Origin of the sequence: Kribbella yunnanensis (assembly GCF_039529655.1) — a bacterium.
GTDB lineage: Bacteria > Actinomycetota > Actinomycetes > Propionibacteriales > Kribbellaceae > Kribbella > Kribbella yunnanensis.
This window is the reverse complement of the sequence record NZ_BAAANF010000016.1, coordinates 163,494-219,955: the sequence shown is the minus strand read 5'-3', so window position 1 is coordinate 219,955 and position 56,462 is coordinate 163,494. Positions and strand designations below refer to the sequence as shown.

Below are 56,462 nucleotides of genomic sequence, written 5' to 3'. Positions count from 1 at the left end.
GGCACCCGCCTCTGGCCCAAGCTCGCAACCACCGCCCCGTCCGCCCAACCACCGCGCCCCGACCTGATCGACGCCGTACTCATCCTGCTGGCCGACCACGGCCTAGCCGTCTCCACCGTCGCAGCCCGAGTAGCAGCAAGCGCCCGAGCCAACCTGTACGCCGTCGTGTCAGCAGGCCTAGGCGCCTTGGACGGCCAGTACCACGGCGCAGCCCCCACCCTGGCCTACGAATTCCTGGACCGCGCAAAGCACGACCCCTTGAGTGCCTTGTCCGACAACCTCCGCGCCGGCACCCCAGTCCCCGGCTTCGGCCACAAGATCTACCGCACCCGCGACCCCCGAGCCGAAACCCTCTTCGAACTCCTCGGCGACGCCCCGATCATGCAAGTCGTCCAAACAATCACCACCCGCACCAAGTCCTTCCCCAACAGCGACCTGGCGCTAGCCGCCCTCATGCACACCCACAACCTCCGCCCCGACGCCGGCGAAGCCCTCTTCGCCCTGGCCCGCATCACCGGCTGGACCGCCCACGCCCTGGAGGAATACGCCGCCCCCGCCCTCCGCTTCCGAGCCCCCGGCATCTACACCGGCGAACCCACCTCCGACTGAGGTCAGGTGCAGTAGGCCAACCCCACCCGTGGACCTCATTCGTGGCGCGAGTGGTGTTGCCCGACCACGCCCGGCGGGTGGTGACCCGCCGCGGGCACTGAACGCCGGCGGCCAAGCCACTGTCCGTCGCTCGCTCGCACCCCGAACATCTCCTCGGACGCCCCAGGCGGACCGCACCTCAGCACCAGACGGGCTTGGTTGCTGTCCCGAGGCGCCTGGCCACTGACCCTTACCCCAGCGCAAATTCGTATGGGTGGGCTGGCTGCGTTGGGCGGTAAGTATTTCTCATATGGCACCCAAAAGTTACCGGCTAGCGGATCGCGCTACAGCCAGGCGGTGTTGTCTCCGGTGGATGGATCCCTGGGTGAGAAGGGATGGCGCGGGGCGTTGGCGTGGGGGGATGCGCCTCCGTCAATCGAGGTTGTCCGCGCTCACCACGCACGCCCAAAGGTGGGTCGCCGCGGCCTTGTGCACGAGATCCGACTTTGTGCGCCCATCAGTCATCTTCATGAGCTCCGCGTGGCCGGTGCGTGCACAAAGTTGATCCGCCGACGGCGTGACTCCTCGCCAAGCAGCGGCGGTCAGCTGAACGCGATCGGCAACCACTCGCCGGGCCGGGTGGGCAACGCGGCCCGCACCACAGTGGAGCCGCACGGGTGGGCTCTACAACCTCGCCGAGGTCAGGTGCGGCGGTGGGTGGCTACTGCGTCGGCGGTGATGTCGAAGGCTTGGGAGGAGAGGGGGTAGTCGCGTTGGGCTACGCCTAGGTAGAGGGCGTCCAGGACGATCATTTGGGCGTGGCGGCCGGCTAGGGCGCCGGAGCGGAAGGTGATGTCGCGGGCGGCGGTGAGGAGGACTATGTCGGCGGCTTGGGCTAGGGGGGAGCGGGGGTAGTTGGTGAGGGCGACCGTGGTGGCGCCTTGGGTGGCGGCTCGGGTTAGGGGTTCTACTACCTCGATTGTTTCGCCGCTGTGGGAGATGCCGACGGCTACGTCGCCGGGGCCGAGTAGGGCTGCGCTGGTGAGGGCGTTGTGGACGTCGCTCCAACTGTTGGCGCCGCGGCCGATGCGGTGCAGGCGGAGGCGCAGTTCCTCGGCTACTGCGGCTGAGCCGGAGACGGCGTACAGGTCGACTCGGCGGGCGTCGGAGATCGCGAGTACGGCGCGGCCGAGTGCGGACACGTCGAGGGCTGCGACGGTGTCTTCGAGGGCTTGGGTGTCGGCTCGAAGCAGGGTGCGGAGGACGTCGTCCAGTGAGTCGTCGGGGCCGACTTCGGCGCCGGTACCGCGTTCCCAGCTCAGGCTGCTGCGGCCGGTCTCGGCAGCGAGGCCCAGCCGGAGCTCGGCGTACCCGGACAGGCCGAGAGCGAGGCAGAACCGGGTCACGCTCGGCAGCGACGTACCGCAGCGGCCCGCGAGTTGGCCGATTGTCGAGGACGCGACACCGCTTGGATCGCGCAGTACCTCGGCCGCGATTCGGCTCTGCGCGGGGCTGAGCGCAGGCAGCAGTCCGCGGATCCGCACTTCGAGGCTCGGCGGGGAGGGGACGGCAGCGATGCTCATGTGAATTATTCTCAGACCAGTACGTCGAGGATTGCAAGAGTTCACAACGCCATTCGGCGGAGGTTGCAAGGGTCGACGTCGTCGCGCGCAGCCGCCATCGTCACCTCATGCAGCTTCGCCGGATCGTCATCGCCCTAGCGACCGTCGCCGCCCTCGCCATCCAGCCCCTCAACGCCCCGGCCGCGCCTCAGGTGGGTCTGCCCTACCCTGCGCGCGACGCTTACCGGATCAAGGCGATCCAGCCCGACTTCTGGGCCAACCCGCAGGAGATCGCCGGCAACAACACCGGCGGCGTCGCGATGAACATGGTCTGGGCAGCCTGGGAGCAGACCAGCAAACCCGTGCCCTGTTCAGCAACAGAGCAGGAGTACGACGGCCGCTGCTTCACCGTGGACCCGGCGACCGACGCGGCGATCAAGGACTGGACCGATCGCGGCGTGATCGTCACCGCGGTCGTCTACGGCACACCCGCCTGGGCGCGGGCCGGTAAGCCCTGCTCCCCCGTCAACCCGGGCATGGAGATCTTCTGTACGCCGAACAATCCCGCCGACTTCGGCCGGTTCGCCGGCATGATCGCGCAACGGTACGACGGCCTCCACGGTCACGGCCGGATCGCGGACTTCGTGATCGGCAACGAGGTCAACACGAACGCCTGGTTCGACATCGGCTGTGGTGAGGGCACACCGTGCAACACCACGAAGTGGCTGGACGAGATCGCCGCCAACTACAACTCGGCGTACGACCGGATCGTCGCAGCGCAGTCGGAAGCCAAGGTGCTGACGTCGATCGACCAGCAGTTCGGGATCGAACTGGAACGCCCAGCCGCAACTGACGCCACCCTGGCAGGCCAGACGGTACTGCGCGGTCTTGCCAACCGCGTCGGCGCTCGCACCTGGCGCGTTGCCGCGCACCCGTACGCGCACCCGTTGACCAGCGACGTGGTGAGCGCGGACGACTATCCCTACCTGACGCACGGCAATGTCGGCGTACTGCTCGGCTGGTTGCAGCAGAACTACCCGAACAGCCCAGCCGCGACTGATGTGCAGCTCACCGAGAGCGGCGTGGTCTCGACGGCACCGTCATCACCGGCACGCCAGGCGACCGCGCTCTGCAACATCTTCCGCAACGTCCTCGGTACGCCCGGGATCACGAACTTCGTCTACCACCGGATGGTCGACCACCCCGAGGAGGGCATCGGGCTCGGCCTCCGGTACGCCGACAAGTCGGCCAAGCCCGCTTGGTCGACCTGGGCGCTGGCCAACCGCAACGACCTGAACCCGCCGCAACTCAGCTGCGGATTCGAGAAGTTGCCCTACACAACATTGACCCGCGGGTACCACGGAAGCCGCGGCCACTGGGCGTCATCCCGGCTGCTGCCAAACGGGTTCGCCGCCGAAGGCACCTGGCGCCTGCTCCGCGAACCCGCGCCCGGGACCGCCCGGCTGTACGAATGCCAGGTCGGCGGGCACAACCTGCTGACTCGCGACTCGGGATGCGAAGGGCTGCGCGCCCTCGGCCCGGTCGGCTACGCGCTCACGTCGTCCGCCCCCGGCGCGGTGACCATCTACCGCTGCTACATCCCGGGAAACGGAGACCACTTCATCTCCCGGGACTCCAACTGCGAAGGCCAGCGCACCGAACAACTACTGGGCTACTCGGCGCCCTAGAAGTCAGTGCCCTAGAACAGCGCAGCCATCAACCGGCGCCGAGCCTTGCCGACCCGCTCGTCCTCGGCGCCGACCACCTCGAACAGCTCCAGCAGATGCAGGCGGACCGTGTTGCGCTCGTCCCCCGCGGTCGTCTGGATCACGGTGATCAACCGGCTGAACGCGTCCTCGACGTGACCGCCCATCAGGTCGACATCGGCGACCAGCATCTGCGCCTCGATGTCGCCCGGGTTGTCGGCCGCGCGGGTGCGGACGTCGGCCGGCGCCTCCTGGGTCCGCTTCCACAGCTGGACGCGGGCCAGACCCGACTTCGCCTCGGCGTCGTTCGGCGTCTCCTTGATCAGTTCCTCGTACGCCGCGATCGCGCCCTCGAGGTCGCCCGCTCCGACCGCATCCTCGGCCTTGGCGTACCGCGGGTTCGGCGCGTCCTCCTCTTCGGAGGCCGGCGCCTCGGCGGGCGCTCCGACCGGCTCAGCGCGGCCGGTGACACCGTTCGCCACGGCCACCGTGAGCAGCTGGTCAAGGTACTGCCGGGCCTCGGCCTCGCCGAGCGGGCCCTGGAACAGCGGGACGACCTGCCCACGCAGTACGGCGATCACCAGCGGCACGGACTGCACGCCGACCGCCTGAGCCAGCTGCGGGTTCGCGTCGATGTCGATCCGCGCCAGCACGAACTTGCCGGCGTACTCGGTCGAGAGTTTCGACAGGACCTGGCCGAGCTCGGCCGAACCCGGTGCGCGCGGCGACCAGAACTCGACGACCACCGGCACCTGCAGGGACCGCTCGATCACGTCGCTCTGGAACGTCGGCTCGCTGACGTTCAGCACGTACGACCCGGCAGCTGAACCACCAGCCGAACCACCGGCGGCCGGCGCACCGGCGGGCGCACCCGCAGGCTTCCGCAGAGCCGACAGATCGATCGCCCCGGGACGGGAGAAGTTGGACTGACTCACCACTGCCCTCGCATTCCGCTCGCGCCCATCAGGCGCCCACCGCGTACGTTCACTGGTCTATCTTCTCCGACGCTACTCAAGCGTTGGGAGCCCGGGTAGCCAGGAGTAGCCGAGCCAGCCCGCTCCGGGTACCCGCGACCGCGATCCGGTCGCCCCCTTGGAGCAGTCCGTCGTACGCCGGGGTCCAGTCCCAGGGGTCCGCACCATGCTTGTGCGCGAGCACCCGGAGACCGCCCGCCTCGTCCAGTTCGCCGAGCCGGAGGCCGACCGCGACCGAGCTTGGTTCGACCGCCACCTCGGTCAGCAGCAGGACCCGACGTCCGGCCGGCACGGTCACCTGACTGCGCCGGTTCGCCGCCGCGGCCGCGATCGCCGGGGCGACCAGCATCGACACCGAGCGGCTGTGGCCGAGACCGAGCCGCCGTTCGACCCGCTGGGCCAGGTCGTGGTCGAACATCCGCATCGTGATCCGCGCATCCGGGTTCAGATCCCGGACCACCATCGCGGATTCGAGGTTGGTGATGTCGCCATCGGTCAGCGCGAGCACCGACTGCGCCCGCTGGACACCGGCCGACCGCAGCGTCTCCTCATTGCTGCTGTCCCCAATCACAACGGGGATCCGCAACCGGTGAGCAGTCTGTACGCCGGGCGCGTCCTCGTCGTGTTCGACGCCGACCACCGCGACACCACGCTCGGACAGGATCTCGAGCACCCGGGCGCCGACCGTACCGAGGCCGCAGACGACCACATGGTTGCGCGGCCGGCCGCGAACACCACCGATCACCCGGGACAGACGTGCGCCAATCAGCGAATCGACGATCACCGCGGTCAGCAAGGCCATCAGCACGATGCCGGTCAGCTGCACGACGACGCCCGCGACCTTGGCCCAGGGTGCGGCCTCGGAGAACTTGTCGTCCTCGATCCCGGCCGAGGTCACCGCTCCGGCTACCAAGTAGAGCGCCCGCAGCCAGTCCATCTTGCCGATGTAGTGCGTGAGCACGGTCCCGATGATCACCAGGAACGCCATCACCGCCGCGATCCGCCGCACCCGGCGGTCCAGTACGTCGCTCATCGCCATCAGCCACCCTGCCCGCCGTACGTCGCGCGTCCGCCAGACCGTCCTGATCCCGGTACCGAGCACGATGTCGCCACTCGGATCGGCGCTGGACATCGGCAGCAGTTCCGGCGTCGCAGACGAGGTCGTGTCGGCCAGCACGGTCAGATGTGGTTCCCGGATGAGCTCGGCCTGACCGGCGACCAGCCGCCGGTCACCGATCTCGAGCCAGGTGAGCTCGTCATCCTCCAACGCGTCCGCCACGAACGCGGGCGCAGCCAGCGAGGGCCCGGAGATGACCACGCAATCGCCGAGCAGGCTGTGCAGCTGTTTGCCCAGCCGCGGGTTGACCATCTGCACGATGATCCGCAGCCCAGGATCCATGTCGCGCGCGGTCAACGCGGTGTGCACGTTGTGGACATCGTCGGTGTCCAGCAGCACCAGGGCGCGCGCGGTCGACGGCTGCCCGTCCTTCGCGTCGATCCCGGCGCGGCGCAGCAACGACTCACTGATCACCCGGACGCCCATCACGTGCGCGCCGAGCTCGCTGATCCGATCGAAATGCCGCGAGGCGGGATTGACGATCGCCACCACCTGCTCGCCCGAACTCACCAGCTCGGTGACGACCCGCAGCATCGTGCGGTCCGAACCACACACGATGACGGCCCGCCCATCGGGTGGGCCGGCCGCCGCCTGAATCCGTGCCGTCGTACTGGGTTCTGCCGGTACTGCTTCTTCAGAACCGGGCGGGCTCTCGGTACTCGCCCCACTCGTCCCGAAGAACGTGACAGATTTCCCCCATCGTGGCCTCCGCACGCGCCGCCTCCAGCATGGGCTCGATCAGGTTGCCAGTCCCTCTGGCCGCTTCGACAAGAGCCGCCAGCGTACGCCGTACGAGGTCCTCGTCGCGCTGGGACTTGCGCGCCGCGAGCACCCGGCACTGCTCGATCTCGACCTCATGGCTGACCCGGAGGATCTCCAAGCCGCCGGAAACGGTGTCGGTGAGCGTGTTCACACCGACGATCTTCTTCTCGCCCTTCTCGAGCTTCTGCTGGTACTCGAAGGCCGCATCGGCGATCTCGGCCATGAACCAGCCGTCCTCGATCCCGCGCAGGATGCCGCCGGTCATGGTCCCGTCCGGGCTCATCTCCTTGATCCGCGCGAAGATCTCCTCGGCCTCGGCCTCGATCTTGTCGGTCAGCGCCTCGACGTACCAGGAGCCGCCGAGCGGGTCGGCGACGTTCGTGATGCCGATCTCCTCCATCAGCACCGACTGCGTGCGCAGCGCGATCTCGGCCGACTGGTCGGTCGGCAGCGCCAGCGTCTCGTCGAGCGCGTTGGTGTGCAGCGAGTTCGTGCCGCCAAGCACTGCGGCAAGAGCTTCGACAGCAGTCCGTACGACGTTCAGTGTCGGCTGCTGGGCGGTCAGCGAGACGCCTGCGGTCTGGGTGTGGAACCGCAGCCACTGCGCCTTGTCGGTCTTGGCGCCGTAGACGTCGCGCATCCAGCGGGCCCAGATCCGGCGGCTGGCGCGGAACTTCGCGATCTCCTCGAAGAAGTCCAGGTGGCTGTCGAAGAAGAACGACAGACCGGGTGCGAACACGTCGACGTCGAGACCGCGGTCGAGGCCGAGCTCGACGTACCCAAAACCGTCGGCGAGCGTGTAGGCGAGCTCCTGGCCGGCCGTCGATCCGGCCTCGCGAATGTGGTAGCCGGAGACGCTGAGCGGCTTGTACGCCGGGATGCCGGCCGCGCAGTACTCCATCAGGTCACCGATCAGGCGCAAGTGCGGTTTCGGCGGGAACAGCCACTCCTTCTGCGCGATGTACTCCTTGAAGATGTCGGTCTGCAGCGTGCCGTTGAGCTTCGAGATGTCCGCGCCCTGCCGCTCGGCGGCGACCAGGTACATCACGAAGGCCGGTACGGCGGGGCCGGAGATCGTCATCGACGTCGTGACGTCCTCAAGCGGAATGTCCTTGAACAGCCGGTCCATGTCGGCGGCCGAGTCGATCGCGACGCCACAGTGGCCGACCTCGCCGAGCGCCTTCGGATCGTCGGAGTCGCGACCCATCAGGGTCGGCATGTCGAACGCGACCGAGAGGCCGCCACCGCCGCCGTTCAGGATCATCTTGTAGCGCTCGTTGGTCTGCTCGGCGTTGCCGAAACCGGCGAACTGCCGGATCGTCCACGGCTTGCCGCGGAACCCGGTCGCGTGCAGACCGCGGGTGAACGGGAACTCGCCCGGCCAGCCGATCCGCTCCATCCGCGGGTCGTCGTGGCCCTCCGGCGGGCCGTAGACCGGCTCGACCTCGGTGCCGGAGAGCGTCGTGAAGTCCGCCTCCCGCTTGCGGGCGGCGTCGTAGCGCTGCTGCCACCGGCTGCGGCCGGCTGCGATCTCCTCGGCATCCATGGTCTCAAAATACTAGGACGTCCAACTATTTCCAACCGCAGAAGCTGACAACTCCGTGAACAGGCCCAGCTGACCAGGGCTAGCTGAAGTCGCCCGCGCTCCGGCGCAGCGGTTCGAGGACCGACCAGAGCATCTTCAGCTGCTCGTCGGTGAGGCCCTTGAGCGCGAAGTCAGCATCGACCAGATCGGCGGTCGCGCGCTCGACCAGATCGCGCCCGTCCTGGGTGATCTCGCACAGCACGGCCCGGCCGTCGTCGGGATGCGGGATCCGCAGCACCAGACCGGCAGCCTCCAGCCGCCGGACGATCGACGTCACCGAGGTCGGGTGCACCTGCAGGCGCTCACCCATCTTCCCCAGCGGCAGCGATCCGCGCCGGGAGAACGTCAGCAGCACCAGCGCCTCGAACCGCGCGAAGGTCAGCCCGTGCTTGCGGAGGATGTCGTCGAGTTCGCCGATCACGATCTGCTGGGCCCGCATCAACGACGTGACGGCACGCATCTGCTCGACCGCGCCCCACCGGTGTCCCCACTGCCGCGACGCCTCGTCGATCGGATCGAACGGCAACGCCCGTCTCCTCGCCATGAACCGAAGAGTAACTGTCGGCGGCCTGTGGGATGGTCAAGGGCATGGGATTGCCAGCCGAGTTCTACCTGTCAGCGGAGTACTACCTCGAGCAGCTCGCCGCCGAGTCCGCCCGGCTGCGCGAGGTCGCCGAGCTGGGGCTGGACGCGCCGGTGCCGAGTTGCCCGGGCTGGACGGTCGAGTCCGTCGTCCGGCATGTCGCTCAGGTGTATCTGCACAAGACCGAGGTGCTCAGACTCGGCGCCCTCCCGAAGCCATGGCCGCCGGAGGGGATCGACGAACGCGACGCCTTCGAGCTGTACGACGAATCTCTGAGCGCTCTGACGGCGGCACTCCGGCAGGCCGGGACCACGCAGCAGACCTGGACCTTCAGCCCGGCCGACAGTACGTCGGGCTTCTGGTACCGGCGGATGGCAATGGAGACCGTCGTACACCGGATCGACGCCGAGCTGGCGCATGACGTGGTCACCCCGATCGCGGCCGAGCTGGCCCTGGACGGGATCGACGAGCTGCTGTATCCGAACCTCGGTGGCCCCTGGTGGGACGAGAACTGGACCAAGCACCCGCTCGACGCAACCGTCCGGATCACCGCCGAAGGCAGATCGTGGACCGTCCATGCCGACGCCACCAGCGTCACCGTGCTGCAAGGCGCCGAGGGCGAGGCGGACGCGGAGATCTTCGGTGATCCGGGTGCGGTCTACCTCTGGCTGTGGGGCCGGACCAGCGACGACGCCGTCCAGTTCACCGGCTCCGAGGACGTCGTCCGGGAGTTCCGCGGCCGGCTGACTGAAGCCACGCAATAGGGATGTCCTGATGGCGAGTTGCTGTTCGTTCCTTTCCCGAAGGACCAGAGTGGTCCTGATGAGAGGAGTTCCGAGATGACGCAGTACCTCGCACTCACCTACACCGCCGACGTGGACTGGTGGGCACCGGAGCAAGCCGCCGAGCTGGCCGAGTACCGGCAGTTCGGCGTAGACAACGCCGGCCAGATCAAGGCCAGCGCCGTACTGCACCCGACAACGACCGCGACCGTGGTCCGCGTCGAAGGCGCCCGCGGCGGGCAGGTCGTCACCACCGACGGCCCGTACGCCGAGACCAAGGAAGCCCTGACCGGCTACTACCTGATCGAGGCCGAAGACCTCGAGGAAGCAGTCGCGATCGCCGCCAAGATCCCCGCCGCTTGGAACGGCGCCGTCGAGGTCCGCCCGGTCATCCTCGCCAAGTAGATGTACGACGAAGTCGCGGACACGGTCCGGATCGAGGGCACGCGCATCCTCGCGACCCTGATCCGGACGGTCGGCGACGTCCAGCTCGCCGAAGACGCCGTCCAGGAAGCCACCCTGGCCGCCCTCAACGCCTGGCCGGTCACCGGAGTACCACCCGAACCCCGAGCCTGGCTGACAGTCACCGCCCGCCGCAAAGCCATCGACATCATCCGCCGCGAACAAGCGAGAGCGGACAAGGAACGCCAGAGCTCAGAGCTCCTCGAGCAAACTCGCGCCGACGCGAGCCCGGAGACCTGGTGGGCAGAAGCCCGAGCCGCGATCGTCAAGGAGACAAGAGCCGAGGCGACGGGGGTCGACGGGCCGAGGGTGGACGGGGCGGGGAGCGATGGGGCGGCGCAGGCTGCGGATGACGATCTGCTTCGGCTGGTGTTCACGTGTTGCCATCCGACGTTGTCGCCGCCTACTCGGGTTGCGCTTGCTCTTCGCACGCTGTGCGGGCTTTCTCCTGCCGCGATCGCCGCGGTCATGCTCACCACCGAGGCTGCGACAGCGAAGCGGCTCACCCGGGCACGGCAGAAGATCGCGGCCGCCAACATCCCGTACCGCGTTCCGCCCGCGACCGAACTCGCCGACCGCCTACCAGCGGTCTGCGCGGTCATCCACAGTCTGTACACGTCCGGTCATGCGCCGGCCGCGGGCGAGACGCCGTACGACGTCGATCTGTGCACCGAGGCGATTCGGCTGGCCGAGCTTCTGCACGGGCTACTCCCCGAGCAGCCGATGCCGACCGCCGTACTGGCTTTGCTGCTGCTGACCGAAGCCCGTCGTCCGGCCCGCCTCGATCCAGAAGGCGAAGTCGTCACACTCGACCAGCAGGACCGCACACTCTGGGATGCCGCAGCGATCAAACGCGGAATCACCTTGCTCAACGACTCTTTGGAGCGGTCCGACCGACAGGCCGACCCGTACCAACTCCAGGCGGCGATCGCGGCCGAGCACGCGCGAGCACCGGCGTACTCGATCACTGACTGGCGCGAGATCGTCCGTCTCTACGAGCTCCTGCTCTCGGTCGCACCAACACCGGCTGCCGAGCTCGCGCACGCAGTCGCGATCGCTGAGGTCGATGGACCGCAAGCCGGGCTGACCCTGCTGAAGCAGCAGACCGGCTCACGCACCCACGCCGTACGTGCCGAGCTCCTCGCCCGACTGCATCGCTATCCCGAGGCGATCGACGAGTTGTCCCAAGCCGAACCCGCGACCACCGCCGAACGGCGGCATCACGAGCGTCGGCTCGAGGAGTTCAGTCGTCGGTCCAGTTCCCGCGATCGCTGTTGAAGATCGACTTCGAGGCGGGCGCGGAGGTGGGCGCCGGCCGGGAGTGATGCGCCGGTGCGGCGGTCGTGGTGGTGACCTCCTGCGCCGAATCCATCCCGATCGGGCCGGTACCGTCGTCGTCGGAGTCCTCGTCACTCTGGACGACGTCGACGCTGGCGGAGGCGCGCAGGCCGGTGCGCTGGATGACGCGCTGGATGGTCAGGTCGCGGTCATCGGGCCGGCTGACCCACTTGATCTCGCGGAAGCCCTGGTCCTGCGCGGCCGACTCGAAGATGAAGTGGCCGTAGCCCAGCATCCGGCCGATGATCGGCTTCTGCAGGGTGATGTCGAGGACTCGCGCGATCGGGGTGGTCGCGACGGTCTGGGAGAAGACGCCGCGGATCCGCATCACGCGCATGTTGGTGACCACGAAGCGGTCGCGGTGATGGGTCAGGAAGTTCCAGAAGGCGTGCGTGAGCAGCACCAGGCAGATCGCCAGCAAGACCGGCTGACCGCCGATCGGTGTGGTCACCATCGCGACCAGCAAGGCCGCCGCGAGCAGGACCTCGAGCATCGGGACCGTGAAGACGACCCAGTGCTGCCGGACCTCGTCGATGACGACTTCGCCCTCGTCCGAGATCAGGTGGCGTCGCACCTTCGGATCGAACATCCGGAAGAGGCCAATCCCGGCCATCCGCTCACTCCCCTGTCACGCGTCAGTTGTGACCCCGTAAAGCCAAGTGTCCCGCACGATTGCTCGATACGGGACACGCAGGCGTCAGATCAGTTGAACAACGCGGTCAGGAACGTGATCACGCTCCCGAACAGGTCACCGACGCCGGAAAAGGCGCCCCCCACCGCATCGGCGGCGTTCGTCGGCTGCGTGAACAGATAGAAGCCGGCAAAGGCGATGAGCGACCAGATCAGCAGCTTCTTCGGCATGTCACCACTCCTCGTTCCAAACCACTGGGTCGACTGTGTTTGTATCACGGACCGTCACTAAATGTCACTGACTGAACACAGCCCACCGCACAATGCTCACCAGCTACAAGCTCCATTGTGTAACGGATCCGGGGGCATGGCAGCAACCGGCGCGCCGCCGTGAGACGTGGATCGCAGACCGTGACCGAATAGTGGCACATTTGCCCGAATACGGGACAGTAGCCCTCAGTCGACCAGTCGATTACACGGTGTGACAGAAGATGCCGGACTGTCGCACGGACGAGACCTAAATCACAGGGCTGCGATCAGTTCATCAGCCGCGCTGTACGGATCCGTGTTCCCTTCGGCGACCTTCGCGGCCAGTACGTCGAGCCGCGCGTCCCCGTGCAGATGCGCGAACCGCCGCCGCAACGCGGTCATCGCGATCGCCTCGATCTCGTCGCGGGCCCGGGAGCGTCGACGGTCGTCCAGGACGCCGTTGCCGCGCATCCAGGTCAGCCGGTCCTCGATCGCCGTGACCACCTCGTCGACACCTTCGTTGCGCGAGGCCACTGTTTTCAGGATCGGCGGTACCCACGCACCCTCGGGCCGCTCGGCCAGGGCGAGCATGTGCCGCAGGTCGCGGGTGACGTTCTGGACGCCGTCCCGGTCGGCCTTGTTCACCACGTACAGGTCGCCGACCTCGAGAATGCCGGCCTTGGCCGCCTGGATCCCATCACCCATCCCAGGAGCCAGCAGCACGATCGTCGTGTCGGCCATCCCGGCGATCTCCACCTCGGACTGCCCGACCCCGACCGTCTCCACGAACACCACATCGAACCCGGCCGCATCCAGCACCCGCAACGCCTGCGGGGTCGACCACGACAGCCCGCCCAGATGCCCGCGAGAGGCCATCGACCGGATGTACACGCCCTTGTCCAGCGCGTGGTCCTGCATCCGCACCCGGTCGCCCAGCAAGGCCCCACCAGAGAACGGCGACGACGGATCGACCGCCAGGACGGCGACCCGCTTCCCGGTCCCCCGGTACGCCGTGACTAGCGCGGACGTCGACGTGGATTTGCCGACACCCGGCGAGCCGGTGATTCCGACGATGTGCGCATGACCGGCGTACGGGGAGAGCGCAGCCATCACCTCGCGCAGCAGCGGCGACTCGTCCTCGACCAGCGAGATCAGCCGGGCGACGGCCCGGGAGTCACCCTCCCGGGCACGATCGACCAGCTCACTGACAGGCGGAGTACGGCGCGGCATTACTTCTTCGCTACGCGAATGATCAGAGCGTCGCCTTGACCGCCGCCACCACACAGTGCGGCCGCGCCGACACCGCCGCCACGACGACCGAGCTCGAGCGCCAGGTGCAGCACCAGGCGAGCGCCCGACATACCGATCGGGTGGCCGAGCGCGATCGCGCCGCCGTTCACGTTGACCTTGTCGGCCGCGACCCCGAGCTCACGAGTGGAAGCGATTCCGACGGAGGCGAAGGCCTCGTTGATCTCGATCAGGTCGAGGTCGGCCGCGTCGATGCCTTCCTTGCTACACGCCTTCTTGATCGCGTTGGCCGGCTGGCTCTGCAGGGTCGAGTCCGGTCCGGCGACCGAGCCGTGGGCGCCGATCTCGGCGATCCAGGACAGCCCGAGCTCCTCGGCCTTCGCCTTGCTCATCACGACGACAGCACAACCGCCGTCGGAGATCTGCGAGGCCGAACCGGCAGTGATCGTGCCTTCCTTGCCGAACACCGGACGCAGCCGGGCCAGCGACTCGACCGACGTGTCGCCGCGAACGCCTTCGTCGCTGTCGATCACCAGCGGGTCGCCCTTACGCTGCGGGACCTCGACCGGGACCACCTCGTCGGCGAAGACACCGTTCTTCCACGCGGCCGCGGCCTGCTGGTGCGAACGAGCGCTGAACTCGTCCTGCTCCTCGCGGGTCAGCGCGCCGTTCGCCTGCTCGGTGAGCGCACCCATCGGCTGGTCGGTGAACGCGTCCCAGAGCCCGTCGAACGACATCGAGTCGACGAGCGTGGTGTCGCCGTACTTGAAGCCCTCACGGGACTTCGGCAGCAGGTGCGGCGCGTTGGTCATCGACTCCATGCCGCCGGCCACGACAATGTCGTACTCGCCGGCGCGGATCAGCTGGTCGGCCAGCGCGATCGCGTTCAGGCCGGACAGGCAGACCTTGTTGATGGTGATCGCCGGGATGTTCATCGGGATGCCGCCCTTGACCGCGGCCTGGCGAGCGGTGATCTGACCGCCGCCGGCCTGCAGGACCTGACCCATGATCACGTACTCGACCTGGTCCGGCGCGACTCCGGCCTTGTCCAGTGCACCCTTGATCGCGAACCCACCGAGCTCCGCTCCGGTGAAGCCCTTGAGACCGCCCAGCAGCTTCCCGATCGGGGTGCGCGCGCCGGCCACGATGACGCTTTGGTTCTGCGTGTCAGACATGCTGTCACGATACCTGCGAGAGCACTGGTACGCGTCTGTCGAACGGGTCACACGAACGACCTCTTGTCCGATTTTGCCCACCAATTGTAGAGCTAGGGTGAAGGAATGGACGAGCTTTTCGAGGCGATCGATCACGTCGGCATCGCCGTACCGGACTTCGACGCCGCCGTGCGGCACTACGCCGACGTCTTCGGGATGACGGTCGCGCACGAGGAGATCAACGAGGAGCAGGGCGTCCGCGAGGCGATGCTCTCGGTCGGCACCTCTGGCTCGTCGATCCAGCTGCTCGCACCGCTGTCGGACGCCTCGCCGATCGCCAAGTTCCTGGACAAGCGCGGGCCGGGCATCCAGCAGCTGGCCTACCGGGTCCGCGACATCGATCAGGTCTCCGCCGTACTGCGGGAGCGCGGCGCCGAACTCCTGTACGCCGAACCGCGCCGGGGTACCGCCGGATCGAGAGTGAACTTCATTCACCCCAAGTCGGCCGGTGGTGTGCTGATCGAGCTCGTGGAACCTGCCCCGGTTTCAAAGGCCTAGTGTTACGGCTGTCCAACAGCCCGTGACGGCGCGCAGAAGCCCCCATCGGAGTTGGGGTTCGCGGACTACGCTGTTCTGGTGCTGAAGGACAGCGCCACCGATTCCTTGGACGGTGTGCCGGCGGGGTTCCAGCACGAAGCCTTCGTCTACGCGAGTGACGAGGAGTTCGTGCGGCAGTCGGTGCCCTTCGTCCACGACGGCCTGGCGACGGATGCGACGACCGTGGCGGTACTCCCGCCGGACCGGATCGCCATACTGCGCGAGGCCCTCGGAGATTCCGCGGCACGAGTGCGTTTTATCGATATGACCGTGGCTGGGCGCAACCCCGCTCGGCTGATCCCCTTCTGGCGCGAAATTGTCGGGCAGGCGGGCGGCCGGGCCGTGTACGGCCTCAGCGAGTGCGTCTACCCCGGTCGCAGCACAGCGGCGTACGACGAGGCCTTGCTCCACGAGGGTCTGACCGACATCGCCTTCGCCGCCGACTCCGGCTTTCGGCTGTGCTGCCCGTTCGCCGCGACGGTCGGTATCGATCCGACCGCCCATCACTCAAGCACAGGGCATTCCGGCGGGGAGGCGTTGGCCGAGAAGACGTTCCGGACGCCACTGAACGACGTACCGGATCGGGCCGAGCGCTGGGAGTTCGGGCTGGCCGATCTCGGCGATGTGCGGAAGTGGGTGAACGGGCAGGCGTCGTCACACGGAGTGTCGCGGGACCGGATGGACGACCTCGGACTGGCGCTGCACGAGGTGTGCACGAACAGCATCCGCTTCGGCGGCGGCCGGGGCGCACTGTCGGTCTGGATCGAGAACGGATCGCTGGTCTGCGACGTGGCCGACCATGGCCGGATCGACGACCTGCTCGTCGGCCGGGTGATGCCCCCGCTGGACGGGCTCGGCGGCCGGGGCGTCTGGCTGGCCAACCAGCTCTGCGATCTGGTCCAGCTGCGCTCGGGTGACGGCTTCACTCAAGTGCGCCTGCACACCCGCTTGCGGTGATAAGACCACTGACAACGGTGGACTACAAAAGTGACGGTCGTCTCAACCGCTCCCAACTGTGTCACAAGGCACAGCCCGCGAGGCATACTCAACGGTAACGTCCGCTCACCAGTCCACTCCTTGCAGGAGGTACGACGTGAAGCAGATCCTCGACGCGATCCTCGCCGGTGACAGTGCAGCAGTCGGTGCGCTCGACGTACCGGACCATTACCGCGGGATCACCGTGCACGCCGACGAGGCCGACATGTTCGAGGGGCTGGACGCGAAGGAGAAGGACCCGCGCAAGAGCCTGCACCTGGACGACGTCCCGACGCCCGAGCTCGGCCCGGGTGAGGCGCTGGTCGCGGTGATGGCGAGCGCGATCAACTACAACACCGTGTGGACGTCGATCTTCGAGCCCGTCTCGACGTTCTCGTTCCTCAAGCGGTACGGGAAGTTGTCGCCGCTGACCGCTCGCCACGACCTGCCGTACCACGTGGTCGGCTCCGACCTGGCCGGCGTCGTACTGCGGACCGGGCCGGGCGTGAACGCCTGGAAGCCCGGCGACGAGGTAGTCGCACACTGCCTCTCGGTCGAGCTCGAATCGCCCGACGGGCACAACGACACGATGATGGACTCCGAGCAGCGGATCTGGGGTTTCGAGACGAACTTCGGCGGTCTCGCCGAGATCGCGCTGGTGAAGTCCAACCAGCTGATGCCGAAGCCGGCTCACCTCACCTGGGAGGAGGCCGCGTCTCCGGGACTGGTGAACAGTACGGCGTACCGGCAGCTCGTCTCCCCCAATGGCGCGAACATGAAGCAGGGCGACGTCGTACTGATCTGGGGCGCGTCCGGTGGACTCGGGTCGTATGCGACCCAGTTCGCGCTGAACGGCGGGGCGATCCCGGTCTGCGTGGTGTCGTCGCCGGAGAAGGCGGAGATCTGCCGCGCGATGGGCGCCGAGCTGATCATCGACCGGTCGGCCGAGGGGTACAAGTTCTGGAAGGACGAGTCCACTCAGGATCAGAAGGAGTGGAAGCGGTTCGGCGCGCGGATCCGCGAGCTGACCGGTGGCGACGACCCGGACATCGTCTTCGAGCACCCGGGCCGCGAGACCTTCGGTGCTTCCGTGTACGTCGCGCGCCGCGGCGGCACGATCGTCACCTGCGCCTCGACGTCGGGCTTCATGCACGAGTACGACAACCGGTACCTGTGGATGAACCTCAAGCGAATCATCGGCTCGCATTTCGCCAACTACCGCGAGGCGTGGGAGGCCAACCGGCTGATCGCCAAGGGCATGGTGCATCCGACGGTGAGCCGCGTGTACCCGCTCGAGGAGACCGCACAGGCTGCGTACGACGTGCATCGCAACCTGCACCAGGGCAAGGTCGGCGTACTGACGCTGGCGCCGGCCGAGGGCCTCGGTGTCCGCGACCCCGAACTGCGCGCCAAGCACCAGGAAGCCATCGATCGCTTCCGCAACAGGTAATGCTTGGGTAGCGGGGCCGATTGGCTGGTCAGGGGCGGGTCTGACAGGCTTAAGCTGGGGGATTCAGCTGAGCCGCCAGAAGGGAATCTCAGGAATGCCTGACGAGTCGAGCCTGCCGTTCTTCGACCGCACTGCAACCGCGGCCGGAGGCTTTCCGGTCAGTCGGCGTGGCTACGACAAGCAGGCCGTGGACGACTACGTCCGCGCCCTCGAGATGCAGCTGGTCGAGATCCGGAGCCGGGCCGAGCAACTGCAGAGCAGCGTCGCGCCGATGCAGCGCGAGCTCGACGAGACCCGCCGCCAACTCGAGGCCAGCGCCAACCCGTCGTACGCCGGCCTCGGGGACCGCGCCGCGCAGATCCTGCGGCTCGCCCAGGACCAGGCCGCCGAGGCCCTCGACGAGGCCCGCCGCGAAGCCGAGGAGCTGCGCACCACCGCCGCCAAGGAGGCCGCCGCCCAGCGCGCCACCGGCGAGCGGGAGGCCGAGGACATCCGGACCGTCGCACTGAACGAGTCCGACAGCATCCGCCGTACCGCCGAAGGCGATGCCGCCGAGCTCCGCCGTACCGCGGAGACCGAGGCCTCCGAGGTCCTGCAGGCCGCCAAGCGCAAGGCCGAGCAGCTGACGCTGACCGCCGAGTCCCAGGCCAGCACGCTGAAGAACGGCGCGCTGCACGAGGCCGAGAAGATCCGCACCGCGATCCAGCGCGAGTCCGCCGCCCTCCGTGCCCGGCTCGCCGACGAGCGCGAACAGCAGGCCAAGGAGTTGGCCGACAAGCACCAGCAGATCGCCGCCGACACCGAGAACCTGACCACCCAGATGAAGGAGGCCGCCGAGGCCTCCGAGCGCCGGGTGGCCGAGGCGACCGAGCAGGCCCGCAAGATCCGCGCCGAGGCCGAGGAGTCCGCCGAGCGCACCCTGAGCCGCACCCGCCGCGAAGCCGAGCAGGTGCTGAGCACCGCCCGCACCCGCGCCGAGTCCGAGCTGGCGAGTGCGGCCGACGAGGCCGAGCGCTCGCGCACGATCGTCGCCCGCGAGACCGAACGCCTGGCCAAGCGCCGCGACGGCATCCTCACCCAGATCGCCGGCCTGAACGAGATCGCCGGCAACATCGCCCGCCAGGCAGCCGAACTCGACTCCGAGACGGCGGCCGCGACGCCGTACGTGAATCCCTTCAGCCGCCCGACCGAAACCCCGGCAGCGAGCGGCTTCACACCGTCGGCGGATGGGCCTGCTGCGGCTGGTCTCGCGCCTTCGGCGGGTGGACCGGGTACGGCGGGCAGCCCGTTCGCGTCGTCGACCGAGAGCTCGCTGACGAGCGACAACCCGTTCAGCGCGCCTGCCGTGGAGTCGAGCGACAACCCGTTCAGCGCGCCTGCCGTCGAGTCGGGCGACAACCCCTTCACGCCGAAGACACCGGCCGACGACCACGCGTTCGGCGCCGGTACGTCGGCCGCGGACTCAGCGCTCGACGGCGACGGACCGTTCACCGGTTCGAGCCCGTTCGTCGGATCCGACGCCGGTGACGCCCGGGTCGACGAGACCCGGATCGACACCGGACTGCGGGTCGACCCGGCGACCGCCGACAAGCTGATCAGCACGACCGCCGGCGGCTCTACAGCTGATGAAGACGAGACCGCGGACGACGACGAGCCGGCCGACTCGACGAGGATCGACGAGTTCCGCCTCGGTGACCTCGCGACCGGCAAGACTTCGGTCGACGACGAGAAGACCGACGCGCGATCCCCGAAGGACACGATGTGACGCCATCCGGCGACGACAACTCGACAGCGACCCCCGATCCAGCAGCGCCATCTGCTGAAGACGTCGCCAAGGCGACCCGCGAGGCCCAAGTGGCCGCCGCGCACGCCGAGGCCGCTGCCGAGCATGCGGAGAAGTCGGCCGACGAGGCCGAGGAATCCGCCAACCAGGCTGAGGAGTCGGCCGATGAGGCCGACGACTCCGCGGATCACGCGACCGAGAAGGCCAACGAGATCGACGACCTCGCCGACGAGCTCCTGATCGAGGAACGGCACCCCGACGAGGGCATGGGCCGCCCCGGCCCGCCGATCCAGCGGTCGAACCCGTTCGTCTTCGGGTTCTTCGCGGCCCTCGGCGTACTGGTCGCCTGGGGTCTGTGGAACGCACTCGGTCACGCGAAGTCGGTGCTGATCCTGCTCGTGGTCTCGATGTTCATCGCCGTCGGCCTGAACCCGCTGGTCGAGTGGTTCATGCGCCGCGGCCTGAAGCGCGGCCTCTCGGTCGGCGTCGTCTTCCTGATCATGATCCTCGCCGTCGCCGGCGTCGGCTTCGCGATCGTCCCGGTCGTCACCGACCAGATCGACGGCCTGATCAAGAACGCTCCGCAATGGCTCGACCTGCTGCAGAAGTCGAAGACCCTGGACGAGCTGGACAACAAGTACCACTTCATCCAGAAGGCCCAGGAGTACATCCAGGACCCGGCGCTGGCCCAGAAGGCGTTCGGCGGCATCCTCGGCGTCGGCAAGGTCGTCGCCGGTGCCCTCTTCAACACCTTCACGATCCTCATCCTGACCCTGTACTTCCTGGCGTCGCTCCCGTCGGTCAAACGCGCCGCCTACAGCCTGGTCCCCCGCACCCGCCGCAACCGCGTCTCGATCCTCGGCGACGAGGTCCTCACGCGGGTCGGCGGCTACGTCAGCGGCCAGTTCACCGTCGCCCTCTGCGCCGGCGTCTTCATGTTCATCTTCCTCGAGATCGTCGGCCTCCGCGAATACGCCGTGGCCCTGGCGATCGTCGTCATGTTCACCGCCTTCATCCCGATGGTCGGCGGCCTGATCGGCGTCGTCGTGGTCTCCCTGATCGGCTTCACCGACAGCCTCTGGGTAGGCCTCGCCTGCCTCATCTACGGCATCGTCTACCAGCAGATCGAGAACTACGTCGTAGCCCCCCGCATCATGCGCCGAGCCGTAGACATCCCCGGCGCCGTCACCGTGATCGCAGCCCTCCTGGGCGGCGCCCTCCTAGGCGTAGTAGGCGCCCTCCTCGCCATCCCCTCAGCAGCCGCCATCCTCCTCATCATCCGCGAAGTCTGGGTCCGCAAAGCCGACGCCTCCTGACACCCTGCTAACGCCGACTGCTGACGCCGAGCGGCCGCCGCTCCCCCAGCCGGCCGCCTCGGCATGCTCGGTAACCGGCCAGCTCGGCGCGCTCAGCCACCCGTCAGTTCGACGTACTCGGTCGGCGTCGGCGGTCGGCGTACTCGGTCACAGGTTGGCGAGCTCGGTCGACAAGCGGCGTACTCGGTCGCCGTGCAGGCAGGTCGGCGTGCCGCAGGTCACCGCATTCGGTCGGCAGATCGGCCAGCTAGCAGCCCTCGGCCAGCCGAATGACCTACGACGACGCGACGGACGACGAACGACCGACGACGTACGAGCAGGCGCAGCGCCGCAGACGGCGTGCGAGCAGACCGGGCCGCCTGCGCACAGGGCGGTGCGCGGGCGCCGACGTGACGGAGCTTTAGTACGGCGGCGGATCTGGGGAAGCCGCTCGGTCGACCGAGTCCGGTTGCTGTTCGTTGTCGTCGATCGGCCTGCGGGGTTGGATCGGACCGCGAGCGGGTGGAACCGTGGTGTAGCGGTGGCCGGTGGGCGTGGTCAGGGTGATCGAACCGTCTGGGTGGTTGTCGGTATGCCAGCCCCAGGCGGGCGTGTCCTTGATGACGTGGTGGTACTCGCAGTACGGCGCGAGGCCCGCCAAGCTCGTCGTACCGGAGATCACGAACCGCGTGCCGTGGTCGCGGTCGCATTCACGCGACGCCCGGTTGCAACCAGGCCACGCGCAGACCGGGTGCCGAGCGAGCAGAGTCTCGCTCACCAACGAACCAGGCTCGTGTCGTGTCGTCGATGCCTCCAGGACGACCCCGTTCGCCGGGTCGGTCAGGAGGCGCCGCCACGTACCGTCGGCGGCGATCCGGCGGGCCATTTCAGCGGTGATCGGGCCGTAGCCGGACAGCTCACAGGGGTCATCGTCCATGCCGAGCAGCGTGCTCGCCGGGATCAGTACCTCAATGTGCGGACGTCTCCGGTGCTGGTCGGGCAGACGTCGCCCCAGCCAATCGAGCCCGTTGTGGAGCATGTACTCGAACACATCCGCCGCGACGTCAGCCCTTCGCTGCCCTGCAGTGCGCTCGTCCCGCCGAGGCTTCAGATCTCCAGCATCGACGCTCGCGCCCGGCGAGCCAGAACTGTTGCTCACGGCATCATCGGAATCTGCATCACCATCGGCATCGTTGCTGCCGACCGTGCTGCAATCGGTCGCCGCCCTGTTGGTCGCCGTGTCGGTCTGGCAGGAGATGTCGATGTTGCTGGAAGGGCCGGTGTTGCTGGCCGCCGTGTTGCTGGACGTGCCGACGTTGGTAGCCGTCGTGCCGGCGGCCATGCCAGCGCTGGTGGCCGCGCCGCTGTCGGTGGCCGCGCCGCGGTTGCTGGCCGCGCCACTGTTGCTGGCAGCGCCGGTGTCGGTGGACGCGCTGGTGTCGGTGGACGGGCCTGTGTTGCCGGGTCGCTTGGCGAGATCTGCCATGGCTTGGATGACAACCCACATTTGCTGGATCTTGTCGGCTTCGTGGACGATCCAGAGTCCGGCCATGCCACCCGTCAGCGGAACGATCTTGCAGGTACGCTCGCGCACTGCCTCGCGGTGCTGGTTCGCCTCGGACTCGGCCGCATGCTTGGCCACCTGCTGACGCAGGGATCGGCGCAGGTTGGCGTGGGTCTGGGATGCTGCGCGCCGCAGGACATGAGCCTCGACCGCCTTGGCCGATTCATCCGACAGAGACCGGGTCGCTTCCGAGATCGACAGGGCTTTGGACCAGGACAAGGCACCGGATCGCAGACCCGTCAGGGTCGCCGACAGCGGACCGGTCAGGTGCAGGGCGGTCTCGATGTGCCGGGTGGCTGTGTCCGCGGAAAGGCGCAGCGCGGCACCCACCTCGGCGGCCCAGGATCGCTCCGGGTCCACTGGACGACCGGACGAGTCAATCTGGGCAGGACGAGGAGCTTCGGCATGCTGGGCCTTGCGCTGCTGAAAGAACGATGCGACTGCGGTGGCTTTGATCGACTCGGCCCAGGACGCCATCCGAGCGGCCGCCTTCATCAACTCGATCAGCGCGACCGGTGTCTCCGCCTGTGGACGTACGGCCTCCAGTTCGGCGGCCAGATCGCCACCCGGCGGCAGGAAGACCCAGGACGGAGCGCATCGGCGCAGCATCTCCCGCTCGGCCTCATCCTGGTCGGCCCCCGACCACAGCTCCCATTCCAGCTCATCGACCTTGTTCGCCCGTAGCGGGATGTCGAACAGGTCTTCCACACTCAGCACAACCGGCGCGCTCGGGGCATCAGGGTCGTAGACGTCGTCCGGAGGTGGAGAGTCCGGGTAGTCGGGCCATTGCTCGGGTGGGGGACTCAGATCGGGCTGCCCGGCGAGATAGCCGGCAAGCAGCTCCTCGTCAGTTGCGCAGAGCGATCGAGTAGTCATGGACTAATACTAGAACATCTGTTCGATTCAGCCAAATCGGGGATCCACGAAGACAGATCTACGAAGGCAATGGCCGGCGGTCATGGCAGATCACCGGCACCGCATTTGGCACATCCCTTCGCACGGCCGGACTGCATCTCGCGACAGTTGGCCGACAACTCCGGTTCGTCGAGGCTCGCGCGACCGACCCAAGGAAACCGCAGCCGAACCGCAGCGATATCGACCTGCGGCTCGTCCACACGCCGGACTTGACCGAGCAACCTCACAAACCTCTCGACATCCACGTCAGCTCCGCTTCGACGGCACGACCTCGACGATGCGGAGCATCGCACCACCCCGGCAAGATTCGAGGCCCTCCGCCGGCCTCCTGCGCCAGCCGGGATACGCGGTGATGCGAAACACCGAGGACGTTCCTGACGTCGCGCACCGGAACGTCAGCGCTGGTAAGCGACGGGCAATTCGGCTAGCCAGTTCAACCGGTGCAGTCGTCCGATCACGTGCGGGCGGCAGGACGCGGTCGCGCGATGAGCGCTGCTGCGGGCGGCAGCCCGAACAGCCGCGCAGTAGCGCTCGGAGCGCGCGCGGTAGCACGCACCGTCGGGGGTGGGCGGGGCACGGCGACCGGAGGAGTCGGGGGTAGCGAGGCGTGGGTGTTCTTACGGGGCGGGAAGCTTGGTGAGTTCGGGTGTAGGTGTGCTGTGGAAGGCGGCGGCCCTGGGGTAGCCCGCCAGGCAGCCTCGGGTGGTGAGGAGGGCTGTGTAGTAGTCGATGTGGCGGAAGCCGTGTTCGCCGCGGGCGAAGGGTTGGTGGCGGATGGCGGAGATCCAGCGGTAGAAGGCTTCGTCGGGGATGGGGACGTAGAGGGTGGGGTGGAAGCCGTCCATGTCCTCCCAGTTCTCGGTGTGCAGGACGGTGCGGACGGCGTGCCGTGGGAGGTCGGCGAGGGCCCGCAGGTGGGGTGGGTCGGAGGGCTCGAGCGGGAGGTCCGCTAGGTGGCGGGCGCGGGCGGTGAGGCGGGCGGCGTGTTCGTGGTCTCGGTTCCGGCTTTGCTGCCAGTGGGTGATGAGGGTGTCGGGTTGCTGGTCGCGGATGATGGTGGCCAGTTCGGCGGCGGCTTCGTCGGTGTCGGGGAGGAAGCCGTCGCTGTGGCCGAGGACCATGAAGTCGGCGCCGATCGCGGTGGCGAACGCTTCGCCTTCGGCGATCTTCTGTTTCTTGTACTCCGCCGGCGCGAGTCTGGGGTGACTGCGTTCGCCGGGCGTGAGGGCGACGATGGTGACGCGGGCGCCGTCGAGGATGAGCTTGGCCAGGGTGGGACCGGCGGTCAGGTCCATGTCGCCGATGTGGGCGCCGATGGCGAGCACGGTTCTGGTCATAGGTGACTCCCGTCAGACGTTGGCACGCAGGATGGTGAAGGTGCGGGTGATGGTGAACCCGGCGCCCAGGTAGAGGCGGCCGGCGGCGGACTGCTCGCCGGTCCACAGGAACCACGCGCTGTGGGCGCCGGTCGCGGCCATCTGGGTCAGCGTGAGGTGCAGCAGCAGCTTGCCGAGTCCGGTACCGCGGCATTCGGGCAGGACGCCGAACGGCCCGAACCGCTCGATGACACCCTCGTACGTCGCATGTTGCGCCCACCCGAGGATTCGCCGTACCGGGTCTCGTGCCACCACGATCCGTTCCAGCGGCATGCCGGCCACCACGGCTTCGCGGATCGCGCGGGCCCAGTCCGGCGTGAATTCGTTGCCCGCAAGGCGGATCAGCGCGGTCAGCTCGTCACCGGTCGGCGTACCGAAGCTGTAGCCCTCCCCCACGAGTTCGTCGAGCCGCTTCCCCACCTCGGCCGGCATCGAGTACCCGACAAGACTCCGGTCCATCGCCACAGCGTCGTACCCGGCCTCGAAGCCCAGTCCCGCCAGCAGCCGATCCGCGGCCGGATAGCGCGCTCGATCGAGGCCCGGCAGGAAGTAGCTCGGTGTGTACGACGAGAAGAAGATCTCGGAGCGCCCCACCTCGCGCAGCCAGTCCATCGCGGCGGTCAGTAGCTCCCGGCCGAGCCCGTGCCCGCGCGCGTCGGGGTGCACGAAGAAGAACGGGATCCAGCCCGTCTCCGGCTCCAGGTCCGCGCCGGCCAGCGGGATCAGCCGGCGGACGGCGTACGCCGCGCCGACGACGCGACCGTTGCGTACGGCAACCTTCAGGCCGGCCGGGTCGAAGTTGCGGTCGAGCAGGAAGAGGTCGCGGAAGCGCGGGTACCCGATCGGGTCGGCCGGTGCCGCCGCGGTCCAGGCGGCGGCCAGCTCCGGACCGTCTCCCACCGCGAACGAACGGATCATCAGCACCCCGGACCACGACACGCCATGTTGAAAATTTACTGCCGGAAACGCAATCCAGTCAACGTCTTACAGGCGGCGGGTTCGATCAGGACTGAAGCTTCCGCCGGTGAACCCGCCCGCCCTGTAGACAGCCGCCTCCGGATCACTACGAAGGAGTGCGATGAGACGACGTCCGTTGGCAGCGACGGCCGCGGCCATGCTGGGCCTGGCCAGCAGCCTGGTCGCCGGCCTGGTCACCGCGATACCGGCCAGTGGCGCACCACCGCAGTTCGAGCACCTCAAACCGGGTGCGCAGCCCGAGCTCGCCGAGCGCGTCCCCCTGAACGTCGTACTGCTCGGCTACAAGCCCGGCAGTGTCGACCTGGCCGCGCTGAACGGCGCGCTGCCGGTCAACCACAAACCCAAGCAGATCACCCGCTTGCTCGCCGGCATCGACGAGACGATCGGGCTCGACTACACCTATGACTACCGCCTCCGGTACGCCGATCAGTCGTACCAGAACACCTTCTTCCGGAAGCTGTCCGAGCTCGCTCGCCCGGTCGAGGTGAATGCCGTCCAGGCCCGGTACAACGCCCAGCAGAACAACAAGCTCGACGTCACCGCCAACCACGAGATCGACGCGCCCAGCGTCGAGAAGTGGCTCGCGTTCAACCCGCCGGCCGGTGTCGACACCAAGCAGAACACGGTCTACCTGATCAACTGGTACGACCGGCCCGACTTCAAGTTCCACGTCTACACCAAGACCGACGAGATCGATCCCGACACCGGCCAGAACTTCGGCAAGTACGCCAGCCGCGCGATGAACGCGTGGGGCGGGACGACGGCCGCCGACGAGGAGAGTGGACTCGGCGACACCCGGCGGGTCTGGTTCCACGACCTGTCGGCCGGTCCCGAGCAGTTCGGCGGCGCCGAGAATGTCGACGACGCCGACCTGGACGGCGACAACAAGCCCGACTGGCGGATCCCACCGGCCTGGGAGTACGCCGCCGACGGTTACCGCAGTCCGGCCGCGCTGACCAGTGACCTCGGCAAGCTGCTCTCGACGGTCGTGGTCCAGGGCATCGTCACCGCGTCACCGACCTACCCGGTCGAGCTGACCGTCGCGAAGGCCTCGACGGTCAACCTGGACAGCAACACCTACGAGGGCTGGCCCGACAGCAACCGGTACCTCAAGCCCGAACTGCTGACCAGCGAGCTGAGTGAGGTGCTGCCCGGGATCGAGCTGTCGTTCGACCAGCAGAACCTCCCGTACGACGGTGAGGCCAAGCGCTGTGTCGAGGACTGGCTGCGGAACGTCTCCTGCTACCCGGAGACCAACCTGCCACCGTTCGCAAACATGTACCTGCAGAACAAGCGCGACCTGGACAAGGTGCTCGACGACAAGGGCGAGGTCGACTACGAGCTGCCGATCTTCACCTATGCGATGACGCAGGAGAACCTGCCGTGGCTGGGGTACGCCGGTGACAACTGGTCCGACGGCAGCCCCGGCTTCGTCTACACCTGGCTGTCGCCGCAGTACATCGGCTGGGGCTACGGCGCCACCAGCACGATGATCCACGAGATCGGCCACCACATCGGCCTGTCGCACCCGCACGACGGGTACGACAGCCGCACCAACAAGTTCTTCGAGCCGACCGGCGACTACTACTTCACCTGGCTCGGCGGGTACTCGAACTCGGTGATGAACTACATGCAGGTCAACTACGACTTCGGTCAGTTCGACCAGGACAACCTGGCCAAGTTCCGCGCCGCCGCGCTGATCGAGGCCGCGAACGCGCTGGCGGCCGACGTACTGGCGTCACCGACCGCAGACCGTGGGTACGCCGATCTGATCCGCGCCGACAAGCTGATCGGGCAGGTGAAGGGGCGGCTGGCCGAGCACGACTACCAGCTGACCCGGCAGCTGGCCGACCAGGCGTACGCCGCTGTGGCCGAAGCCGCACACAAGGCTGGGGTGAGCGTGCAGAAGTTCGAGGCCGAGCAGAAGCGGCAAGCAGAGGCCGAGCGTGCGCACGCCCCGGCGCCGCACAAGCCCGGCATCGCTCCCGTTACGCCGCGAAGGGGGTAAGCGCCGCCAGGAAGTCGTCGAGGCGCTCGGCATGTACCCAGTGCCCAGCCTCGGCGATTTCGGCGTACTGGACGTGCGGGAAGTAGCTCGCGATCGTGTCCCGATGGTCCTGCTGAACGTAGTCCGACTTGCCGCCGTAAATGAACAGCGTCGGTCCGTCGTAGTGACCGCCCTCGAGGCCAGCCGGCCAGCCGGAGATCTGCGGCAGGGCAGCCTCGATCACCGGGAGGTTCGGCCGCCAACGCGCGCCCGAGTCGTCGAGGATCAGGTTCTGCAGCAGGAACGCCCGCGTCCCAGGAGCCGGTACGGCGTCGGCCAGCTGAGCGTCGACGTCGGACCGGCGCTGCACGTTCGACAGATCGGCGTTCCGCATCGCCTGCGCGTACTCGACGAACGCGGGCGGATACGTGACGGGAGCGGCGTCAACGACGACCAGGCGCTCGACGACCGCTGGGTAGAGCAGCGCGGTCAGCATGGCGGTCTTGCCGCCCATCGAGTGGCCGACCAGGGTGACCGGACCGGTACCGAGGCTCTCGATCGTCTCCCGTACGTCGGCGGCCATCTCCGGGTAGCTCATCGTGTCGACGTGCGGTGACGAGCCGTGGTTCCGCAGGTCGAGCGCGAAGACGCGGTGCTCGGTGGCGAGACGACGGGCGGCCGTCATCCAGTTGCGGCCCGAGCCGAACAGGCCGTGCATGACCACGACCGGCGTACCAGTTTCGCCGTACGCCGTGGCTGGGAGCTTCATGCGCGACCTTTCAGCGTCGACGGCCCCAGCACGCGGTGTGCCAGTGGCGTCGTTCGTCGAGGGACTGGGCGCCACCGAGGGCGCCGAGCAGACTGGGGTTGTCCGGCCAGACCACCACGTGCGGCGTGGCCGGTGCGATCAGCTGGTCGCAGCCGGGGCAGCGGTAGGACTTGCCGGACGCGGAGCCCGACACACGCCGGACGTTCCACTCACCGTCCGTCCGTTCCTCCCGGGCCTGGGAACCACCCAGTAGCGGCCGGTCGCTGACGGGCCGCTGCCACTTCGACGGTTTCCTGCTCCGGGGCGACATAGCCCTTCAAGGCTAGCCGTATGAGCCATGTCACTCCGGTGCAGGCACTCCTCCGTACTGCAGAGCTATTGCCGAGCGGTCGCGTACGCCGCGGTGCCGATCAGCTCCATCGAGACCTGGAGGCGTTCCAGGCTGACGTTCTTGGCGATGGTGTCCTCCGGCGAGTGGTACGGCGGCTCGAGGTGGGCCGGCGAGATCTCACCGCGCCAGGAGAAGTTCGCCGACGCGATGCCGACCTCCTGGAACGACTGATGGTCGGACGCACCACGCAGTACCGGACCGACCATCTGCGGGTCGTACCCGAGTCGCTGACCCGAGGCACGGACCGCATCGGTCGCCGTGTTCGCCAGACCGGTGAAGGACAGGATCCAGTAGGTGACCGCCGGGTCCCAGCTGGTGGCGACCATGTCGTTCTGGAACACCGCCTTGTACCGGTCGCGCTGGTCTTGCGGCAGCTGCGCGACGTGGTACCGCGATCCGATCAGCCCCTGCTCCTCCGAACCCCAGAGCGCGAATCGCAGCGTCGCATTGGTGTTCAGGCGGCTCATCACCCGGGCGAGCTCCATGGTGAGCACGGTCCCGGAGCCGTCGTCGTTCGCACCCGGGGCGCCGATCACCGAGTCGTAGTGACCGCTGACCATCACGATCGGGCCGTTGGGGCCGCTGCGTCCGCGACGCTCACCGATCACGTTGTTCGAGGTCAGACCCCGGTGGGCCGTGGTGCTGATCCGCAGCGGCAGCGAGGTCACCACCGCGAGCGCCTCGCGAATCAGCCGCTTCTGCACCTGCGCGACGCCGATCACCGGGATCGGTGCATCGGTCAATCCGGCCGGCTGGAACGCCGACGCCCGGCGTGGGAACACCAGGTCGGCCGGCAGCAGGATGACACCGACAGCACCCCGCGTCGCAGCCTCCGCGACAAAGGCTGGGCGCGCGGCCGCTGTGTCATCGGCGATCACGATCGCGCCGGCTACGTCAGCCGGCCAGACCGGTGCAGTGGCCGGGCCGACGTCGCGGACCGGTCCCTCGACAGTGACGTCGAGCTTGCCGCCAGGAGCAGCCCCGGCCTGCCAGCACAGGTCGTCCGGCAGGATGTCGCGGACGTCCTCGATCTGGGCAGTGAACTTGTCCGCCACCGGGAACGGCTGCAGCGAGGTGCGGTACCCGAACCGGTCGAGCTGGCCGGCGATGTAGTCGGCCGCCCGCTTCTCGCTGGCGGTGCCCCCGATCCGCGGGCCGATGTGCTCCGACAGCACCTGCAGGTGCCGCAGGGCCCGCTCCGAAGACAGCTCGGAGACGATCTGGCGGTCGTACTTGTCAAGCTTCGGATGGTTGAGTGCACCGGGCCGCTGGTCGTCCGCAGCCCAGGCGGGGGCTGCGGGGATCGCGGTCGCGGCGGTGACGCCGGCGACCGCGCCCAACAGCCCGCGGCGGCTCAAACCGGACGTTTCGGTCATGCAGGTCTCCTCACAAGGTGGGCGGCACCCGAGAGAAGTGAAGGTAATCGAGCGATCCCGGTTAGAGAAGGAGTTTTTAGTGTGCGAAGGCCTTTTCGTCCCGCAATTCACTGCCAACGTCATGCATGTGCCGTAAACCCATTCGGTACGAATCGATCAGGCCGGTGGTCAGGTAGGGCAGTCCCACTCGCTCGCAGTACTGCTGGACGATCGGCTGGGCGAGCCGCAGGTTGGCCCGCGGCATGCTCGGGAAGAGATGGTGCTCGATCTGGTAGTTCAGCCCGCCCATCATCCAGTCCGTCACCAGACCGCCCTTGATGTTGCGCGACGTCAGGACCTGCTTCTCGAGGTGACCCCACTCGCTGTCCTCGCCGGGCATCTCCATCCCCTTGTGGCCCGGTGCGAACACGCTGCCCAGGTGCAGGCCGAAGATCATGTGGTGCAGCAGCGCGAACACCACCGCCTGCGCCGGCGACAGCAGCACGAACAGCGCGGTGAAGTACAGCACCAGGTGCGCTGCCATCAGCCCGAGCTCGACCTTCTCGGTACGGCGGCGCTGCAGCAGGAAGCGGATACCGGAGTACTTGAGGTTGAACCCTTCGAGGGTGAGCAGCGGGAAGAAGATCCGGGCCTGGTTGCGGCTCAGCCAGCCCTCCAGACCGGCTCGGCCGGCCGCCTGCTCGCGGGTCCAGACCAGGATGCCCTCGCCGACGTCGGGGTCCTTGTCGGTGTGGTTCGGGTTCGCGTGGTGCCGGTTGTGCTTGTCGTTCCACCACGCGTAGCTCATCCCGAGCAGGAGATCGGCGTGCAGCATGCCGATCCAGTCGTGCAGCCGGCGTGAGCTCGCGATCTGCTGGTGGCCGGCGTCGTGCCCGACGAACGCGGCCCGCGTGGTCAGGATCGCGAGCGGGATCGTGAGCAGCAGCACCCACCACGAACTGCCGACGGCCGCGATCGCGGCCCAGGTGAGGGCCATCAGGGCCACGTTGACGCCGATGGAGATCGCGTACGCCGCGGTCCGGCGTTCGAGGAGTCCGGCGGCCTTGATCTCGCGCAGTAACGGCGCGAATCCGCTCCCGCGGGTGTCTGGAGTCGTCCCCGAGGTCATCACTGTGGTCGTCATGGAACAAGCTTTGCGGTCGCGGGCGGGCGACACACTCCTGCTATCCCCCGAACCCGACCGGGGGTTAATCCCCGGTCTTTTGGGGGGTTAGCACCACTGGCCGGGGCCTCACCCTCGGTCATGATGGGTGCATGACCACCGTTGCCGTTCCTGCGCCACCGATGCGCTATCCCAAGCTTGCGCAGCCGTGGATCGCGCTCGCCCTGGCGATCCTGGCCGAGCTCGGCATCGCGTTCTTCGTGCTGAACGTGGTGGCCGTGCCGCTGATCGCCGTCTGGGTCGGGATCCCGCTGCTGCTCGCATTCGTGCCGGCCACCCGCTGGTTCGCGAACTGCCACCGGACGATCCTGGGCGGTTTCATCGGCGAGCGGATCCCGCGCCCGTACAAGAAGCCGCCGCTGCCCGGCATCTTGATGTGGCTGCGGACAACGCTGACCGACCCTGCCACCTGGCGCGACATCGTCTGGCTGCTGGTGAACGCGGTCGTCGGCTTCACGCTGTCACTGGTGAGCGCGGTGCTGTTCCTGAGCACGCTCTTCTACGGCGTCTACCCGCTGCTGGTCGGCGTCACCCCGGAGGGTGTCTTCACCGAGCCATTCGGTGGGCTGCTGACGGTCAACTTCTGGACCAGCTTCCTGGTCATGCCGGTCGCACTGATCGGGTTCATGATCTGGAACGCTGCCGGTGAGAAGCTGCTGAAGGCGAACGCCTACATCGCCCGTTCGCTGCTCGGTCCGACCGAGAGCGCCAAGCTGGCGCTCCGGGTACGCGAGCTGGCCGAGTCCCGCGCCGAGACCGTCGACACCCAGGCGGCCGAGCTGCGCCGGATCGAGCGCGACCTGCACGACGGGGCCCAGGCCCGGCTGGCCGCGCTGAGCATGAACCTCGGCATGGCCGAGGAGATGGTCGCCCGCGACCCGGCCCAGGCCGCCGCGCTGCTGACTGAAGCCCGCCAATCGGCCAGTACGGCGCTGTCCGAGCTGCGCGACCTGGTTCGCGGGATCCACCCGCCGGTGCTCGCCGACCGCGGCCTGGAAGGTGCGGTCAAGGCGCTCGCGATGTCCTGCCCGTTCAAGGTCGACGTCACCTTCGACGTACCGGGCCGGCCGCCGGCGCCGGTCGAGTCCGCGGCGTACTTCGCAGTGGCCGAGTGCCTGGCGAACGCGGTGAAGTACTCGGCCGCGACGAACGCCTGGATCCAGATCACCCACGAGCACGAGAAGCTGCACATGATGGTCGGCGACGACGGCATCGGAGGCGCGGTCGTCCGCCCCGGCGGCGGTCTGTACGGTATCGAACGGCGGCTGGCCGCCTTCGACGGTACGTTGACCGTGGTGAGCCCGAGCGCCGGGCCGACCACCGTGATCATGGAGCTGCCTTGCGAGTCCTCATCGCTGAAGACCACGCCCTCCTCCGGGACGGACTGATCCGTCTCCTGGAGGCGCACGACTTCGAGGTCGTCGAGGCAGTCGACAACGGTCCCCGGCTGGTGCCCGCCCTGGTGGAGCACCGGCCGGATGTGGCCGTTGTCGACGTCCGGCTGCCACCGACCTTCACCGACGAAGGCCTGCGCGCCGCGGTCGAGGCCCGCCAACAGGTCCCCGGCCTGCCGATCCTGGTCCTGTCCCAGTACGTCGAGCAGTTGTACGCCCGCGAGTTGCTCACCGGCGGCGGCGCGGTCGGCTACCTGCTGAAGGACCGCGTCTCGAACGTCGCCGACTTCCTCGACTCGGTCCGCCGGGTCGCGGGCGGCGGTACCGCGATGGACCCCGATGTGATCGGCCAACTGCTGGCCCGCAACACCCGCGACGAACCGATCGGCCGGCTCACCCCGCGCGAGTCCGAAGTCCTCGGCCTGATGGCCGAAGGCCGCTCGAACGCCGCCATCGCCAGCGCCCTCTTCGTCACCGAAAAGGCGGTGTCGAAGCACACCAACAACATCTTCGCCAAACTCGACCTCCCACCCTCGGAAGACGACAACCGCCGAGTGATGGCAGTGCTGCAATACCTGTCAGCCCGCTGAGGGTCAGCTGCGGATGCGGCTGAGAAACTCCCGGGTGCGGGTCTCCCGTGGGTTGTCGAGGACCTCGGCCGGTGGGCCTACCTCGAGCGGTCGTCCCTCGTGCAGGAAGCAGACTCGGTCGGCGACGTCACGGGCAAACCCCATCTCGTGCGTGCAGACGAGCATCGTCATCCCCTCGTCCTTCAGCTCACGGAGTAGGTCGAGGACCTCGCCGACGAGCTCGGGGTCGAGCGCCGAGGTGACCTCGTCCAGGAGCAACAGCTGCGGTGAGTTGACCATCGCGCGGGCGATGGCGGCACGCTGCTGCTGACCACCCGACAGCTCGTCGGGTTTGGCGCTCGCCTTGTCTGCGAGGCCGACGCGTTCGAGCATCGCGAGCGCGCGACTCCGGGCCGTGGACTGGTCGACCCCGTGGACGCGGATCGGCGCGAGGGTGATGTTGTCGAGCACGGTCAGGTGCGGGAACAGGTTGTAGGACTGGAAGACGAACCCGATCCCCGACCGCACCTTGTCCGCGTTCACCCGCGGGTCGGTGATGTCCGCGCCGGCCAGTTCGATCACGCCGTCGTCGACGACCTCGAGCAGGTTGACGCACCGCAGCAGCGTCGATTTCCCGGATCCGGAAGCGCCGATCAGGACGACACACTCGCCCTCATCCACCTCCAGATCGAATGCGTCGAGAACCACGTTCGCGCCGTACGACTTGCGTACTCCACGCAGGGACAACAACGTCATACCGGTCCACCTCCCCCGCCGTACCAGCCTTGCCTGCGCGCGACGTAGTCGGTCAGCCGGGTGAGCGGGATGGTCAGCGCGACGAACAGGAGCCCCGCCACGACGTACGGGGTGAAGTTGAAGTCGATCGCGGTCTCCAGTTGGGCGGCGCGGATCGCGTCGATGACGCCGAGGACCGCGATCAGGCCGGAGTCCTTCTGCAGGCTGACGAAGTCGTTCAGCAGGGGCGGGAGGACGCGGCGGACCGCTTGCGGCAGTACGACGAAGCGCAGCGTCTGGCGATAGGTCAGCCCGAGCGAGCGGGCGGCGGCCCGTTGTGACGGGTGGACCGATTCGATCCCGGCGCGGAACACCTCGGCGACGTACGAGGAGTAGGTGAGGACGAGGGCGGCGCCGCCCCAGATGACCGCGTCGTTGGGCAGGCCACGCAGTTGCAACGCCGGTACGCCGAAGCCGAGCAGGAAGATCACCAGCAGCAGCGGCAGCCCGCGGAACACGTCCGTGTACGCCGCGGCGAAGACGCGGAGCGGGAAGAAGATCGGGCCGCGTAAGGTCCGCAGGATCGCCAGCGTCATCCCGATGATCACGATCAGGACCGCGCAGACCAGCATCACCCGGATGTTCAGCCAGAGGCCCTGGGCGACCGTCGGCAACGCCTCCCAGGCCCGGTCGACGTTGAAGAACGTCTCCCGGACCCGCGGCCAGCCCGGTGTCGAACCGATGCCGACGGCAACCAGTACCAGCAGCACGACCGAGCTGCCCGCCGCGATCAGCGTGGACCGCTGCGCCTGCCGCCGGCGGAAGGCGATCCGCTCCTGCTGAAGCGGCGAAGGTTCCCAGCTCATGAGAGCTCGGGCGCACCTTCCTCGGTCAGGTACTGCTTCTGCAGCTTGGCCAGCGTGCCGTCGGTCTTGAGTGCGTCGACGGCCTGCGAGAGGCAACCGGTCAGCTTCGACCCCTTCTCCAGCACGAAGCCGAACTGCTCGGGAGCCCCGGTCGCCGGCAGCTGGCCGACGATCTTGCCGTTGTCGAGCTGCGCCGCGGTCATGTAGAACGCGGTCGGCAGGTCGACCACGATCCCGTCGAGCTGCTTGTTCTTCAGCGCCTGCACGGCCAGGTCGTTGGTGTCGAACGGGGCCACCTGCTGCTTCGGCTTGATCTGGTCCTTGGCGACCGTGTAGCTGGTCGTCCCGACCTGGGCGCCGAGCTTGGCATCAGCCAGTTCGGCGACCGTCTTGGCGTTCGCGATCTTGCTCCCCGCGGTGGTGATCACGGTCTGCCGCACGTCGTAGTACCCGGACGAGAAGTCGACCGCCTGGCGGCGCGCCTCCGAGATCGACACCTGGTTCACATCGAAGTCGAACTTCTTCGGCCCCGGCGCGAACGCGGCGTTGAACTGCACGGTCTGCCACTTCACCTCGGCCTTGGCGAACCCGAGCTTCGCCGCCACCGCATAGGTGACCGCCGACTCGTACCCTTCCCCGTTGCTCGGGTCGTCCTTGCTGAACCACGGCTCGTACGCCGGCTTGTCGGTCCCGACCGCCAGTGTCCCGGCCGTCCGCAACGCCAACTTGTCCTTGCTACAGGCATCGACCCCGGTCGGAGCCGGCGTACCGGTCGTCTCGTTCTCCGGAGCACACGCAGCCAGCCCCACCATCAGCACAGCCGCCACCAACACGCTGGATCGAATCACTTTGGCACGCGAAGTCATGCCGAGAAGCGTACGACCTGCCGGGGACAGATCAGCGTCGCCGGTAGGCCGTGGGACTGATCCCGGTGTGGCGGCGGAAGCGGGTGGAGAAGTAGAGGGGGTCGGTGAAGCCGACTTCGGCGGCGACCGAGGCGATCGAGCGGGTGGTGAGTTCGAGGAGGCGGGCGGCGGCGTCGATCCGGCGACGTTCGACGAACTGTTGTGGGGTGACGCCGAGTTGGTCGCGGAAGAGGTGGGCGAAGCGGGAGACCGAAAGGTTGGCGGCGCGGGCGAGCGTGGGCAGGTCGAGAGGCGTCTTCAGGTTCTGATCGATGAGCTCGATCACGCGGAGCAGGCGGTCGTCGATGCGGGCGGACTTCGGGTTGGCGGTGTCGCACCACAGGAGGGCTGCTTCGAGGGAGTTCACGCTGAGCTGCTCGCCGTGTGGGAGCGGACTGAGTTGATACCTCGCCGCATCGCGGAGGTAGTCCGCGATCTTCGCGATGGCCAGGAGTTGGATGCGCAGGATGCCGGGTGCGACCTCCGGCCAGTCGAGCAGCGGCAGCCATTCCGGCTTGGGGTGCAGGTGGGCGTACATGAAATGCCACCGCTCCCCCACGGTCCCGTAGTCGTGCAGCGTGCCGGGCCGCACCAGGATGACCGTGCCACGCTCGGCGACGACCCCGCTGAAGTGTCCGGAGCCGTGCAGGGTCAGGACGAGCAGCCAGTCAGTGGTTCCGCGGCGCCGGAAGGTCGTGTACTCCGGCCCTTCGTCGAACTCACCGGCGACCAGCCGACGTACCTCGGGCGTCGGCGACTCAGCAGGATCTCGAAGGTTCACAGCTCGATAGGCTATCGCGTTCACGCACTCCGCGACGGATCCTTGAGTCATGACAGTCGCAGAGATCTACGCCGCCGAAGGGATCGTCCAGGTCCCGCAACTGCTCGCGCCCGCCGAGGTCGAGCGCGTCAGAACCGCGTTCATGCAACAGGTTGAGACCGATCGGTCGATGGATTTCGACGACGGCATCCCGGACGGCGATCCGCTGGCGCGGTATCCGCGGTTCGTGCATCCGCATCGCCGGACCGACATCGAGGCCGGCCGGATCGCTCGCGACCTGATGCTCGACAGCCGGATCCTCGATGTCGTCACCACGCTGATCGGGCCGCCGCTGGGAGCCCAGTCGATGTTCTACTTCAAACCGCCCGGGGGGCGGGGCCAGGCCCTGCACCAGGACAACCTGTTCCTGCGGGCCGATCCCGAGACCTGTCTGGCGGCCTGGATCGCGATCGACGATGTGGACGCGGAGAACGGTGGACTTGCCGTCGTCCCCGGTTCGCACAAGACCGAGCTGGTCTGCCCGGAGCCCGCCGATCTGACCGAGTCGTTCACGAACGCCGAGGTCCCGATCCCGGACGGGTTGCAGAAGATCCAGACCCGGATGACGGCCGGCGACGTGCTGTTCTTCCACGGCAGCGTCGTGCACGGCTCCCGCCCCAACACCAGCACCGACCGCTTTCGCCGCTCGCTGATCTTCCACTACATCCCCGAGGCCAGCACCCAGATCGCCGCCTTCTACAACCCATTACTCCGCCCCGACCATCAGCCGACCACCCGGGCCGAGGCGATCGGAGGTGGACCCTGCGGCAACTACGGCGACGCGGAGCCGTGATTGACTGCAGACGAGTACTCGTGTTTGAGTACTCATATGCGATCTACTCGGTTGTTTGTCCTCGGTGCGCTGGCGGACGGGGGTCCGATGCATGGGCACAAGATTCGGACTGCTGCGCAGGTGGATCGGGTGGACCTGTGGGCGGACGTCAAACCTGGCTCGTTGTACGGCGCTTTGCGGCGGATGGCGGATGAGGGAGTGCTCGAGGTGGTGCGTACCGAGCAGGAGGGCAATCTGCCTGCTCGCACGGTCTACGGCATCACCCGGAAGGGGCGTGCCGAGTTGTCCACGCTGCTTCGCGCGACGCTGGCGGATACAACGCTTCGTCCGGATCCGATGCAGTTGGTGCTCCTCCATCGGGGTGCGATCTCGGACGAGGAACTGCTGGCGGCGATCCGGGCTCGTCGGGAGTCGTACGACGCGCAGTTGGAGTACTGGGAGAACCTGCGCACCGAAGCGGAGCCGCACCTGACCGGGTTGGAGCCGGTTGCGTTCGACCACACGCTGTTGCGGCTGCGGGCCGAGGTGGAGTGGCACGACCGTCTGCTGGCCGCAGTGGCGGATCAGCAGTCCGACGCAGGCAGTTCGGATGAAGGCAGTTCTAGGGAACAGGGGGAATGACATGCGGGTGGGGGTTATCGGCGGCGGCATCGGTGGACTGTGTCTCGCGCAGGGGTTGCGGAAGGCGGGTCTCGACGTCGCGGTCTACGAACGGGACCGGACGCCCGAGTCACGGCTGCAGGGGTTCCGGCTGAACATCGAGCCGATCGGTGGAACCGCGTTGCACGCTTGTCTTCCGCCGGCGCTGTGGGCGGTGCTGGTCGCGACGGCGGGTGATTCCGGGCGTGGCATCGGGTTCTTGGACGAGCAGATGCGGTCGATGATTCTGGTCGGCCGGGACGGCGAAGCGCCGCTCGATCCACTGGACCCGGCGACCGGTGAACATGCAGTCAGTCGAGTCACCCTGCGCCGGTTGCTCTTGGCGGGTGTGCAGGACGTCGTCCACTTCGGCAAGGAGTTCACCAGCTTCACCCGCGGGCCGGATGGCACAGTGAGCGCGCACTTCGCGGACGGCACGAGCGCCGACGCCGACGTCCTGGTTGCCGCGGACGGTGCGAACTCCCGGGCCTGGGCGCAGCTACACCCCGAGGCCGGCCAGATCGAGCTGCCCGCGGTCGCTGTCGGCGGCAAGCTGTACCTCGACGAGGAGACCCTGGGCTGGCTGCCGGACACTCTGCTTAGTGGCAAGAACATCTTCTGGCCGCGGCGTGACTTCCTCTTCACGGCGGTCTTCCGTCGTCGCGAGAATCCGGAATCGGTGGTCGACCGGCTCGGCCCGGAGTTACGTGCGCTCGGCCTCGACCCGGGTCGGCTGCTCACCGAGTCGACCGACCGGGACTATGTCATGTGGGCGTACATCGCACATCGCGACTCCATGCCCGCAGACTTCTCCCGGTTGCCGCCGGAGGACGCGCACGCGACGCTGGCCGGGCGCACCAAGCGTTGGCATCCCGCGCTGCACCGACTCATCACGTCGTCGTACCCGGACGATCTCTTCCAGACCGCGTTCACTGCGGCACGACCGCTCAGCCTCGGACCGGCGACCAACGTCACCGGGCTTGGCGATGCCGTCCACCACATGCCACCAGTCGGCGGTCTCGGCGGCAACACCGCCCTGCGCGACGCGCAGCACCTGTGTGCGGCGCTCACCGCGGTGCACTCCGGTCAGCGAGAGCTTTCCGACGCACTCACCGAATACGAGCAGGAGATGGTCAAACACGGGTTCGCCACGGTGCGGGAATCGGTCCGGAACACCGAGGGTGCCATCACCAGGAACCGGGTGGTGCGGACCGCGGCACGGACCTTCTTCCGGACCTGCGGCGCCATCCCGCCCCTCGGCCGAGCCGTCTTCGCAGCCTGAACAGCACTGGGCAGCTTGAACAACAGTGGGCAGCATGACAGCGCTAGAGCGAGACTGCGGCGAGACAGCTGACGTAGGTCAGGCCGAGCAGGGTGGCCGCGAGGCCGGTCATGCGGAGCAGCGCGCCGCCGTAGGAGACCTCGAAGCCGGGGTCGGCGAAGCGCAGACCAGGGGCGGGTTGGCCGGGATAGCTCCCCCAGTCTTCGAGGACGTGCCGCGGCACCTTGATGCGGTCGAGGCCGGACAGGCCTCGGGGCAGCGACTCGGCGGTCAGCGGGGCGTCGTCGTACAGGACCAAGGCGGTGCCGGAGAGGGCGAGGCCGATCGGGCGGGTGTCGAGGAGGGCTTGCATGGTTCGGGGATGGAGGACGGACATCAGGTAGCGCGGGTTCTCACCCAGTACGTCGAAGCTGCGGTTGAACTCGGCGCTCTCGAGCACGATGTCCGACCGAGTCAGGCCGCCGGGCCGGACCTCCAGTGTCGGCAGCGCCGCATCCAAGGTGGTGACGAAGACACTCAGTCTGCGCCGCCTCGCCAGGACGCCGTGCCATTGCAACCACTGCACCTCGAAGGCCACTCCGGTCGGAGCCTGTACGGCGTCGCGCGCGGTCCAGGCCCGGCCGACTGGCAACGGGAGAGTCGGCAACTGCAGTCCGCGGCTGTCGACGACTTGCCAACCGTTGCGTTCGGCAAGCTCTTTGAGCTCACGGGACAGCGATCGCGGCCGCGAGTAGACGAGCACGACGGCAATCAGCACCACGAGGAGCATCACTGGCAGGACCGCGATCACCACGGCGGGGCCGGCGTCGTACACGGACCAGATGAGGCGGAGCAGGACGGCGCCGACCGCGGCGAGGGCGATCCAGCGCGCGACCGTCGCGGCACCGGCCGAGACGAGGAGCAGGAGCCAGGCCGCGGGGAGGCAGGTCAAGGCGACCAGGACGATGAGCGAGGTCCAGCCGGGCCAGTCGGCGCCGACGCTCGACGGCATCATGACCAGCCCGAGCCCGGTCACCGCCAGCAGCAACAGCCAGCAGATCGTGAACAGCTCCTGCATCCCGAAGATCTTGCGCACCCACGGGAGTCTGCCAGGTCGCCAGTGTCAGGCAGCAGTATCAAGTGGTCGGTCGCTGTGGCGGGTGGCCGGGTTGGTGGCCGTGCGCTGTGCGCGGGGATCCGGGCGTGTGCTAGTGGGCGGGAGGTTGCGGTAGGCACCACCGGTCGTCCAATTCGCGCCAGGTGTGGCCGGTCGGGCGCCGGTGAAACGCCAAGGCTTGTTCTCCGGTGCCGTCATCGCTTCCCCCAAGTCGTTGCTGAACTCCTACGACTTGGAGGGTCCGCACCCGCCGATCAGGTTGCCGGGCGGTGCTTGCTCCAAAGATCAGGCATAGTCCCGGAAACCGCGGGCGGTCTTGCGGCCGAGGTAGCCGGCAGTGACCAGGTGTTCGAGCAGGGGCGCCGGGGCGAAGCCGGGTTCGCGGAACTCCAGGTACAGGGTGCGCTGGATGGCCAGCGAGACGTCCAGACCGACCACGTCGAGCAGTTCGAACGGGCCCATCGGGAGGCGGCAGCCGAGTTTCATCGCGGCGTCGATCTCGTCGACTCCGGCGTAGTGCGCCTCGAGCATCCGGACCGCGTCGTTCAGGTACGGGAACAGCAGTGCGTTCACGATGAAGCCGGCCCGGTCGCCGCAGCGGACCGGATGCTTGCCAGCGGCAACGGCCAGGGCGGCGACGGTGTCGGCGACGTCCGGGGCGGTGCTGACCGTGCTGACGACCTCGACCAGCTTCATGACCGGCGCCGGGTTGAAGAAGTGCAGCCCGACGACGGCTGCGGGCCGCTTGGTCGCCATTGCCAGGTCGATCACCGGCAGGGACGACGTCGTGGTGGCCAGGATCGCGGACGGCTTGCAGATCTCGTCGAAGGTCTCGAACAGGGCCTGCTTGACGCTCAGCTCCTCGACCACGGCCTCGATCACCAGATCGGCACCGGCCAGGTCGTCGAGTCGCGCCGTACCGGTGATCCGGCGCAGGGTGGCGTCCCGCTCCTCGGAGGAGAGCTTGCCGCGCTGAACGCCCTTCTCCAGCGAACGCTCGAGGCCGGCCCGGACCTTGTCCACCTTCTCGGTACCGCGGGCGACGTACAGGACGTCGTAGCCGGCCTTGGCGCAGACCTCGATGATGCCGACCGCCATCGTGCCGGACCCGACCACGCCGATCTGCTGGATCGGGCGGATCACGGTGTCGGCGCCGTTCGGCTTCGGGGTCTGCTCGTCGTCGACGACGACCGGCGAGTCCGGGGACTCGTAGGTGTAGAAGCCGCGACCGGTCTTGCGGCCGAGCAGGCCGGCGGTGACCATCTGCTTGAGGATCGGGGCCGGTGCGTGCAGCCGGTTGCGGCCCTGCTTGTACATCGTGTCGAGAATCTCGTACGCCGTGTCCAGACCGATCAGGTCGAGCAGCGCGAGCGGGCCCATCGGGTAGCCGCAGCCGAGACGCATCGCGGCGTCGACGTCCTCGCGGGTCGCGTACCGCGACTCGACCATCGAGACGGCGTGGTTCAGGTAGCCGAACAGCAGCGCGTTGGCGATGAAGCCGGCCCGGTCGGCGGCGACCACCGGGACCTTGTCGAGGCGGCGGGCCAGGGCCTGCACATCCTCGACCACGTCCGGTTCGGTGACGACGGTCTTGATGACCTCGACGAACTCCTGGACCGGCGCCGGGTTGAAGAAGTGCATGCCGACCACGCGGCGCGGGCGCTGGGTGGCGACGGAGATCTCGGTGACCGACAACGACGAGGTGTTGGTCGCCAGGATCGCGTCGTCGCGGACGACCTTGTCCAGCGCGGAGAAGATCTCCCGCTTCAGCTCGAGCCGCTCGATGACGGCCTCGATCACCAGGTCGCAGTCCGCGAGCGCCTCCAGCGAGGTCGCGAAGGTGACCCGGTCGAACAGCGCCTGCTGGTCATCGACGGACAGCTTGCCACGCTTCACCGCCCGGTCGGTCGAGTGCTGGATGTGACCGCGGCCGCGTTCGACCGCCTCGTCGTCCCGCTCCACCCCGACCACAGTCAGGCCGTTGCGCGCGAACACCTCCGCGATACCGGCACCCATCGTGCCGAGACCGACCACTCCGACGACCTTCAGTTCCCGAGCCATGCTGGCACTATGCCAGTCCGCGACTGGTCAGCCCATGAGCTGAGTCACCCGCGAGGTCAACCTCACACCTCGTCGAACGCCGGCGGGGCGGTCAGCCACTCCGTCACGAGCGCCTCCGGGTCCGGTACGGCGGCCAGCGTGGCACCGATCGGTTTCGGCTTCAGCTCCCCGTAGCGGTGCGGCGGTAACCACATCGCGCGGTAGCTCCCCCGCTCCGAATCCGCCGGACTGTCCATCTCCGGACCGTCTCCGGTGCCGAAGTCGCCGGCGATCGTCTCGGCGAGGAAGTAGTGCTGGGTGGTGTCGCGGAAGTTCACCACCGCGACCGCGCCGTGGATCCGCACATGCAGACCGAGTTCCTCATAGGTTTCGCGGCGGGCAGCCTCGGCCAGGGTCTCGCCGGGATCCACCTGACCACCGGGCAACACGTAGTAGGTCAGCCCGTCGCGCACCCGCTCAATCACCGCGATCCCCTCGGGGGAGAACAGGACCACGCCAGCACGAATCATGGGCGGGATCCCGGCAGGGGCGGATCGCCGAGAAGGGAAATGGCGGCGCCGCGCGTCATGAGCGGGCGCGCAGGTAGGCAGCACGGCCGGCAAGCCCGGAGGGGCGGATCGCCGACAAGGGGAAGGCGGTGCCGGGCGTCGTGGGCGGGAGGGCAGGTACGAGGTTTGGGTGGGGCGCCGGGAGGGGCGGGGCGGCGCGTGTCATGTGCGGACTGCCAGGATTTGGAACCAGCCGACTGCGCTGTCTGGGAGGCGGGGCTTGATGGGGGCGGGTGGCTCGCTGCGGATTAGGTTGCGGACTGTCCAGCCGGTTGAGGTGAGCAGGTCGCGGAGGGGTTGTTCTTGCCAGAGGACGAAGTGGCGTGGGAGGTCTAGGTGGCGGTCCGACCATTCGGCACCTGAGCCCTCTTTTGTGCTGAAGGCGAGGACTGGCGCTGCGCGAACGGCCTTGCGGAGGACTCCGGTTAGCTGGGAGCGGTCGAAGTGTAGGAAGACTGCGTCGGCGAAGACTGCGTCGTACTGGCCGCCGAAGTCGTCGGTCAAAGCGTTCAGGTGGTCGGCCTGGTGTCCGTCGGCTCGCATCATGTCAAGGAACGCCTCGGTGGCGTCGGTTCGGCGGACCGCGAAGCCTCGGCGTTCGAGTTCGACGGCGTCGCAACCGGTGCCGCTGCCGAGTTCCAGCACGCGGGCGCCGGGGGCGACTGCGTCGGCGAGTAGGTCGATGAGGTCGTGGTTGGGTTCGGTTGGGATCGATGCGCGGAATTTGTCCGCGGCCTGTTCGTACGTCGCCAGTGTGAGCTCGTTGTCGGTCGGGACGCGGATCCAGCCGTCGCCGGTGTGTTCGACGACGGCCGGCAGTTTCAGGCCGAGGTCGACGCCGAGGACGACCACGGTCTCGCCGCGATGGAGGTCCGCGATCGCCTGCAGTTCCGCGTCAGGGCGCCGTACCAGGTCTGGTAGGACGGTCAGCTGGACGCCGAGCCGCTCGGCCAGACGCGAACCGGCTGAGGCGTCGAACGTCCCCGCATAGACCTGCGCGATCCGCTCACCGACGGCTGCGTCGTCCCCATCGCCGGGCAGCAGCAGGATCCGCGCCGGGCACATGAGGTTCATACGAACCACCCTCGCACGGCCGCCCACCACCGGTCACCCGCGAACGTACTCGAGGGCGTCGGCGCCGTACTCGGCCCAGACGGCGGACTGCTCCAGCGGGATCAGCACCCATTCCTTCATCGGCCGCCCGCCGGCCGGGTCGAACGGACCGGCCCCGGGCACGGCCAGCGCCTCCTCCAGCACGCCCGGCGGCAGCTTGAACGCCATCGCGTTCCCGAACATCCCGGCGACCATCTTGCGGCCGATCTTCAGGCACGGCATCCCGAACGACTGCCCGCGCGTCACCCCCGCAGGCTCCAGCTCGGCCACCAGGTCGTCGTACGCCGCCAGTGCTTCGTCGCTGATCTTCTCCATCACCAGGCCAGCGTCGCAGGCCGCACCGACAACCGCGCACTGGTAGCGTCACTCCTCGTGCGCTTGGTGATTGCAACGTGTTCCGTGGACTACTCCGGCCGTCTGACCGCCCATCTGCCGATGGCGCCGCGGTTGCTGATGGTGAAGGCGGACGGCTCCGTGCTGATCCACGCCGACGGCGGTTCGTACAAACCGCTCAACTGGATGTCGCCGCCGTGCAAGCTGGTCGTCGAGGATGACGTCTGGAGTGTGACGAACAAGGCCGGCGAGGAGCTGCGGATCTCCATCAAGGAGGTGCACAGCGACACGGCGTACGAGCTCGGCACGGATCCCGGCCTGATCAAGGACGGTGTCGAGGCGCATCTGCAGGAGCTGCTGGCCGAGCACGTCCACACGTTCGGCGAGGGTTTCACGCTGGTACGGCGGGAGTACCCGACCGCGATCGGGCCGGTCGACCTGTTGTGTCGTGATGCCGACGGGAAGCATGTCGCGGTCGAGATCAAGCGGCGTGGCGAGATCGACGGTGTCGAGCAGCTGACCCGGTACGTCGAACTGCTGAACCGCGACCCGCTGCTGGCCCCGGTGCGCGGTATCTTCGCCGCCCAGCTGATCAAACCGCAGGCCCAGTTCCTGGCCACCGACCGCGGCCTCGAGTGCGTCACCGTGGACTACGACCTGCTCCGCGGGATGGAATCCGACGTCCTGCGCCTGTTCTGACCGCGCAGTCCGACCGAGGAGCCCCGCTGATGGGACCGAAGCCCGCGAACCCGATCGAAACGATTCTCAGCCTGATCATGTGGGTCGCGCTGCCGCTCCTCGTCGTGGGCGCGGTCGTCCTGGTGGTGATCCTCGTCCTGCGGTCGCAGCGCAAGCGCAACCAGCCGCCCGCGGGGTATCAGCAGCAGTACCCGCCGAACCAGCAGTATCCCCAGCAGAACCAGGCTTACCCGGCCCAAAATCCGGCACAGAATCAGCCGCCGCAGCAGCCGCCGTACCAGCCTTAAGGCTGATAAGTCAGGGTTTTTGCCCGATTTCGGGCAGATCCTTTGTGTTGAGCCCGGAAAAGCTGCAGAGTTGTCCGGTGATCAGTGAGGCGGCGGCAGCGCCGGTGGACGAGCTGGCCGAGCAGGTCAGCCGGACGACCGGGCTGTCCGCGGACGACGCGCGGCGAGTGGTCGCGGACGTGCTGGCGTACTTCACGGAGACCGCCGAGGAGTACGTGCGGCGGCGGCACCGTGAGTTGCAGACCTACGGGGCCCGCAACGACGAGATCTTCGCGCGCGTGGGCTCGGAGCTCCGGCACTGGCCGGTGCGCTCGCCCGAACTGTCCGCACGTCAGCTCCGACGGATCGTCTACGGCTGACGGCTGCTACCCAAGACCTACGAAAGGCACCAACACATGTGCGGAATCGTCGGGTACGTCGGCACCAAGCCGGCCACGCCCATCCTGGTGGACGGCCTGGCCCGGCTGGAGTACCGCGGGTACGACTCGGCAGGTGTCGCCGTCCTCGGCACCAGCGAGCTGAAGGTGCACAAGGACGCCGGACGGGTCCGTGAGCTGGAGGCGTCGCTGCCGAAGCGGTTCGGCGGCAAGCTCGGCATCGGCCACACCCGCTGGGCGACCCACGGCGGCCCGAGCAAGGACAACGCGCACCCGCACGCCAGCGGCAACGAGCGGATCGCGGTCGTCCACAACGGCATCTTCGACAACGCCGGTGCGCTCCGCGCCCAGCTCGAGGAGGCCGGCGTCAAGCTGCGCTCCGAGACCGACACCGAGGTCCTCGCGCACCTGATCGAGCAGTCCGACGGCGCCACCCTCGAGGAGAAGGTGATGGCCGCGCTGCGCCGGATCGAGGGCACCTACGGCATCGCCGTGATCGACCTGGACTTCCCGGACCGGATCGTGGTCGCCCGCAACGGCAGCCCGCTGATCCTCGGCATCGGCGACGGCGAGATGCACGTCGCCTCCGACGCGGCCGCACTGATCCGCTACACCCGTCAGGTCGTCTACTTGGACGACGGCGAGATGGCGACTGTGAAGGCCGACGGCTACCGCACCTTCACCCAGGACGCCTCGCCGACCACCAAGACCGCGAAGACGGTCGACTGGGAGGCCGACGAGTACGAGCGCGGTCTGCACGAGCACTTCATGATGAAGGAGATCCACGAGCAGCCGGACGCGGTCGGCCGCGCGCTGCGGGGTCGCCTGGACGAGCGCTTCCACACCGTCCACCTCGGCGGCCTGAACATGGACGCCCGTGAGGCGCGGGAGATCAAGCGGGTCAAGATCCTCGGCTGCGGTTCGGCGTACTACGCCGGTCAGATGGGCGCGCAGTTCATCGAAGAGGTCGCCCGGATCCCCGCCGACGCCGAGCCGGCGTCGGAGTTCCGCTACCGCAACCCGGTGGTCGAGCGCGACACGCTGTACATCGCGGTCAGCCAGTCCGGCGAGACGCTGGACACCCTGGTCGCCGTCCAGGAGCTGAAGCGCAAGGGCGGCCGGGTGATCGGCCTGGTGAACGCGGTCGGTTCCAGCATCGCCCGCGCCGTCGACGGCGGTGTCTACCTGCACGCCGGCCCGGAGGTCTCGGTCGCCTCGACCAAGGCGCTGACCAACATGGCCGTCGCGTTCGCGATGCTCGGCATCCACCTCGGCCGGATCCGCGACGTCTCCCCCGCCGACGGCCGCCGGCTGATCGAGGGTCTGAAGAAGCTCCCCGAGCACATCCAGACGATCGTCGACCAGGAGGAGGAGCTGGCCAAGATCGCCGGCCGGCTCGCCCAGCACGAGAGCCTGTTCTTCGTCGGCCGCACCCGCGGCTACCCGGTCGCCCGTGAGGGTGCGCAGAAGCTCAAGGAGATCTCCTACCGGCACGCCGAGGCGTACCAGACCTCCGAGCTGAAGCACGGCCCGCTCGCGCTGATCTCGCCGGACGTTCCGAGTGTCGCGATCGTCCCGCAGGACGAGCTGCTCGACCGCAACATCGGCGCCCTGCACGAGATCGCCGCCCGCTCCGGCCCCCTGTACGTCGTCACCCACCCGGGCGTCGATGTTCCGGACGGCGTCGCCGCGCAGATCGTGGTCCCGAAGAACGAGCCGGAACTCGACCCGATCCTGCTCACGATCCCGCTCCAGATCCTCGCGTACTACGCCGCCGTGGCCCTCGGTCACGACGTCGACAAGCCCCGCAACCTGGCCAAGTCCGTCACGGTCGAGTAGTCGTCCCGGACCCACAGGCCATCACAACTGCGCTCCCCCGGCCCCCGTCACGCTCAGCGCGGCGGGGGCCGGCCATTTGTGAGGGGATCTAGGTCCGCAGTCGCCACTCGTCATACAAGCTGGGCACTTGTACGATGACTGGCATGGGCAATCAGATCCGTCATGTCCGGTTGTCGTCGGTGGTGCTGCCGTTGGAGCGGCCGATCAGCGATGCGAAGGTGCTGACCGGCCGGCAACGGCCGATGACCGAGATCGTGCTGCTGTTCGCCGAGATCAGTACGGCGCAGGAGCAGCACGGGATCGGGTTCTCGTACTCGAAGCGGGCCGGTGGACCGGCGCAGTACGCGCACGCCCGGGAGGTCGCCGGGCAGCTGATCGGCGAGGATCCGTCCGATATCGCCAAGGTGTATGACAAGTTGCTGTGGGCGGGCGCGTCGGTCGGGCGCTCCGGCGTTGCGACTCAGGCGATCGCGGCGATCGACATCGCGTTGTGGGATCTGAAGGCAAAACGAGCCGGTCTGCCGCTGGCCAAGCTGCTTGGGGCGCATCGGGACTCGGTACGGGCGTACAACACGTCCGGTGGGTTCCTGCACGCGTCGATCGACGAGGTGCGTTCGCGTGCCGCACAGTCGCTGGCGGACGGGATCGGCGGGATCAAACTGAAGGTCGGCCAGCCCGACAGCCGGAGCGACCTCGAGCGGGTGCGGGCGGTCCGCGAGCACCTGGGCGACGCCGTACCGCTGATGGTTGATGCGAACCAGCAGTGGGATCGGCCGACAGCACTGCGGGTCGGGCGCTCGTTGGAGCAGTTCGACCTGGTCTGGATCGAAGAGCCGCTCGACGCGTACGACGCTGAGGGGCACGCGCAACTGGCGGCCGCACTGGACACCCCGATCGCGACCGGCGAGATGCTGTCGAGTGTTGGTGAGCACGTGCGGCTGATCGAGGCCCGGGCAGCCGACATCATCCAGCCGGACGCACCGCGGATCGGTGGGATCACGCCGTTCCTCAAACTGGCGACGCTGGCCGATCACGCCGGTCTGCAGCTCGCACCGCATTTCGCGATGGAGATCCACCTGCACCTCGCGGCCGCCTATCCGCGCGAGCCGTGGGTCGAGCACTTCGAGTGGCTGAACCCCTTGTTCAACGAGCGTCTGGAGACTGTCGACGGCCGGATGCTGGTACCGGACCGGCCTGGTCTCGGCTTCACCACGAGCGAGCAGTGCGCGGCTTGGACCGTCGACTCGTGTGAGTTCGGCAGCCGATGAGTGCGCGGCGCGGACTCGCGTACGACGTCGTCGCGGAACTCAAGCGGCGGATCCTGGCCGGTGAGCTGGCGCCTGGCGCGAAGCTGCCGGCGGAGAACGGTCTGGTCGAGGAGTTCGGGGTCAGCCGGACTGTCATTCGCGAGGCTGTCTCACGGCTGCAGGCGACTGGGCTGGTGGATACGTTCCAGGGGCGCGGGTCGTTCGTGCTGGAGTTGCCCGGTCCGGTTGAGCTTCGCGAGGTCCGCAGCCATCAGGATGTGCTTGAGTTGATGGACTTCCGGATCGGCGTCGAGAGTGAGGCGGCCGGGCTCGCGGCTGTACGGCGTACCGATGTCCAGGTGCTCGGGATTGAGCGGGCGCTGGACGGGTTCCGGCGGGTCGGGGATGATCCGGCGCGGTCGGTCGAGGCGGATTTCGCGTTCCATCTTGCGGTGGCGCTTGCCTCGGGCAACCGTTTCTACGGTGACGCGATCCGGGAGCTCGGGCCGATGATGATCATGCTGCCGCGGACCCGGCTCGACCCGGCGTACGAGATGTCCGACCCTGGCCACCTGACACGGGTGATCCACGAGCACGAGAACATCCACTCCGCGATCGTGCACGGGGACGGCGAGGCGGCACGCGCCGCGATGCGCGTGCACCTCGCGAACACCCGCCACCGGCTGGGCGCCTAGGAAACGGCCGGTGGCGCCTGGAGCCTAGCGAGCGGGTGGTGGCGCCTGCTTCACCAGCGGTGATGATTTGGGGTGAAGGTCGGGTCTATCGTCCGCATGTACGTCGTGTCGTCGCGGCGGCGGATTCCGGCCGCGAGGTACTGCTCGTGCAGGCGGCCGAGCTCGTCGGTGTCGAGTTCGATCCCCAGCCCGGGGCCGGTTGGTACTCGCACACTGCCGTCGGTGAAGGTCAGCACACCGGGTTTGATCAGGTCCTCGGTCTTCCAGGGGTAGTGCGTGTCGCAGGCGTAGGTGAGGTTCGGGGTGGCCGCCGCGAGATGGGTCATCGCGGCGAGACTGATTCCGAGATGTGAGTTGGAGTGCATCGACAAGCCCATGCCGAAGGTGTCGCAGATTCCGCCGAGCAGTTGCGATCGCCGGAGACCGCCCCAGTAGTGGTGATCGGACAGGACGACCTGGACGGCGTCCGCCAGTACTGACGGTTTGAGGTGGGCGAAGGCGATCACGCACATGTTGGTCGCCAGCGGGATGTCGGTCTGCGCCGCTACCGCGGCCATGCCGTCGATACCGGGTGTCGGATCTTCTAGGTACTCGATGACACCGGTCAACTGTTGAGCAACCTTGATCGACGTATCGACCGTCCACGCGCAGTTCGGATCGATCCGGAGTTTGTGGTCGGGGAAGGCGGCGGCCAGTGCGTGGACCGCCTCGATCTCTTGATCGGGGGGAAACACTCCACCCTTGAGCTTGATCGCTGTGAATCCATACTGATCAATCATTGATCGGGCTTGATCAACGATTGACGCTGGATCAAGAGCGGCACCCCACGAATCCTCCGCGGCACCGGGATGCCCGGCCCACTTGTAGAACAGGTAGGCACTGAAGGGCACCTCGTCCCGCACAGCACCACCGAGGAGGTCGACGACCGGCCGGCCGAGTTCCTTGCCCTGCAGGTCGAGCAGCGCGACCTCGAAGGGCGACAGTACGACGTCGACCGGATCCTGCAGATTGAGCATCCCACCGACCTCGGCACCCCGCTCAGCGCGCAGTACGTCGGCCACCCGCCTCCGCAGGCCGTTCAGGTCGAACGTGTCCAGCCCGGGCAGGACCGCGGCCACCGCCTCGAGCCGAGCCAGGTGGGTGTCGTCCGCATAGGTTTCGCCGAGTCCGTGGTTGCCGTCGTCGCTCCAGACCTGCACGATCGTCCGCAGCGCGAACGGCTGGTGGACGCCGGAGACGTTCAGCAGCGGCGGGTCCGCGAAGGCGACCGGGGTCAGTTCGATCCTGGAAATCCTGCTCACACAGGCTCCTTATCACTCGAAGAGTCTTGAGAACGCCGGATCAGCAATCGGACGGCCGGTAGCGCGAGCACGACGATCAGGACTGCGAGGACCGTGCCGGAGATCGGCCGGGTGAAGAAGCCGGCCGGGTTCCCGCCGAAGATCAGCAGCGACTGCCGCACGGCGGTCTCCATCACACTCCCGAGTACGAACGCCAGCACCAGCGGACCGGGTTCGAAGCCGAACTTCTTCATCAGGTAGCCGAGTACCCCGAAGGCGATCACCAGGAAGATGTCGAAGACCTGGTTGTTCACGGTGTAAACCCCGAGCAACGTGATCAGCACCGTGATCGGGGCGAGGATCGCCGGCCGGACCCGGAGGATCTTCACGAACAGGCCGACCATCGGGATGCTCATGATCAGCAGCAGGATGTTGCCGATGTACATCGAGTTCACCACGCCCCAGAACAGGTCCGGGTGTTCCGACACCAGCTGCGGACCCGGCGGGATGCCCTGGATCAGCAATGCGCCGAACATCAGCGCCATCGTCGCGTTGGCCGGGATGCCGAGGGTGAGCAACGGGATGAACGACGAGGTCGCGGCCGCGTTGTTCGCGGTCTCCGGTGCCGCAACACCTTCGATCGCGCCCTTCCCGAAACGCTCAGGATGCTTGGCCCGGCGCTTCTCGACCGCGTAGGCGACCAGCGAGGACAGCGTCGCGCCGCCGCCCGGCAGTACGCCGAGGATGAACCCGATCACCGAACCGCGTCCGATCGCGCCGCTGGACTGGCGGAGGTCGGCGCGGGATGGCCAGACGTTCGTGACCTTCGCCGGCTCCTGCAGCGCGCGGTGCCGTTCCTCCAGGTTGTGCAGGATCTCGCCGAGGCCGAACAGACCCATCGCGATCGGGACGAAGTCGATGCCATCGGCAAGGTTCAGGGTGTCGAAGGTGAACCGGCTCGCACCGGTGAACGTGTCCCGCCCGACCGTTGCCAGCAGCAACCCGAGTCCGGCGGCGATCACCGCCTTGGTCCGGCCGCCGTTGCCGACGGTCGCGACCAGGAGTACGCCGAACAGCGACAGCGCGGCGTACTCGGGTGGGCCGAAGTCGAGCGCGACCTCGGCTACGACCGGGGCCAACAGCGTGAGCCCGATGATCGACACCGTGCCGCCGATGAACGACCCGATCGCCGCGACACCGAGCGCCGTACCGGCTTTCCCTTGTTTGGCTAACGCGTAGCCGTCGAACACGGTGACGACCGACGATGCCTCGCCCGGGAGGCGGAGCAGGACGGACGTGATCGTGCCGCCGTACTGGGCGCCGTAGAAGATGCCGGCCAGCAGGATGATCGCCGAGACCGGTTCGACGCCGTACGTGACCGGTAGCAGGATCGCGATCGTTGCCGCCGGCCCCAGTCCGGGCAGGACGCCGATCAGCATCCCGATCACGACGCCGATCAGGCAGTACAACAGATTGGTGGGTTCGAGGACGACGCCGAAGCCGTCGATCACGGGGTTGAAGAAGTCCATCAGATCAACCGCGGCAACGGGATCTCGAGGAGCACGACGAAAAGCACGTAGAACGCGGCCACCGTGCCGACGCTGACGGCCGCCGACGATACCCAGGACTCCTTACCCAGGAACCGCATCCAGCCGAACACCAGCAGCAGCGACGGAATCTCGAACCCGATCACCGGCAGCAGCATCGCGAACAGCACCAGGCTCGCCACCGAGACGGCGGTCAGCACACTCGCGCCGGTGAACCGTTCGGTGTCTGTCCCGTGCCGCCCGGTCAGCGCGAGTACCACCGACAGCACGGTGATCAGGACACTGACCGCGAACGGCCACAGCCCCGGACCGGGCGCGGTCAGCTTGCCGAGACCGAGGGCGAGAGACCCGAGCAGCCCGAAGACGCCGATCGCCGCGGCCACGACCGCCGCACCCAGCTGGGACCGCGGGCCCGCAGCTGGTGGACGGTCCTCGACGAGTTCGCTCACTTCTTGGCGCCGAGCGAGATCTGGAACTGGTCGAGCTGCGCCTTGTACTTCGTGGCGTACTCGTCGAGGATCTTCCGGACCTCGTCCGGCGAGCCCTCGATCGGCGTCAGGCAGTGGTTGTCGTTGAACTGCTTGTACGACTCGGTCGCGAAGGTCTTCTTCGCCGCCTCGCCGAGTTTGGTCTTGACCGCGTCCGGCGTCCCCTTCGGCGCGGTCAGGAACCGGTACTGCGACACGACCACGTCGTACCCCTGTTCCTTGGCCGTCGGGACGTCGGGCAGGAACTTGATCCGCTCGGCCGAGAACACCGCGAGTGGCACGACCTTCTTCGCCTTGATCTGCGCGATGCTGTCGCCGACCTGGATGGTGGCGACATCGACCTGACTGCCGAGCAACGCGGTCAGCGCGGGCGCACCACCATCGAACGGTACGTCGGTCGCCGGGATGCCGGCCTGTTTGAACGTCAGCGCGGCCGCGAGCTGAGCGCCGGTGCCGACCCCGGTGGTGCCGTACTTGATGTTCTTACCGGACTTCTTCAGGTCGGCGATCGACTTGGCGGCCGACGCGGCCGGGGCGAGTAGGACGTAGTCGTCCTGGGAGATGCCGCCGATCAGGTCGAAGTCGTCGAGTTTCACGGCCTCGTTGGCGGAGACCGCCAGCGGGGTGATCGTGAACAGCGACGCGTTCTGGACCGCGATCTTGTAGCCGTCGGGTTTGGCCGACTGCAGTTCCTTGGCGTTCAGGGCGCCGTTCGCACCGGGCTTGTTCACCACCGGCACCGAGACACCCAGCTCCTTGCCGAGACCCTCGGCGATCGCGCGGGTGATCAGGTCGGTGCTGCCACCAGGCGCGGCGCCGACACTCATCTGGATGTTGCCGGTCGGGTAATCGCCGTCACCGCCGGTCGACGTCGTCTTCACGCCTCCACAACCCGCGACGAGCGCAACCGTCGCCCCGACCGCGACCACATGGGTGAGCCTCATCAAAGATCCTCCTCTGGTTCGGCCCCGTTTGCGTGAGCGTAGGGAGACCCGTCGATGCCTGTCCAAGGTTGTTTATGCATCGAGTGATACCTTTCGGGAATCATGTTCTCGCTGGACCAGCTGACCGCGTTCGTGGCGGTCGCCGAGGAACTGCACTTCGGCCGGGCGGCCGAGCGGCTCAACATGACCCAGCCGCCGCTGAGCCGGCAGGTGCAGAAGCTGGAGCGCGCGGTCGGCGTCCGGCTGTTCGAGCGGGACAACCGCCGCGTCGTCCTGACCGAGGCCGGGCAGGCGTTCCTGGGCGAGGCCCTGCGAATGCTGGCGCTCGTCGAGACTGCGGGTGATCTCGCCCGTCGGGTCGACCAGGGAGCGGCCGGGACACTGCGGCTCGGCTTCACCGCGGTGTCGGCGATCCGGACGCTCGGCCCGTTCCTGCGCCGGGTGTCCGACGAGCTGCCTGAGGTCGACGTGATCCTGCACGAGCGTGTCACGTCGGCTCAGATCGACGGGCTGCTGCACGGCGAACTCGACCTCGCGCTGGGAAGGCCGCCGTACGATCCGCACCTCCTCGACTCCCTGGTGGTGGCTCGGGAGCCGTTGTGCGCGGCCCTGCCTGCAGAGCACCCGTTGACCGCGCTCGACCGCCCACTCACCGCGGCCGACTTCGCTGCGGAAGAGGTGATCAGTTATGACCCCGTTCGCGCCGGCTACTTCCATGAGCTCACCATTCGGTTCCTGGCCGGGTCCCAGCACCGCATCACCCAGCGCGTGCAGCAGGTGCTCACCGTCGTGCTGCTGGTCGCGGCCGGTCGCGGGGTCGCGCTCGTCCCCGAGTCGGCGCGCGATCTCGGCGTACCGGGCGTCACCTACAAGGAGATCGCACTGGCCGGTGAACCGGTCGAGCTGCACGCGATCTGGCATCGCGACGCGGCCAATCCGGTGCTGCGGCGAGTGCGAGCGATGCTCTCAGAGCATCAATAGATCCACAAACAGACTTGGACAGGTATCCACCGGCGTTCCTAGGCTGACCGGCGTGACTCCCACCGAACTCGCTGCCCAGCTGAAGACCGGCCTGCTCTCGTTCCCCGTCACGCACTTCCGTGCCGACCTGAGCTTCGACGAGCCGGCCTACCGCGAGCACCTGTCCTGGCTCAGCCAGTACGACGTCGCCGGGCTCTTCGCGGCGGGTGGAACCGGGGAAGGGTTCTCGCTGACCCCAGTCGAGATCGACACCGTCGTTCGGGCAGCCGTGTCCGAGGTTGCCGGGCGCGTGCCGGTGATCGCACCGGCAACCGGCGGGACCGCGACCGCGATCGCCCAGGCGCAAGCCGCCGAGGCCGCGGGGGCGGACGGATTGTTGCTGCTGCCTCCCTATCTCACCGAGGCCGGTCAGCGTGGACTCGTCGAGCATGTGTCGGCCGTGTGCCGCAGCACGAATCTCGGCGTCACCGTCTACAGCCGCGCGAACGCGATCCTCAACGATGTGTCCGTCGCGGAGCTTGCCGACCGCAACGACAATCTGGTCTGCCTGAAGGACGGTGTCGGCAACGTCGAGATGATGACGCGGACGTACGCCCGCGTCGGCGATCGGCTGACCTACATCGGCGGGCTGCCGACTGCGGAGACGTTCGCGCTGCCGTTGCTGCAGCTGGGCGTCAGCACCTACTCGTCGGCGATCTTCAACTTCGTGCCGGAGTTCGCGCTCGGCTTCTACGCCGATGTGCTCGCGCAGGATCGGGACGCGGTCTACCGCAAGCTGAACGACTTCGTCATCCCGTACCTCGGCATTCGCGATCGCACGAAGGGGTACGCCGTCTCGATCGTGAAGGCCGGCGTGAAGGCGATCGGCCGCCCAGCCGGCCCGGTGCGACCGCCGCTGCAGGACCTGACCGATGACGAACTGACCCAGCTCACCGCGTTGATCGGCCGTGTGAAATGACGCCGCGGGTGGTGTCGGTCGAGGTCGTGCCGGTGGCCGGGTACGACAGCATGCTGCTCAATCTGAGTGGCGCCCACGGGCCGTTCTTCACGCGCAATGTCGTGATCGTGACCGACAGCTCGGGGAACACCGGGCTGGGCGAGGTGCCGGGTGGCGCCAAGATTGCGGGCACGATCACGGAGGCCGCGGAGTTGCTGGTCGGTCAGGAGATCGCGCGGTACCGCCAACTACTGCGGTCGGTCGCGACGTCGTTCGCGGATCGGGATGCGGGTGGTCGCGGGTTGCAGACATTCGACCTCCGTACGACGGTGCATGCGGTGACCGGGCTCGAGTCGGCACTCCTCGACTTGTTCGGACAGCATCTCGGCGTACCGGTGGCTGCGCTTCTCGGCGACGGTCAGCAGCGGGACGCCGTACCGGTGCTCGGTTATCTGTTCTATGTCGGCGATCCAGGGCAGACCGATCTGCCTTACCTGACTGGGGATGGCACAGATCGGTGGTCTGACTTGCGGCGGCAACCTGCTTTGACGCCCGAGGCCGTCGTTGCTTTGGCGGAGGCAGCTCAAGAGCGGTACGGGTTCGCGGACTTCAAGTTGAAGGGTGGGGTG

Annotated in this window: 54 protein-coding genes (2 of these 54 cut by a window edge); 25 read left to right on the top strand and 29 right to left on the bottom strand. The window is 67.9% G+C overall.

Going from position 1 to position 56,462, the window contains the following annotated elements; translation table 11 throughout:
* A protein-coding gene (locus tag ABD231_RS21985) for a citrate/2-methylcitrate synthase (protein ID WP_344154968.1) crosses the window boundary here: on the top strand, positions 1-609 show its 3' portion. It extends 573 nt beyond the left edge of the window; the window shows 609 of its 1,182 coding nt (coding positions 574-1,182); its start codon lies off the left edge, out of view; it ends in the stop codon at positions 607-609.
* Positions 610-1,289: 680 nt separating this feature from the next.
* Here ABD231_RS21985 and ABD231_RS21980 read toward each other — a convergent pair.
* Positions 1,290-2,171: a MurR/RpiR family transcriptional regulator gene (locus ABD231_RS21980; RefSeq protein ID WP_344154965.1), complete on the bottom strand. Its 882-nt coding sequence runs from the start codon at positions 2,169-2,171 to the stop codon at positions 1,290-1,292.
* Between the two features lie 107 nt (positions 2,172-2,278).
* On the opposite strand from ABD231_RS21980, the gene ABD231_RS21975 reads away from it, so the two are divergent.
* The gene (locus ABD231_RS21975) at positions 2,279-3,838 is read left to right on the top strand and encodes a DUF5722 domain-containing protein (RefSeq protein WP_344154962.1); all 1,560 of its coding nucleotides are present in this window, start codon (positions 2,279-2,281) and stop codon (positions 3,836-3,838) included.
* Between the two features lie 11 nt (positions 3,839-3,849).
* Here ABD231_RS21975 and ABD231_RS21970 read toward each other — a convergent pair whose 3' ends face one another.
* The 4 genes from ABD231_RS21970 to ABD231_RS21955 form a co-directional block, all read right to left on the bottom strand.
* On the bottom strand, positions 3,850-4,791 hold the full coding sequence (locus ABD231_RS21970; RefSeq protein WP_344154959.1) for a co-chaperone YbbN: 942 nt from the start codon (positions 4,789-4,791) through the stop codon (positions 3,850-3,852).
* A gap of 76 nt (positions 4,792-4,867) precedes the next feature.
* Entirely contained in the window at positions 4,868-6,661 is a 1,794-nt protein-coding gene (locus tag ABD231_RS21965; protein WP_344154956.1) for an NAD-binding protein, read from the bottom strand.
* On the bottom strand, positions 6,582-8,255 hold the full coding sequence (icmA, locus tag ABD231_RS21960) for a coenzyme B12-dependent isobutyryl-CoA mutase large subunit (RefSeq protein WP_344154953.1): 1,674 nt from the start codon (positions 8,253-8,255) through the stop codon (positions 6,582-6,584). The genes ABD231_RS21965 and icmA overlap by 80 nt, the downstream gene beginning before the upstream one ends.
* 79 nt (positions 8,256-8,334) lie before the next feature.
* Entirely contained in the window at positions 8,335-8,838 is a 504-nt protein-coding gene (locus tag ABD231_RS21955) for a MarR family winged helix-turn-helix transcriptional regulator (protein WP_344154950.1), read from the bottom strand.
* Between the two features lie 44 nt (positions 8,839-8,882).
* Here ABD231_RS21955 and ABD231_RS21950 point away from each other — a divergent pair, with 44 nt between their 5' ends.
* The 3 genes from ABD231_RS21950 to ABD231_RS21940 all read left to right on the top strand — a co-directional run bounded on the left by ABD231_RS21950 (position 8,883) and on the right by ABD231_RS21940 (position 11,399).
* Entirely contained in the window at positions 8,883-9,641 is a 759-nt protein-coding gene (locus ABD231_RS21950) for a maleylpyruvate isomerase family mycothiol-dependent enzyme (RefSeq protein WP_344154947.1), read from the top strand.
* Positions 9,642-9,716: 75 nt separating this feature from the next.
* Positions 9,717-10,064: a YciI family protein gene (locus tag ABD231_RS21945; RefSeq protein WP_344154944.1), complete on the top strand. Its 348-nt coding sequence runs from the start codon at positions 9,717-9,719 to the stop codon at positions 10,062-10,064.
* Positions 10,065-11,399: an RNA polymerase sigma factor gene (locus ABD231_RS21940; RefSeq protein WP_344154941.1), complete on the top strand. Its 1,335-nt coding sequence runs from the start codon at positions 10,065-10,067 to the stop codon at positions 11,397-11,399. It begins immediately after the preceding gene.
* On the opposite strand, the gene ABD231_RS21935 is transcribed toward ABD231_RS21940, so the two are convergent.
* The 4 genes from ABD231_RS21935 to ABD231_RS21920 form a co-directional block, all read right to left on the bottom strand.
* Positions 11,365-12,072, bottom strand: coding sequence for a PH domain-containing protein (locus ABD231_RS21935; protein WP_344154938.1), 708 nt, complete (start codon positions 12,070-12,072; stop codon positions 11,365-11,367). The two genes, ABD231_RS21940 and ABD231_RS21935, sit on opposite strands and share 35 nt — an antisense overlap.
* Positions 12,073-12,161: 89 nt before the next feature.
* Positions 12,162-12,320 carry a hypothetical protein gene (locus ABD231_RS21930; protein WP_165952664.1) on the bottom strand — a complete coding sequence of 53 codons (159 nt, stop codon included), beginning with the start codon at positions 12,318-12,320 and terminating at the stop codon, positions 12,162-12,164.
* 291 nt (positions 12,321-12,611) lie between these two features.
* The gene (gene meaB, locus ABD231_RS21925) at positions 12,612-13,568 is read right to left on the bottom strand and encodes a methylmalonyl Co-A mutase-associated GTPase MeaB (protein WP_344154935.1); all 957 of its coding nucleotides are present in this window, start codon (positions 13,566-13,568) and stop codon (positions 12,612-12,614) included.
* Positions 13,568-14,761 (bottom strand): acetyl-CoA C-acetyltransferase, encoded by a 1,194-nt coding sequence (locus tag ABD231_RS21920; RefSeq protein WP_344154932.1) that lies wholly within the window; start codon positions 14,759-14,761, stop codon positions 13,568-13,570. Before ABD231_RS21920 ends, meaB begins: the two co-directional genes overlap by 1 nt.
* Before the next feature lie 105 nt (positions 14,762-14,866).
* Between ABD231_RS21920 and mce the strand changes: the two genes are divergently transcribed.
* The 5 genes from mce to ABD231_RS21895 all read left to right on the top strand — a co-directional run bounded on the left by mce (position 14,867) and on the right by ABD231_RS21895 (position 20,861).
* Positions 14,867-15,298 carry a methylmalonyl-CoA epimerase gene (mce, locus tag ABD231_RS21915; RefSeq protein WP_344154929.1) on the top strand — a complete coding sequence of 144 codons (432 nt, stop codon included), beginning with the start codon at positions 14,867-14,869 and terminating at the stop codon, positions 15,296-15,298.
* Positions 15,299-15,376: 78 nt separating this feature from the next.
* Entirely contained in the window at positions 15,377-16,294 is a 918-nt protein-coding gene (locus ABD231_RS21910; RefSeq protein WP_344154927.1) for an anti-sigma factor RsbA family regulatory protein, read from the top strand.
* A gap of 136 nt (positions 16,295-16,430) precedes the next feature.
* Entirely contained in the window at positions 16,431-17,762 is a 1,332-nt protein-coding gene (gene ccrA, locus ABD231_RS21905; protein ID WP_344154925.1) for a crotonyl-CoA carboxylase/reductase, read from the top strand.
* 94 nt (positions 17,763-17,856) lie between these two features.
* Positions 17,857-19,527 (top strand): coiled-coil domain-containing protein, encoded by a 1,671-nt coding sequence (locus tag ABD231_RS21900; protein WP_344154923.1) that lies wholly within the window; start codon positions 17,857-17,859, stop codon positions 19,525-19,527.
* On the top strand, positions 19,524-20,861 hold the full coding sequence (locus ABD231_RS21895; RefSeq protein WP_344154921.1) for an AI-2E family transporter: 1,338 nt from the start codon (positions 19,524-19,526) through the stop codon (positions 20,859-20,861). Before ABD231_RS21900 ends, ABD231_RS21895 begins: the two co-directional genes overlap by 4 nt.
* Before the next feature lie 400 nt (positions 20,862-21,261).
* On the opposite strand, the gene ABD231_RS21890 is transcribed toward ABD231_RS21895, so the two are convergent.
* The 3 genes from ABD231_RS21890 to ABD231_RS21880 form a co-directional block, all read right to left on the bottom strand.
* Positions 21,262-23,280 (bottom strand): DUF222 domain-containing protein, encoded by a 2,019-nt coding sequence (locus tag ABD231_RS21890; protein ID WP_344154919.1) that lies wholly within the window; start codon positions 23,278-23,280, stop codon positions 21,262-21,264.
* Positions 23,281-23,936: 656 nt separating this feature from the next.
* A complete protein-coding gene (locus ABD231_RS21885; RefSeq protein ID WP_344154916.1) occupies positions 23,937-24,656 on the bottom strand; it encodes a PIG-L deacetylase family protein in 720 nt (239 codons plus the stop codon).
* 12 nt (positions 24,657-24,668) lie between these two features.
* Positions 24,669-25,613: a GNAT family N-acetyltransferase gene (locus ABD231_RS21880; protein ID WP_344154913.1), complete on the bottom strand. Its 945-nt coding sequence runs from the start codon at positions 25,611-25,613 to the stop codon at positions 24,669-24,671.
* 160 nt (positions 25,614-25,773) lie between these two features.
* On the opposite strand from ABD231_RS21880, the gene ABD231_RS21875 reads away from it, so the two are divergent.
* A complete protein-coding gene (locus tag ABD231_RS21875; RefSeq protein ID WP_344154910.1) occupies positions 25,774-27,681 on the top strand; it encodes a zinc metalloprotease in 1,908 nt (635 codons plus the stop codon).
* Here the strand turns inward: ABD231_RS21875 and ABD231_RS21870 are convergent.
* The 4 genes from ABD231_RS21870 to ABD231_RS21855 all read right to left on the bottom strand — a co-directional run bounded on the left by ABD231_RS21870 (position 27,662) and on the right by ABD231_RS21855 (position 31,319).
* Positions 27,662-28,429 carry an alpha/beta fold hydrolase gene (locus ABD231_RS21870; protein ID WP_344154907.1) on the bottom strand — a complete coding sequence of 256 codons (768 nt, stop codon included), beginning with the start codon at positions 28,427-28,429 and terminating at the stop codon, positions 27,662-27,664. The genes ABD231_RS21875 and ABD231_RS21870 overlap by 20 nt on opposite strands.
* Positions 28,430-28,439: 10 nt before the next feature.
* Positions 28,440-28,739, bottom strand: a complete 300-nt coding sequence (locus tag ABD231_RS21865; protein WP_344154904.1) for a hypothetical protein — start codon at positions 28,737-28,739, stop codon at positions 28,440-28,442.
* A gap of 65 nt (positions 28,740-28,804) precedes the next feature.
* On the bottom strand, positions 28,805-30,196 hold the full coding sequence (locus ABD231_RS21860) for a M28 family metallopeptidase (RefSeq protein ID WP_344154901.1): 1,392 nt from the start codon (positions 30,194-30,196) through the stop codon (positions 28,805-28,807).
* 76 nt (positions 30,197-30,272) lie between these two features.
* The gene (locus tag ABD231_RS21855) at positions 30,273-31,319 is read right to left on the bottom strand and encodes a fatty acid desaturase family protein (RefSeq protein ID WP_344154898.1); all 1,047 of its coding nucleotides are present in this window, start codon (positions 31,317-31,319) and stop codon (positions 30,273-30,275) included.
* A 131-nt stretch (positions 31,320-31,450) separates the two neighbouring features.
* On the opposite strand from ABD231_RS21855, the gene ABD231_RS21850 reads away from it, so the two are divergent.
* Both ABD231_RS21850 and ABD231_RS21845 read left to right on the top strand, forming a co-directional pair.
* Positions 31,451-32,746 carry a sensor histidine kinase gene (locus tag ABD231_RS21850; RefSeq protein WP_344154895.1) on the top strand — a complete coding sequence of 432 codons (1,296 nt, stop codon included), beginning with the start codon at positions 31,451-31,453 and terminating at the stop codon, positions 32,744-32,746.
* Positions 32,698-33,342 carry a response regulator gene (locus tag ABD231_RS21845; RefSeq protein WP_344154892.1) on the top strand — a complete coding sequence of 215 codons (645 nt, stop codon included), beginning with the start codon at positions 32,698-32,700 and terminating at the stop codon, positions 33,340-33,342. The genes ABD231_RS21850 and ABD231_RS21845 overlap by 49 nt, the downstream gene beginning before the upstream one ends.
* Positions 33,343-33,345: 3 nt before the next feature.
* On the opposite strand, the gene ABD231_RS21840 is transcribed toward ABD231_RS21845, so the two are convergent.
* From ABD231_RS21840 to ABD231_RS21825, 4 genes are read right to left on the bottom strand one after another with little or no spacing between them, the layout of a single operon-like run.
* The gene (locus tag ABD231_RS21840) at positions 33,346-34,077 is read right to left on the bottom strand and encodes an amino acid ABC transporter ATP-binding protein (RefSeq protein WP_344154891.1); all 732 of its coding nucleotides are present in this window, start codon (positions 34,075-34,077) and stop codon (positions 33,346-33,348) included.
* Entirely contained in the window at positions 34,074-34,922 is an 849-nt protein-coding gene (locus ABD231_RS21835; RefSeq protein ID WP_344154889.1) for an amino acid ABC transporter permease, read from the bottom strand. Before ABD231_RS21835 ends, ABD231_RS21840 begins: the two co-directional genes overlap by 4 nt.
* Positions 34,919-35,788 carry an ABC transporter substrate-binding protein gene (locus tag ABD231_RS21830; protein WP_344154886.1) on the bottom strand — a complete coding sequence of 290 codons (870 nt, stop codon included), beginning with the start codon at positions 35,786-35,788 and terminating at the stop codon, positions 34,919-34,921. Before ABD231_RS21830 ends, ABD231_RS21835 begins: the two co-directional genes overlap by 4 nt.
* Before the next feature lie 31 nt (positions 35,789-35,819).
* Positions 35,820-36,608 carry a helix-turn-helix domain-containing protein gene (locus tag ABD231_RS21825; RefSeq protein WP_344154883.1) on the bottom strand — a complete coding sequence of 263 codons (789 nt, stop codon included), beginning with the start codon at positions 36,606-36,608 and terminating at the stop codon, positions 35,820-35,822.
* 49 nt (positions 36,609-36,657) lie between these two features.
* Here ABD231_RS21825 and ABD231_RS21820 point away from each other — a divergent pair, with 49 nt between their 5' ends.
* From ABD231_RS21820 to ABD231_RS21810, 3 genes are read left to right on the top strand one after another with little or no spacing between them, the layout of a single operon-like run.
* Positions 36,658-37,440, top strand: coding sequence for a phytanoyl-CoA dioxygenase family protein (locus ABD231_RS21820; protein ID WP_344154880.1), 783 nt, complete (start codon positions 36,658-36,660; stop codon positions 37,438-37,440).
* Between the two features lie 36 nt (positions 37,441-37,476).
* Complete coding sequence (locus ABD231_RS21815) at positions 37,477-38,061, top strand: PadR family transcriptional regulator (RefSeq protein WP_344154878.1); 585 nt, start codon at positions 37,477-37,479, stop codon at positions 38,059-38,061.
* A gap of 1 nt (position 38,062) precedes the next feature.
* Positions 38,063-39,361: an FAD-dependent oxidoreductase gene (locus ABD231_RS21810; protein WP_344154875.1), complete on the top strand. Its 1,299-nt coding sequence runs from the start codon at positions 38,063-38,065 to the stop codon at positions 39,359-39,361.
* 43 nt (positions 39,362-39,404) lie between these two features.
* On the opposite strand, the gene ABD231_RS21805 is transcribed toward ABD231_RS21810, so the two are convergent.
* The 5 genes from ABD231_RS21805 to ABD231_RS21785 all read right to left on the bottom strand — a co-directional run bounded on the left by ABD231_RS21805 (position 39,405) and on the right by ABD231_RS21785 (position 44,497).
* On the bottom strand, positions 39,405-40,436 hold the full coding sequence (locus ABD231_RS21805; protein ID WP_344154872.1) for a hypothetical protein: 1,032 nt from the start codon (positions 40,434-40,436) through the stop codon (positions 39,405-39,407).
* Between the two features lie 306 nt (positions 40,437-40,742).
* Entirely contained in the window at positions 40,743-42,518 is a 1,776-nt protein-coding gene (locus tag ABD231_RS21800; RefSeq protein WP_344154869.1) for a 3-hydroxyacyl-CoA dehydrogenase family protein, read from the bottom strand.
* 62 nt (positions 42,519-42,580) lie between these two features.
* Positions 42,581-43,027, bottom strand: a complete 447-nt coding sequence (locus ABD231_RS21795; RefSeq protein WP_344154866.1) for an NUDIX domain-containing protein — start codon at positions 43,025-43,027, stop codon at positions 42,581-42,583.
* 201 nt (positions 43,028-43,228) lie between these two features.
* Positions 43,229-44,140: a class I SAM-dependent methyltransferase gene (locus tag ABD231_RS21790; RefSeq protein WP_344154863.1), complete on the bottom strand. Its 912-nt coding sequence runs from the start codon at positions 44,138-44,140 to the stop codon at positions 43,229-43,231.
* A gap of 33 nt (positions 44,141-44,173) precedes the next feature.
* Positions 44,174-44,497, bottom strand: a complete 324-nt coding sequence (locus tag ABD231_RS21785) for a hypothetical protein (protein WP_344154860.1) — start codon at positions 44,495-44,497, stop codon at positions 44,174-44,176.
* A 54-nt stretch (positions 44,498-44,551) separates the two neighbouring features.
* Between ABD231_RS21785 and nucS the strand changes: the two genes are divergently transcribed.
* The 6 genes from nucS (at position 44,552) to ABD231_RS21755 (ending at position 49,656) form a co-directional block, all read left to right on the top strand.
* On the top strand, positions 44,552-45,211 hold the full coding sequence (gene nucS / locus ABD231_RS21780; RefSeq protein ID WP_344154857.1) for an endonuclease NucS: 660 nt from the start codon (positions 44,552-44,554) through the stop codon (positions 45,209-45,211).
* A 29-nt stretch (positions 45,212-45,240) separates the two neighbouring features.
* Positions 45,241-45,498 carry a hypothetical protein gene (locus ABD231_RS21775; protein ID WP_344154854.1) on the top strand — a complete coding sequence of 86 codons (258 nt, stop codon included), beginning with the start codon at positions 45,241-45,243 and terminating at the stop codon, positions 45,496-45,498.
* Positions 45,499-45,575: 77 nt separating this feature from the next.
* On the top strand, positions 45,576-45,857 hold the full coding sequence (locus ABD231_RS21770; RefSeq protein WP_238175947.1) for a hypothetical protein: 282 nt from the start codon (positions 45,576-45,578) through the stop codon (positions 45,855-45,857).
* A gap of 36 nt (positions 45,858-45,893) precedes the next feature.
* Positions 45,894-47,714, top strand: coding sequence for a glutamine--fructose-6-phosphate transaminase (isomerizing) (gene glmS / locus ABD231_RS21765; RefSeq protein WP_344154851.1), 1,821 nt, complete (start codon positions 45,894-45,896; stop codon positions 47,712-47,714).
* Between the two features lie 143 nt (positions 47,715-47,857).
* On the top strand, positions 47,858-48,982 hold the full coding sequence (locus tag ABD231_RS21760; RefSeq protein WP_344154848.1) for an L-talarate/galactarate dehydratase: 1,125 nt from the start codon (positions 47,858-47,860) through the stop codon (positions 48,980-48,982).
* Positions 48,979-49,656: a FadR/GntR family transcriptional regulator gene (locus ABD231_RS21755; protein WP_344154845.1), complete on the top strand. Its 678-nt coding sequence runs from the start codon at positions 48,979-48,981 to the stop codon at positions 49,654-49,656. The genes ABD231_RS21760 and ABD231_RS21755 overlap by 4 nt, the downstream gene beginning before the upstream one ends.
* Positions 49,657-49,706: 50 nt before the next feature.
* On the opposite strand, the gene ABD231_RS21750 is transcribed toward ABD231_RS21755, so the two are convergent.
* From ABD231_RS21750 to ABD231_RS21735, 4 genes are read right to left on the bottom strand one after another with little or no spacing between them, the layout of a single operon-like run.
* Complete coding sequence (locus ABD231_RS21750; protein ID WP_344154842.1) at positions 49,707-50,957, bottom strand: glucarate dehydratase family protein; 1,251 nt, start codon at positions 50,955-50,957, stop codon at positions 49,707-49,709.
* Positions 50,954-52,465: a tripartite tricarboxylate transporter permease gene (locus ABD231_RS21745; protein WP_344154839.1), complete on the bottom strand. Its 1,512-nt coding sequence runs from the start codon at positions 52,463-52,465 to the stop codon at positions 50,954-50,956. The genes ABD231_RS21750 and ABD231_RS21745 overlap by 4 nt, the downstream gene beginning before the upstream one ends.
* Positions 52,465-52,932 carry a tripartite tricarboxylate transporter TctB family protein gene (locus ABD231_RS21740; RefSeq protein WP_344154836.1) on the bottom strand — a complete coding sequence of 156 codons (468 nt, stop codon included), beginning with the start codon at positions 52,930-52,932 and terminating at the stop codon, positions 52,465-52,467. The genes ABD231_RS21745 and ABD231_RS21740 overlap by 1 nt, the downstream gene beginning before the upstream one ends.
* A complete protein-coding gene (locus tag ABD231_RS21735) occupies positions 52,929-53,915 on the bottom strand; it encodes a tripartite tricarboxylate transporter substrate binding protein (RefSeq protein ID WP_344154833.1) in 987 nt (328 codons plus the stop codon). The genes ABD231_RS21740 and ABD231_RS21735 overlap by 4 nt, the downstream gene beginning before the upstream one ends.
* Positions 53,916-54,017: 102 nt before the next feature.
* Here ABD231_RS21735 and ABD231_RS21730 point away from each other — a divergent pair, with 102 nt between their 5' ends.
* The 3 genes in view from ABD231_RS21730 to ABD231_RS21720 are tightly spaced (at most 52 nt apart) and all read left to right on the top strand, a layout consistent with a single transcriptional unit that may run on beyond the window.
* The gene (locus tag ABD231_RS21730; protein WP_344154830.1) at positions 54,018-54,896 is read left to right on the top strand and encodes a LysR substrate-binding domain-containing protein; all 879 of its coding nucleotides are present in this window, start codon (positions 54,018-54,020) and stop codon (positions 54,894-54,896) included.
* 52 nt (positions 54,897-54,948) lie between these two features.
* Positions 54,949-55,854, top strand: coding sequence for a 5-dehydro-4-deoxyglucarate dehydratase (gene kdgD / locus ABD231_RS21725; RefSeq protein WP_344154827.1), 906 nt, complete (start codon positions 54,949-54,951; stop codon positions 55,852-55,854).
* Positions 55,851-56,462, top strand: the 5' end (the start) of a protein-coding gene (locus ABD231_RS21720; RefSeq protein WP_344154824.1) for an enolase C-terminal domain-like protein. 708 nt of this gene lie beyond the right edge of the window; only the first 612 of its 1,320 coding nucleotides appear in the window; its start codon is at positions 55,851-55,853; its stop codon lies off the right edge, out of view. The genes kdgD and ABD231_RS21720 overlap by 4 nt, the downstream gene beginning before the upstream one ends.

Bases quoted from the DNA above. Each gene is read 5' to 3' on its own strand.
- ABD231_RS21980 (WP_344154965.1), bottom strand. From the start codon at position 2,171: ATGAGCATCGCTGCCGTCCCCTCCCCGCCGAGCCTCGAAGTGCGGATC.
- ABD231_RS21975 (WP_344154962.1), top strand. From the start codon at position 2,279: ATGCAGCTTCGCCGGATCGTCATCGCCCTAGCGACCGTCGCCGCCCTC.
- icmA (WP_344154953.1), bottom strand. From the start codon at position 8,255: ATGGATGCCGAGGAGATCGCAGCCGGCCGCAGCCGGTGGCAGCAGCGC.
- ABD231_RS21955 (WP_344154950.1), bottom strand. From the start codon at position 8,838: ATGGCGAGGAGACGGGCGTTGCCGTTCGATCCGATCGACGAGGCGTCG.
- ABD231_RS21950 (WP_344154947.1), top strand. From the start codon at position 8,883: ATGGGATTGCCAGCCGAGTTCTACCTGTCAGCGGAGTACTACCTCGAG.
- ABD231_RS21945 (WP_344154944.1), top strand. From the start codon at position 9,717: ATGACGCAGTACCTCGCACTCACCTACACCGCCGACGTGGACTGGTGG.
- ABD231_RS21940 (WP_344154941.1), top strand. From the start codon at position 10,065: ATGTACGACGAAGTCGCGGACACGGTCCGGATCGAGGGCACGCGCATC.
- ABD231_RS21935 (WP_344154938.1), bottom strand. From the start codon at position 12,072: ATGGCCGGGATTGGCCTCTTCCGGATGTTCGATCCGAAGGTGCGACGC.
- ABD231_RS21930 (WP_165952664.1), bottom strand. From the start codon at position 12,320: ATGCCGAAGAAGCTGCTGATCTGGTCGCTCATCGCCTTTGCCGGCTTC.
- meaB (WP_344154935.1), bottom strand. From the start codon at position 13,568: ATGCCGCGCCGTACTCCGCCTGTCAGTGAGCTGGTCGATCGTGCCCGG.
- ABD231_RS21920 (WP_344154932.1), bottom strand. From the start codon at position 14,761: ATGTCTGACACGCAGAACCAAAGCGTCATCGTGGCCGGCGCGCGCACC.
- mce (WP_344154929.1), top strand. From the start codon at position 14,867: ATGGACGAGCTTTTCGAGGCGATCGATCACGTCGGCATCGCCGTACCG.
- ABD231_RS21900 (WP_344154923.1), top strand. From the start codon at position 17,857: ATGCCTGACGAGTCGAGCCTGCCGTTCTTCGACCGCACTGCAACCGCG.
- ABD231_RS21890 (WP_344154919.1), bottom strand. From the start codon at position 23,280: ATGACTACTCGATCGCTCTGCGCAACTGACGAGGAGCTGCTTGCCGGC.
- ABD231_RS21885 (WP_344154916.1), bottom strand. From the start codon at position 24,656: ATGACCAGAACCGTGCTCGCCATCGGCGCCCACATCGGCGACATGGAC.
- ABD231_RS21880 (WP_344154913.1), bottom strand. From the start codon at position 25,613: ATGATCCGTTCGTTCGCGGTGGGAGACGGTCCGGAGCTGGCCGCCGCC.
- ABD231_RS21875 (WP_344154910.1), top strand. From the start codon at position 25,774: ATGAGACGACGTCCGTTGGCAGCGACGGCCGCGGCCATGCTGGGCCTG.
- ABD231_RS21870 (WP_344154907.1), bottom strand. From the start codon at position 28,429: ATGAAGCTCCCAGCCACGGCGTACGGCGAAACTGGTACGCCGGTCGTG.
- ABD231_RS21865 (WP_344154904.1), bottom strand. From the start codon at position 28,739: ATGTCGCCCCGGAGCAGGAAACCGTCGAAGTGGCAGCGGCCCGTCAGC.
- ABD231_RS21860 (WP_344154901.1), bottom strand. From the start codon at position 30,196: ATGACCGAAACGTCCGGTTTGAGCCGCCGCGGGCTGTTGGGCGCGGTC.
- ABD231_RS21855 (WP_344154898.1), bottom strand. From the start codon at position 31,319: ATGACGACCACAGTGATGACCTCGGGGACGACTCCAGACACCCGCGGG.
- ABD231_RS21850 (WP_344154895.1), top strand. From the start codon at position 31,451: ATGACCACCGTTGCCGTTCCTGCGCCACCGATGCGCTATCCCAAGCTT.
- ABD231_RS21840 (WP_344154891.1), bottom strand. From the start codon at position 34,077: ATGACGTTGTTGTCCCTGCGTGGAGTACGCAAGTCGTACGGCGCGAAC.
- ABD231_RS21835 (WP_344154889.1), bottom strand. From the start codon at position 34,922: ATGAGCTGGGAACCTTCGCCGCTTCAGCAGGAGCGGATCGCCTTCCGC.
- ABD231_RS21830 (WP_344154886.1), bottom strand. From the start codon at position 35,788: ATGACTTCGCGTGCCAAAGTGATTCGATCCAGCGTGTTGGTGGCGGCT.
- ABD231_RS21820 (WP_344154880.1), top strand. From the start codon at position 36,658: ATGACAGTCGCAGAGATCTACGCCGCCGAAGGGATCGTCCAGGTCCCG.
- ABD231_RS21815 (WP_344154878.1), top strand. From the start codon at position 37,477: ATGCGATCTACTCGGTTGTTTGTCCTCGGTGCGCTGGCGGACGGGGGT.
- ABD231_RS21810 (WP_344154875.1), top strand. From the start codon at position 38,063: ATGCGGGTGGGGGTTATCGGCGGCGGCATCGGTGGACTGTGTCTCGCG.
- ABD231_RS21800 (WP_344154869.1), bottom strand. From the start codon at position 42,518: ATGGCTCGGGAACTGAAGGTCGTCGGAGTGGTCGGTCTCGGCACGATG.
- ABD231_RS21795 (WP_344154866.1), bottom strand. From the start codon at position 43,027: ATGATTCGTGCTGGCGTGGTCCTGTTCTCCCCCGAGGGGATCGCGGTG.
- ABD231_RS21790 (WP_344154863.1), bottom strand. From the start codon at position 44,140: ATGAACCTCATGTGCCCGGCGCGGATCCTGCTGCTGCCCGGCGATGGG.
- ABD231_RS21775 (WP_344154854.1), top strand. From the start codon at position 45,241: ATGGGACCGAAGCCCGCGAACCCGATCGAAACGATTCTCAGCCTGATC.
- glmS (WP_344154851.1), top strand. From the start codon at position 45,894: ATGTGCGGAATCGTCGGGTACGTCGGCACCAAGCCGGCCACGCCCATC.
- ABD231_RS21760 (WP_344154848.1), top strand. From the start codon at position 47,858: ATGGGCAATCAGATCCGTCATGTCCGGTTGTCGTCGGTGGTGCTGCCG.
- ABD231_RS21755 (WP_344154845.1), top strand. From the start codon at position 48,979: ATGAGTGCGCGGCGCGGACTCGCGTACGACGTCGTCGCGGAACTCAAG.
- ABD231_RS21745 (WP_344154839.1), bottom strand. From the start codon at position 52,465: ATGGACTTCTTCAACCCCGTGATCGACGGCTTCGGCGTCGTCCTCGAA.
- ABD231_RS21735 (WP_344154833.1), bottom strand. From the start codon at position 53,915: ATGAGGCTCACCCATGTGGTCGCGGTCGGGGCGACGGTTGCGCTCGTC.
- ABD231_RS21730 (WP_344154830.1), top strand. From the start codon at position 54,018: ATGTTCTCGCTGGACCAGCTGACCGCGTTCGTGGCGGTCGCCGAGGAA.